The 53789-nt window shown below is 63.6% G+C and carries 59 protein-coding genes (2 of these 59 running past the window's edge); 24 read left to right on the top strand and 35 right to left on the bottom strand.

Annotation, left to right across the window (positions count from 1 at the left end):
* On the top strand, positions 1 to 286 hold the end of the coding sequence (locus tag ACOWVD_RS18380) for a helix-turn-helix transcriptional regulator (RefSeq protein ID WP_004939285.1). The gene continues 554 nt to the left of window position 1, outside the view; only the last 286 of its 840 coding nucleotides appear in the window; the start codon falls outside the window, past its left edge; the stop codon is at positions 284 to 286.
* Here ACOWVD_RS18380 and ACOWVD_RS18375 read toward each other — a convergent pair.
* From ACOWVD_RS18375 to prpB, 4 genes are all read right to left on the bottom strand, one after another.
* A complete protein-coding gene (locus ACOWVD_RS18375) occupies positions 283 to 912 on the bottom strand; it encodes a LysE family translocator (protein ID WP_025302070.1) in 630 nt (209 codons plus the stop codon). The genes ACOWVD_RS18380 and ACOWVD_RS18375 overlap by 4 nt on opposite strands.
* 79 nt (positions 913 to 991) lie before the next feature.
* Positions 992 to 2443 carry a bifunctional 2-methylcitrate dehydratase/aconitate hydratase gene (locus ACOWVD_RS18370; RefSeq protein ID WP_004939290.1) on the bottom strand — a complete coding sequence of 484 codons (1452 nt, stop codon included), beginning with the start codon at positions 2441 to 2443 and terminating at the stop codon, positions 992 to 994.
* Positions 2444 to 2493: 50 nt separating this feature from the next.
* Complete coding sequence (prpC, locus tag ACOWVD_RS18365) at positions 2494 to 3657, bottom strand: bifunctional 2-methylcitrate synthase/citrate synthase (RefSeq protein ID WP_004939298.1); 1164 nt, start codon at positions 3655 to 3657, stop codon at positions 2494 to 2496.
* A 33-nt stretch (positions 3658 to 3690) separates the two neighbouring features.
* Positions 3691 to 4581 (bottom strand): methylisocitrate lyase, encoded by an 891-nt coding sequence (gene prpB / locus ACOWVD_RS18360; protein ID WP_164095305.1) that lies wholly within the window; start codon positions 4579 to 4581, stop codon positions 3691 to 3693.
* Between the two features lie 244 nt (positions 4582 to 4825).
* Between prpB and prpR the strand changes: the two genes are divergently transcribed.
* Positions 4826 to 6412 carry a propionate catabolism operon regulatory protein PrpR gene (prpR, locus tag ACOWVD_RS18355; protein ID WP_164095304.1) on the top strand — a complete coding sequence of 529 codons (1587 nt, stop codon included), beginning with the start codon at positions 4826 to 4828 and terminating at the stop codon, positions 6410 to 6412.
* Positions 6413 to 6415: 3 nt separating this feature from the next.
* Here prpR and ACOWVD_RS18350 read toward each other — a convergent pair whose 3' ends face one another.
* Positions 6416 to 7324 carry a DMT family transporter gene (locus ACOWVD_RS18350; protein ID WP_172574579.1) on the bottom strand — a complete coding sequence of 303 codons (909 nt, stop codon included), beginning with the start codon at positions 7322 to 7324 and terminating at the stop codon, positions 6416 to 6418.
* A gap of 136 nt (positions 7325 to 7460) precedes the next feature.
* Between ACOWVD_RS18350 and ACOWVD_RS18345 the strand changes: the two genes are divergently transcribed.
* On the top strand, positions 7461 to 7895 hold the full coding sequence (locus tag ACOWVD_RS18345; RefSeq protein ID WP_033633772.1) for an Lrp/AsnC family transcriptional regulator: 435 nt from the start codon (positions 7461 to 7463) through the stop codon (positions 7893 to 7895).
* Here the strand turns inward: ACOWVD_RS18345 and dinG are convergent, their stop codons facing one another.
* From dinG to ACOWVD_RS18325, 4 genes are all read right to left on the bottom strand, one after another.
* Positions 7896 to 10094, bottom strand: a complete 2199-nt coding sequence (gene dinG / locus ACOWVD_RS18340) for an ATP-dependent DNA helicase DinG (RefSeq protein WP_015377137.1) — start codon at positions 10092 to 10094, stop codon at positions 7896 to 7898.
* 66 nt (positions 10095 to 10160) lie between these two features.
* A complete protein-coding gene (locus ACOWVD_RS18335) occupies positions 10161 to 10553 on the bottom strand; it encodes a tautomerase family protein (RefSeq protein ID WP_164095303.1) in 393 nt (130 codons plus the stop codon).
* Positions 10543 to 10875 carry a carboxymuconolactone decarboxylase family protein gene (locus tag ACOWVD_RS18330; RefSeq protein WP_118892300.1) on the bottom strand — a complete coding sequence of 111 codons (333 nt, stop codon included), beginning with the start codon at positions 10873 to 10875 and terminating at the stop codon, positions 10543 to 10545. The genes ACOWVD_RS18335 and ACOWVD_RS18330 overlap by 11 nt, the downstream gene beginning before the upstream one ends.
* A 124-nt stretch (positions 10876 to 10999) precedes the next feature.
* A complete protein-coding gene (locus ACOWVD_RS18325) occupies positions 11000 to 11656 on the bottom strand; it encodes a glutathione S-transferase family protein (protein WP_015377134.1) in 657 nt (218 codons plus the stop codon).
* Positions 11657 to 11897: 241 nt separating this feature from the next.
* On the opposite strand from ACOWVD_RS18325, the gene ompC reads away from it, so the two are divergent.
* From ompC to ACOWVD_RS18310, 3 genes are all read left to right on the top strand, one after another.
* Complete coding sequence (gene ompC, locus ACOWVD_RS18320; RefSeq protein ID WP_004939326.1) at positions 11898 to 12995, top strand: porin OmpC; 1098 nt, start codon at positions 11898 to 11900, stop codon at positions 12993 to 12995.
* A 179-nt stretch (positions 12996 to 13174) separates the two neighbouring features.
* Entirely contained in the window at positions 13175 to 14026 is an 852-nt protein-coding gene (locus ACOWVD_RS18315) for a GNAT family N-acetyltransferase (RefSeq protein ID WP_021503925.1), read from the top strand.
* A gap of 17 nt (positions 14027 to 14043) precedes the next feature.
* Positions 14044 to 14874, top strand: coding sequence for a 5'-nucleotidase, lipoprotein e(P4) family (locus tag ACOWVD_RS18310; protein WP_421105720.1), 831 nt, complete (start codon positions 14044 to 14046; stop codon positions 14872 to 14874).
* A 3-nt stretch (positions 14875 to 14877) separates the two neighbouring features.
* Here ACOWVD_RS18310 and ACOWVD_RS18305 read toward each other — a convergent pair whose 3' ends face one another.
* From ACOWVD_RS18305 to ACOWVD_RS18295, 3 genes are all read right to left on the bottom strand, one after another.
* The gene (locus ACOWVD_RS18305) at positions 14878 to 15396 is read right to left on the bottom strand and encodes a GNAT family N-acetyltransferase (RefSeq protein WP_164095300.1); all 519 of its coding nucleotides are present in this window, start codon (positions 15394 to 15396) and stop codon (positions 14878 to 14880) included.
* Positions 15397 to 15398: 2 nt separating this feature from the next.
* Entirely contained in the window at positions 15399 to 15968 is a 570-nt protein-coding gene (locus ACOWVD_RS18300) for a helix-turn-helix domain-containing protein (protein ID WP_015377131.1), read from the bottom strand.
* Positions 15969 to 16103: 135 nt separating this feature from the next.
* Positions 16104 to 17558, bottom strand: a complete 1455-nt coding sequence (locus ACOWVD_RS18295) for an MFS transporter (protein WP_421105719.1) — start codon at positions 17556 to 17558, stop codon at positions 16104 to 16106.
* Between the two features lie 103 nt (positions 17559 to 17661).
* Between ACOWVD_RS18295 and ACOWVD_RS18290 the strand changes: the two genes are divergently transcribed.
* From ACOWVD_RS18290 to ACOWVD_RS18275, 4 genes are all read left to right on the top strand, one after another.
* Positions 17662 to 18315: a helix-turn-helix transcriptional regulator gene (locus ACOWVD_RS18290; RefSeq protein WP_160125247.1), complete on the top strand. Its 654-nt coding sequence runs from the start codon at positions 17662 to 17664 to the stop codon at positions 18313 to 18315.
* A 175-nt stretch (positions 18316 to 18490) separates the two neighbouring features.
* Complete coding sequence (locus ACOWVD_RS18285) at positions 18491 to 18985, top strand: DUF2878 domain-containing protein (RefSeq protein WP_015377128.1); 495 nt, start codon at positions 18491 to 18493, stop codon at positions 18983 to 18985.
* Between the two features lie 108 nt (positions 18986 to 19093).
* The gene (gene yedA / locus ACOWVD_RS18280) at positions 19094 to 20017 is read left to right on the top strand and encodes a drug/metabolite exporter YedA (protein ID WP_015377127.1); all 924 of its coding nucleotides are present in this window, start codon (positions 19094 to 19096) and stop codon (positions 20015 to 20017) included.
* A 103-nt stretch (positions 20018 to 20120) separates the two neighbouring features.
* Positions 20121 to 20297, top strand: coding sequence for a hypothetical protein (locus ACOWVD_RS18275; protein WP_004939348.1), 177 nt, complete (start codon positions 20121 to 20123; stop codon positions 20295 to 20297).
* Here ACOWVD_RS18275 and ACOWVD_RS18270 read toward each other — a convergent pair.
* The gene (locus ACOWVD_RS18270) at positions 20285 to 21196 is read right to left on the bottom strand and encodes a LysR family transcriptional regulator (protein ID WP_015377126.1); all 912 of its coding nucleotides are present in this window, start codon (positions 21194 to 21196) and stop codon (positions 20285 to 20287) included. The two genes, ACOWVD_RS18275 and ACOWVD_RS18270, sit on opposite strands and share 13 nt — an antisense overlap.
* A 98-nt stretch (positions 21197 to 21294) precedes the next feature.
* Between ACOWVD_RS18270 and ACOWVD_RS18265 the strand changes: the two genes are divergently transcribed.
* From ACOWVD_RS18265 to ACOWVD_RS18255, 3 genes are all read left to right on the top strand, one after another.
* Complete coding sequence (locus tag ACOWVD_RS18265; protein WP_004939355.1) at positions 21295 to 21660, top strand: DUF6516 family protein; 366 nt, start codon at positions 21295 to 21297, stop codon at positions 21658 to 21660.
* 2 nt (positions 21661 to 21662) lie between these two features.
* Positions 21663 to 22040, top strand: a complete 378-nt coding sequence (locus tag ACOWVD_RS18260) for a MarR family transcriptional regulator (protein ID WP_033638702.1) — start codon at positions 21663 to 21665, stop codon at positions 22038 to 22040.
* A gap of 106 nt (positions 22041 to 22146) precedes the next feature.
* The gene (locus tag ACOWVD_RS18255; protein WP_197763647.1) at positions 22147 to 22866 is read left to right on the top strand and encodes an SDR family oxidoreductase; all 720 of its coding nucleotides are present in this window, start codon (positions 22147 to 22149) and stop codon (positions 22864 to 22866) included.
* Positions 22867 to 22872: 6 nt separating this feature from the next.
* Here the strand turns inward: ACOWVD_RS18255 and ACOWVD_RS18250 are convergent, their stop codons facing one another.
* The 9 genes from ACOWVD_RS18250 to ACOWVD_RS18210 form a co-directional block, all read right to left on the bottom strand.
* Positions 22873 to 23634: a phosphate/phosphite/phosphonate ABC transporter substrate-binding protein gene (locus ACOWVD_RS18250; protein ID WP_021503932.1), complete on the bottom strand. Its 762-nt coding sequence runs from the start codon at positions 23632 to 23634 to the stop codon at positions 22873 to 22875.
* 28 nt (positions 23635 to 23662) lie between these two features.
* Entirely contained in the window at positions 23663 to 24436 is a 774-nt protein-coding gene (locus tag ACOWVD_RS18245) for an ABC transporter permease (protein ID WP_049239857.1), read from the bottom strand.
* The gene (locus tag ACOWVD_RS18240; protein ID WP_016928556.1) at positions 24433 to 25368 is read right to left on the bottom strand and encodes an ABC transporter ATP-binding protein; all 936 of its coding nucleotides are present in this window, start codon (positions 25366 to 25368) and stop codon (positions 24433 to 24435) included. Before ACOWVD_RS18240 ends, ACOWVD_RS18245 begins: the two co-directional genes overlap by 4 nt.
* Complete coding sequence (locus ACOWVD_RS18235; RefSeq protein WP_421105718.1) at positions 25365 to 26525, bottom strand: ABC transporter permease; 1161 nt, start codon at positions 26523 to 26525, stop codon at positions 25365 to 25367. The genes ACOWVD_RS18240 and ACOWVD_RS18235 overlap by 4 nt, the downstream gene beginning before the upstream one ends.
* Before the next feature lie 61 nt (positions 26526 to 26586).
* Complete coding sequence (gene osmF / locus ACOWVD_RS18230) at positions 26587 to 27516, bottom strand: glycine betaine ABC transporter substrate-binding protein OsmF (protein WP_004939374.1); 930 nt, start codon at positions 27514 to 27516, stop codon at positions 26587 to 26589.
* A 13-nt stretch (positions 27517 to 27529) separates the two neighbouring features.
* Complete coding sequence (locus tag ACOWVD_RS18225; RefSeq protein WP_164095297.1) at positions 27530 to 28588, bottom strand: fatty acid desaturase; 1059 nt, start codon at positions 28586 to 28588, stop codon at positions 27530 to 27532.
* Positions 28589 to 28677: 89 nt separating this feature from the next.
* Positions 28678 to 29154, bottom strand: coding sequence for an OsmC family protein (locus tag ACOWVD_RS18220; protein ID WP_004939379.1), 477 nt, complete (start codon positions 29152 to 29154; stop codon positions 28678 to 28680).
* 140 nt (positions 29155 to 29294) lie between these two features.
* A complete protein-coding gene (locus tag ACOWVD_RS18215) occupies positions 29295 to 29657 on the bottom strand; it encodes a cell envelope integrity TolA C-terminal domain-containing protein (RefSeq protein WP_021503935.1) in 363 nt (120 codons plus the stop codon).
* Between the two features lie 43 nt (positions 29658 to 29700).
* Positions 29701 to 30612, bottom strand: a complete 912-nt coding sequence (locus ACOWVD_RS18210; protein WP_004939387.1) for a LysR substrate-binding domain-containing protein — start codon at positions 30610 to 30612, stop codon at positions 29701 to 29703.
* A gap of 140 nt (positions 30613 to 30752) precedes the next feature.
* Here ACOWVD_RS18210 and ACOWVD_RS18205 point away from each other — a divergent pair, with 140 nt between their 5' ends.
* Genes ACOWVD_RS18205 through ACOWVD_RS18195 form a run of 3 tightly spaced genes read left to right on the top strand, consistent with a single transcriptional unit; the run spans position 30753 to position 33883 of the window.
* Positions 30753 to 31397: a hydrolase gene (locus ACOWVD_RS18205; protein WP_004939390.1), complete on the top strand. Its 645-nt coding sequence runs from the start codon at positions 30753 to 30755 to the stop codon at positions 31395 to 31397.
* 47 nt (positions 31398 to 31444) lie between these two features.
* Positions 31445 to 31990: an antibiotic biosynthesis monooxygenase gene (locus ACOWVD_RS18200; RefSeq protein ID WP_004939393.1), complete on the top strand. Its 546-nt coding sequence runs from the start codon at positions 31445 to 31447 to the stop codon at positions 31988 to 31990.
* 21 nt (positions 31991 to 32011) lie between these two features.
* Complete coding sequence (locus ACOWVD_RS18195) at positions 32012 to 33883, top strand: amidohydrolase (RefSeq protein WP_164095295.1); 1872 nt, start codon at positions 32012 to 32014, stop codon at positions 33881 to 33883.
* Positions 33884 to 33985: 102 nt separating this feature from the next.
* Here ACOWVD_RS18195 and ACOWVD_RS18190 read toward each other — a convergent pair whose 3' ends face one another.
* The 3 genes from ACOWVD_RS18190 to ACOWVD_RS18180 form a co-directional block, all read right to left on the bottom strand.
* A complete protein-coding gene (locus ACOWVD_RS18190) occupies positions 33986 to 35116 on the bottom strand; it encodes a Gfo/Idh/MocA family protein (RefSeq protein ID WP_033640958.1) in 1131 nt (376 codons plus the stop codon).
* Between the two features lie 228 nt (positions 35117 to 35344).
* On the bottom strand, positions 35345 to 35968 hold the full coding sequence (locus tag ACOWVD_RS18185) for a glutathione S-transferase family protein (protein ID WP_049239852.1): 624 nt from the start codon (positions 35966 to 35968) through the stop codon (positions 35345 to 35347).
* Positions 35969 to 35977: 9 nt separating this feature from the next.
* A complete protein-coding gene (locus ACOWVD_RS18180; protein ID WP_004939404.1) occupies positions 35978 to 36160 on the bottom strand; it encodes a DUF1127 domain-containing protein in 183 nt (60 codons plus the stop codon).
* A gap of 180 nt (positions 36161 to 36340) precedes the next feature.
* On the opposite strand from ACOWVD_RS18180, the gene ACOWVD_RS18175 reads away from it, so the two are divergent.
* The 4 genes from ACOWVD_RS18175 (at position 36341) to ACOWVD_RS18160 (ending at position 40441) form a co-directional block, all read left to right on the top strand.
* Positions 36341 to 37777 carry a PLP-dependent aminotransferase family protein gene (locus ACOWVD_RS18175; protein ID WP_049239851.1) on the top strand — a complete coding sequence of 479 codons (1437 nt, stop codon included), beginning with the start codon at positions 36341 to 36343 and terminating at the stop codon, positions 37775 to 37777.
* A gap of 78 nt (positions 37778 to 37855) precedes the next feature.
* Positions 37856 to 38743: an oxidoreductase gene (locus tag ACOWVD_RS18170; RefSeq protein WP_230857977.1), complete on the top strand. Its 888-nt coding sequence runs from the start codon at positions 37856 to 37858 to the stop codon at positions 38741 to 38743.
* 10 nt (positions 38744 to 38753) lie between these two features.
* Positions 38754 to 39779 (top strand): AraC family transcriptional regulator, encoded by a 1026-nt coding sequence (locus ACOWVD_RS18165; protein ID WP_406888012.1) that lies wholly within the window; start codon positions 38754 to 38756, stop codon positions 39777 to 39779.
* Positions 39776 to 40441, top strand: a complete 666-nt coding sequence (locus ACOWVD_RS18160; protein ID WP_049239848.1) for an epimerase — start codon at positions 39776 to 39778, stop codon at positions 40439 to 40441. The genes ACOWVD_RS18165 and ACOWVD_RS18160 overlap by 4 nt, the downstream gene beginning before the upstream one ends.
* Positions 40442 to 40450: 9 nt before the next feature.
* Here ACOWVD_RS18160 and ACOWVD_RS18155 read toward each other — a convergent pair whose 3' ends face one another.
* Entirely contained in the window at positions 40451 to 40873 is a 423-nt protein-coding gene (locus tag ACOWVD_RS18155) for an NUDIX hydrolase (protein ID WP_164095293.1), read from the bottom strand.
* Between the two features lie 106 nt (positions 40874 to 40979).
* Between ACOWVD_RS18155 and sseA the strand changes: the two genes are divergently transcribed.
* A complete protein-coding gene (sseA, locus tag ACOWVD_RS18150; RefSeq protein ID WP_015377110.1) occupies positions 40980 to 41825 on the top strand; it encodes a 3-mercaptopyruvate sulfurtransferase in 846 nt (281 codons plus the stop codon).
* On the opposite strand, the gene ACOWVD_RS18145 is transcribed toward sseA, so the two are convergent.
* The gene (locus tag ACOWVD_RS18145) at positions 41822 to 42691 is read right to left on the bottom strand and encodes a LysR substrate-binding domain-containing protein (protein ID WP_049239846.1); all 870 of its coding nucleotides are present in this window, start codon (positions 42689 to 42691) and stop codon (positions 41822 to 41824) included. The two genes, sseA and ACOWVD_RS18145, sit on opposite strands and share 4 nt — an antisense overlap.
* Positions 42692 to 42796: 105 nt before the next feature.
* On the opposite strand from ACOWVD_RS18145, the gene ACOWVD_RS18140 reads away from it, so the two are divergent.
* The 3 genes from ACOWVD_RS18140 (at position 42797) to ACOWVD_RS18130 (ending at position 45214) form a co-directional block, all read left to right on the top strand.
* A complete protein-coding gene (locus tag ACOWVD_RS18140) occupies positions 42797 to 43366 on the top strand; it encodes a DUF4865 family protein (RefSeq protein WP_160125234.1) in 570 nt (189 codons plus the stop codon).
* Positions 43367 to 43442: 76 nt separating this feature from the next.
* On the top strand, positions 43443 to 44660 hold the full coding sequence (locus ACOWVD_RS18135; RefSeq protein ID WP_421105717.1) for an FAD-dependent oxidoreductase: 1218 nt from the start codon (positions 43443 to 43445) through the stop codon (positions 44658 to 44660).
* A 41-nt stretch (positions 44661 to 44701) separates the two neighbouring features.
* On the top strand, positions 44702 to 45214 hold the full coding sequence (locus tag ACOWVD_RS18130; protein WP_021503945.1) for a GNAT family N-acetyltransferase: 513 nt from the start codon (positions 44702 to 44704) through the stop codon (positions 45212 to 45214).
* A gap of 22 nt (positions 45215 to 45236) precedes the next feature.
* On the opposite strand, the gene ACOWVD_RS18125 is transcribed toward ACOWVD_RS18130, so the two are convergent.
* The 8 genes from ACOWVD_RS18125 to uca form a co-directional block, all read right to left on the bottom strand.
* A complete protein-coding gene (locus ACOWVD_RS18125; protein WP_049239843.1) occupies positions 45237 to 45749 on the bottom strand; it encodes a DUF2165 family protein in 513 nt (170 codons plus the stop codon).
* A 118-nt stretch (positions 45750 to 45867) separates the two neighbouring features.
* Positions 45868 to 46566, bottom strand: coding sequence for an urea ABC transporter ATP-binding subunit UrtE (gene urtE, locus ACOWVD_RS18120; RefSeq protein WP_049239842.1), 699 nt, complete (start codon positions 46564 to 46566; stop codon positions 45868 to 45870).
* 12 nt (positions 46567 to 46578) lie between these two features.
* Complete coding sequence (urtD, locus tag ACOWVD_RS18115; protein ID WP_421105716.1) at positions 46579 to 47385, bottom strand: urea ABC transporter ATP-binding protein UrtD; 807 nt, start codon at positions 47383 to 47385, stop codon at positions 46579 to 46581.
* Positions 47382 to 48458: an urea ABC transporter permease subunit UrtC gene (urtC, locus tag ACOWVD_RS18110; RefSeq protein ID WP_049239840.1), complete on the bottom strand. Its 1077-nt coding sequence runs from the start codon at positions 48456 to 48458 to the stop codon at positions 47382 to 47384. The genes urtD and urtC overlap by 4 nt, the downstream gene beginning before the upstream one ends.
* A complete protein-coding gene (urtB, locus tag ACOWVD_RS18105) occupies positions 48458 to 50038 on the bottom strand; it encodes an urea ABC transporter permease subunit UrtB (RefSeq protein WP_164095291.1) in 1581 nt (526 codons plus the stop codon). The genes urtC and urtB overlap by 1 nt, the downstream gene beginning before the upstream one ends.
* Positions 50039 to 50094: 56 nt before the next feature.
* A complete protein-coding gene (urtA, locus tag ACOWVD_RS18100; RefSeq protein ID WP_033640971.1) occupies positions 50095 to 51363 on the bottom strand; it encodes an urea ABC transporter substrate-binding protein in 1269 nt (422 codons plus the stop codon).
* A gap of 35 nt (positions 51364 to 51398) precedes the next feature.
* Positions 51399 to 52109, bottom strand: a complete 711-nt coding sequence (locus ACOWVD_RS18095) for a GntR family transcriptional regulator (RefSeq protein WP_033634128.1) — start codon at positions 52107 to 52109, stop codon at positions 51399 to 51401.
* 14 nt (positions 52110 to 52123) lie between these two features.
* Positions 52124 to 53789, bottom strand: partial view of an urea carboxylase gene (uca, locus tag ACOWVD_RS18090; protein WP_421105715.1) — the final stretch only. Its footprint extends 1955 nt past the window's final position; 1666 of the gene's 3621 nt are visible here — the last part of the coding sequence; its start codon lies beyond the right edge, outside the window; its stop codon occupies positions 52124 to 52126.

The raw sequence follows: 53789 nt of genomic DNA, 5'->3' as shown, positions 1-53789 counted from the left end.
CTTCCGCCGCGACTACGCCCGTGCGCCGGAGGATGAGGTGATGCGCCAACGGGTACAGGCGCTGGAGCAGGTATCGCCGCAGTTCCGCCAGCTCTGGCGGCAGCATGATATTCACGGACGTTGCCAGGGGCGGCGCAGCTTCACCCTCCCGGAGATCGGCCCGGTCACCTTTGACCACGCCTCTTTCATCGTCGACGAAGAGAACCACCTGCGGCTGGTGATGTACAGCGCGCTGCCGGACGAACCGGCCAGCGCGGCGTTTGAAGCGCTGCTGCGCGAAGATTAACGACGGCTGTCGAAAATGAGTTTGCAGGCCAGCCCGGCGAACACGCCGCTCAGCAGATAGTTCGGCCAACGGGCGCTGAAGCGGCGGCCGGCGAAACGGCTTTTCATGCCGCTGACCGCCAGGATCACCCCGCCGTTAATCAGCAAGCCGACCAGATTCAGCACCGTCGCCAGCGCCAGCATCTGCACCACCACCGAGCCGGCGCGCGGATCGATAAACTGCGGGAACAGCGCCAACACGAACAGCGCCATCTTCGGGTTGAGGATGTTGGTGAACAATCCCTGACGGAAAATGCGCGCGGTCGGCACCGCCTGCAACCCGGCGGAAGCCTGCAGACTGCTGCCGGATCGCAGCGTTTTCCACGCCAGATAGAGCAGATAGGCCGCGCCCAACATTCTCACCGCGTCGTAAGCCAGCGGCACCGCCACGAACAGTTGCGACAACCCCAGCGCCGCCGCCAGCGCGTGGCAGTAAGTGCCGAGCTGAATGCCCGCCAGCGAAGCGAAACCGGCGCGCCGCCCCTGGCTGACGCTGCGCGAAGCGATCAGCAGCATATCCGGGCCGGGGGTCAGCGCCAGCGCCACGCAGGCGCCGGAAAACAACAACAGCGTTGCGGCATCAATCATGAATCACCTGATAAGAAGACGGACGGGGATGGAGCCTCCATCATAGCGACGCCGACGTGGCTTGTCAGCGCCGCTCGCGTCAGATCACCCACAAATCGAGGTACTCGTTGACCGGCATCTGCGCCAGCCGCTGCCGATCCAGCGACACCTCGAGAATGCGCTGCTGCTGCAGGGCCGGGAACTGGCGCGCCAGGTTGGTTTTGAACTTCTCGATCAGCAGCGGGATGCCCGCTTCGCGCCGCCGCGCATGGCCGATAGGGTACTCCACCGCCACCTCATCCAGACGGCTGCCGTCAGTGAACTCCACCGTCAGCGCATTGGCGATCGAGCGTTTTTCCGGATCGTGATAATCGCGCGTGAAGGCGGGATCTTCATGGCAGTGGATCTTGCCGCGCAATGCGTCGATACGCGGATCCTCGGCCACCCGATCCTCGTAATCGGCCGCCGTCAGCCGGCCGAACAGCAGCGGGATCGCCACCATATACTGAATGCAGTGATCGCGATCCGCCGGGTTATCCAGCGGCCCTTGCTTGTCGATAATGCGCAGGCAGGCCTCGTGGGTGCGGATGCTCACCCTGGCGATATCGGCGGCGGTTTTGCCGGCGGCCTGCATCTGGCGGTGCAGCGTCATGGCCGCCTCCACGGCGGTCTGGGCATGGAACTCCGCCGGGAACGAAATTTTAAACAGCACGTTCTCCATCACATACGCGCCGTACGGCCGCTGGAAGCGGAAAGGTTCGCCGTTGAACGAGACGTCGTAGAACCCCCAGGTCGGCGCCGTGAGCGCCGAGGGATAGCCCATCTCGCCGGTGGCGGCCATCAGCGCCAGCCGCACCGCGCGCGCGGTCGCATCCCCCGCCGCCCAGGATTTGCGGGTGCCGGCGTTCGGCGCGTGGCGGTAGGTGCGCAGCGACTGCCCGTCCACCCACGCCAGCGACACCGCGTTCAGGATCGCCTCGCGGCTCAGGCCGAGCAGCTGCGCCACCACCGCGGTGGACGCCACCTTCACCAGCAGCACGTGATCCAACCCCACTCGGTTGAAGGCGTTTTCCAGCGCCAGGCAGCCCTGGATCTCGTGCGCCTTGATCATGGCGATCAGCACCTGCCGCATGGTCAGCGGCGCTTTGCCCGCCGCCACCGCCTGACGCGAGAGCCAGTCGGCCACCGCCAGGATCCCGCCCAGGTTGTCCGACGGGTGGCCCCACTCCGCCGCCAGCCAGGTGTCGTTGAAATCGAGCCAGCGGATCATGGCGCCGATATTGAACGCCGCCTGCACCGGATCCAGCTGGAAGCGGGTGCCCGGCACCCGGCTGCCGTTCAGCACCTCGGCGCCCGGCACCACCGGCCCCATCAGTTTCTTGCAGGCCGGGTAGCTCAGCGCCTCCAGCCCGCAGCCGAGGGTATCGAGCAGGCAATAGTGGGCGGTGCGGTACGCCGCCGGGGTATCGACGGCCTCTTTCATCACATAATCGACGATATCGACCATCTCGCGATCGAACGGCGGACGGCCGGTGTTGGCAGACTCAAGCATCATGATCCCCAAAGGCTCCATAGTGAAAACGACACGATAACGATCGGCGCTCAGCGCTGATCCAGCGGTACGAACGCCCGCGCTTCCGGCCCGGTATAGTTGGCGGACGGGCGAATGATTTTGTTGTCCTGCCGTTGCTCGATGATGTGCGCCGACCAGCCGCTCACCCGCGCCATGACAAACAGCGGCGTGAACATTTCGGTAGGCACCCCCAGCTGGTGGTAAGACACCGCCGAGAACCAGTCGAGGTTGGGGAACATGTTTTTGGTGTCGCGCATCACGCTTTCCAGCCGGTCGGCGATGTCATACAGCTTCATCGCGCCCGCTTCCTGCGACAGGCGCAGCGCGATCTCTTTGATCACCTGATGGCGCGGATCGGAGACGGTGTACACCGGGTGCCCGAAGCCGATCACCACCTCTTTGTTGTCGATGCGGCGGCGAATGTCGGCTTCCGCTTCGTCCGGCGTTTCATAGCGCTGTTGGATCTCCAGCGATACCTCGTTGGCGCCGCCGTGCTTCGGCCCGCGCAGCGCGCCAATGGCGCCGACGATCGCCGAATAGACGTCGGATCCGGTGCCGGCGATCACCCGGCCGGCGAAGGTCGAGGCGTTGAACTCATGCTCGGCGTACAGGATCAGTGACGCATGCATTGCCTGTTCCCAGCTGGCGGAAGGCGCTGCGCCGTGCAGCAGGTGCAGGAAGTGGCCGCCGATGGAATCGTCGTCGGTCTCCGGCTGAATGCGCTCGCCGTTGTGACTGTAGTGATACCAATAGAGCAGCATCGATCCCAACGACGCCAGCAGCCGATCGGCGATGTCGCGTGCGCCGGCCGCGCCGTGCTGTTCTTTTTCCGGCAGGGTGCAGCCGAGGGCCGAAACGCCGGTGCGCATCACGTCCATCGGGTGAGACGCCGCCGGCAGCGCCTCCAGCACCGTGCGCACGCTGGCGGGCAGGCCGCGCAGCGCTTTGAGACGGTGTTTATAGGCCTGCAGCTCGTCGCGGTTGGGCAACTTGCCGTGGATCAGCAGATGGGCGACCTCTTCAAACTCGCAGTGGCGCGCGAGATCGAGAATGTCGTAACCGCGATAGTGCAGATCGTTGCCGCTGCGTCCTACGGAACACAGCGCGGTATTCCCGGCGGGCACGCCGGATAACGCCACGGATTTTTTCGGCTTAACGCCAGTCGGGCTTTGCGGGGGGATCGCTTGGCTCATACTGTCCTCATTTGACTTCTGCGTGAATGGCGCTTATTCGTCGCGTTTGCGAGCGAACAAAGCGTCGAGTTTCTCTTCGAACAAATAGTAGTTGATGCTTTCGTACAGCTCGTTGCGGGTCTGCATGGTGTCGATGACGCTTTTCTGCGTGCCCTCCTCGCGCAGGGCGCGGTACACCCGCTCCGCCGCCCGGTTCATCGCCCGGAAGGCCGACAGCGGATACAGCGCCATATCCACCCGGGCGCTGCGCAGCTCGTCGGTGGTGAACAGCGGCGTCGCGCCGAATTCGGTGATGTTGGCGAGGATCGGCACCTGCGTCGCTTCGGCGAAGCGGCGGTACATGCCCAGCTCGGTGATCGCCTCCGGGAACAGCATGTCGGCCCCGGCCGCCACGTAAGCCTGAGCACGCTCGATGGCCGCCTCCAGCCCCTCCACCGCCAGCGCGTCGGTGCGCGCCATGATCACGAAGTCCGGATCGCTGCGCGCATCCACCGCCGCCTTGATGCGATCCACCATCTCTTCGGTGGAAACGATGGCCTTATTGGGCCGATGGCCGCAGCGCTTGGCGCCGACCTGATCTTCGATATGCAGCGCCGCCGCCCCGGCCTTGCTCACCGCGCGCACCGTGCGGGCGACGTTGAACGCCGATGCGCCGAAACCGCTGTCGACATCCACCAGCAGCGGCAGCGGGCAGACGTCGGTGATGCGGCGAATATCGGTCAACACATCGTCCAGCGTCGAAATGCCCAGGTCCGGCAGCCCCAGCGAACCGGCCGCCACGCCGCCGCCGGAAAGATAGATGGCCTGGAACCCCGCCCGCTGGGCCAGCAGGGCATGGTTGGCGTTGATCGCGCCGGCGATTTGCAGGGGTTTCTCTTTACTCAGGGCCTGACGAAAGGCGAGCCCGGGTGAGCGCAGCGTCATGACGTTCTCTCCGATTAGCTAGATGGAACAGACAGAGCAAGGGGCGGGCCAGGTTGCACTTTGGCGGGGAAAAAATTAAAAGCGATAAAAATAAGTGAGTTATAAAATTCGCGTCGCCATTGGGCAGACCAAGCGATAAAAAACGTTTCAGTTAACGTTTCAATCGCGGTTTCACTCGGCATATTTGAAACATGAATGAAACAAGGCTACACCTAATGCAGCCACTTTCATTCGGTAACCCACCATGAGCGATCACATCACGCCGTCCCGCACGCCGGACAAACCGGTGATCTGGACCGTCTCCATCACTCGCCTGTTCGACCTGTTCAGGGATATCAGCCTCGAGTTCGACCATCTGGCGGTCATCACCCCGATCCGCCTCGGCTTTGAGGAGGCGGTGCAGCATATCCGCGCTCGCCTGGCGACCGAGCCTTGCGACGCCATTATCGCCGCCGGCTCCAACGGCGCCTACCTGAAAAGCCGCCTGTCGGTGCCGGTCATTTTGGTCAAACCCGGCGGCTTCGACCTGCTGCAGGCGCTGAGCAAGGCGCGCAGAACCGCCGATCGAATCGGCGTCATCACCTACAAAACGCCGCTGCCCGCGCTGCTGGAGTTCCAGCAAACCTTCGATCTGCCGCTGGAGCAACGCAGCTACGTCACCGAAGAGGACGCGCGCGGCCAGATCGCCGAGCTGAAAGCCGCCGGCATTCAGGCCGTGGTCGGCGCCGGCCTCATCAGCGATCTGGCGGAAGAGGCCGGGCTCACCGCCATTTTTCTCTATTCCGCCGCCACCCTGCGCGCCGCCTTCAGCGACGCGCTGGACGTGACGCGCCTGATGCTGGGCGGCGCCAAACGCGGCGGCGACTACGCCGCGCGCAATACCCTGCAGCCGCGCTATGGGCTGAGCGATTTACAGGGCGATTCCCCGCAGATGGAGCAGACGCGGCGCACCATCATGCTGTACGCCCGATCGCCGGCGGCGGTGTTGATCGAAGGCGAAACCGGCACCGGCAAAGAGCTGGCGGCGCAGGCGATCCACCGCGAATACTTTTCCCGGCGCGGCGCGACGCCGCCGTTCGTCGCCATCAACTGCGGCGCCATCGCCGAATCGCTGCTGGAGGCGGAACTGTTCGGCTATGAGGAAGGCGCCTTCACCGGCTCACGGCGCGGCGGCCGACGCGGGCTGCTGGAAACCGCCAACGGCGGCACCCTGTTTCTGGATGAGATCGGCGAAATGCCGCTGCACCTGCAAACCCGGCTGCTGCGGGCGCTGGAAGAGAAAACCATCACCCGAGTCGGCGGGCAACAGCCGGTGGCGGTCGATTTTCGCGTTATCAGCGCCACCCACAATCGCCTGGAGCAGGCGATTCAACAGGGCGATTTTCGCGCCGATCTGTTTTACCGTCTGAGCGCCCTGCGGCTGCAGCTGCCGCCGTTGCGGGCGCGTGGCGACGATATTGCGATGCTGGCGGAACACTTTCTGAAACAGTCGCTGGCGGCGCTCGACGTGCCGCTGACGGAGCCGCTGCGCACCGCCCTGGCCGGCTGTTACGCCGCGCTCAGTCATTACGCCTGGCCCGGCAACCTGCGCGAGCTGCGCAACATGATGGAGCGGGTGGCGCTGATGCTGAGCACCGGCGTCGCGCCGAGCGGCGAGACCCTGCAGTGGCTGCTGCCGGAGCTGGCGGTGGCGCCGCCGCCCGAGACGCCGGCGGCGCCCGTCTCCGCCCACGAAGCCCTGGCGCAGTGCGGAGGCGACCACGCCGCTGCCGCCCGGTTGCTCGGGATCAGCCGCACCACTTTATGGCGCCGGCTGAAAAAACCGCGCTGAGCATCAGCCGGCGCGCCGGCCGTCCGAGGCCGGCAGCAGCCGCACTCGCCGCTCGCCCAGCAGGTTCATGCCCGCCGCCGCCAGCAGGATGATCGCCGCGCCCAGCAGCTGCCACACAGACAGCCGGTGGCCAAACGCCAGGCGATCCACCAGCATAGCGGCGATCGGGTAGATGAACGACAGCGAGCCGATCAGATTGGTGGGCAGCTTCTGCAGGGCGCCGTACATCAACACGTACATCAGGCCGGTGTGCAGCACGCCGAGCGTCGCCAGCATCCCCCACTGCCCCACGCTGGCCGAAACGTGGAAATCCACCAGCGGCAACAGCATCACCGCCCCCACCGTCACCTGGATCAGCGCAATAAGATGCGGCGGCGTGCCCTTCAGCCGCTTGGCCGCCAGCGCCATCAGGGCGTAGAAAAACGCCGCGCCGAGTGCCAGCGCGATGCCCGCCAGATAATGACTCTGCTCCCCCGCCTGCCGCGGCTGCGCCAGCACCACCAGCATCATGCCGCCGAACGCCAGCCCCAGCCACAGCAGCTTGCGAGCGGTCAGCCGTTCCCCCAGAAACAGCGCCCCCAGCCCCACCAACATAAACGGCTGGGTGTTGTACACCGCGGTGGCGATGGAGATAGACGCGTAGGAATAGGCGGCGAACAGCAGCAGCCAGTTGATCACCAGCGCGACGCCGCCGGCGATCGCCAGCAGCAGCGTGGCGCGCGTCAGCGCATCGCGCCGCAGCTGCCCCAATACGCCGCACACCGCCAGCAGCACCAGCGCGCCTACCGCGCAGCGCCAAAACACCACGTTGATAACCGGCTGGCCGGACATCAACACAAACCAGCCGATGGAGCCGGAAATCAACATCGCCGCCGCCATCTCCAGCGATCCGCGTTTTATCTCTGCATTCATTCTGCGTTCCTCGAAGCTTGCCCAGAGATATAGCTTGCGGCTTCGCCGGGCGGCTTTCCATAGCATAAAAAAGGCAGATATGCTTAACTGCCTTTTTCTCGCAGCTATAATAATGAAAACACCTAACGGAGGCGTTATGGATGATATCGATCGCCAAATCCTGACCATTCTGGCGGACGATGCGCGCGCATCGTTGAAGACGCTGAGCGCGCAGGTGGGCCTGTCGTCGCCAAGCACGTCGGAAAGACTGCGGCGGCTGGAGGAAAACGGCGTGATCCAGGGCTATACCCTGAACGTCAATCTGCAGGCGGTGGGCTACGCCTTCGAGTCGCTGGTGCGCATCAAGCCGCTGCCGGGCATGCTGAAGAAGGTCGAGCAGCTGATTCAGGCGATCCCGGAAGTGGTCGAATGCGATAAGGTGACCGGCGAAGACTGCTTTATCGTGCGGCTGGTGGCGCACTCGATGGAACAGCTCGACCACACCCTCGATCGGCTGGCCGAGCATGCGCAGAGCAACACCTCGATCGTGAAAACCACGCCGGTCAAGCGCCGCCTGCCGCCGCTGCTCTGATTAACGCCGCCGCTTGCGGGCGAACGGGTTGCCGCGCTTCTTCTCTTTTTTGGCCGCGTCGGCGGCGGATTTCAGCGCCGCCAGATGCGCCTTGTCGGCCTCCGGCACCGCGCGCTGCTCGATCGGGAACACCGGCAGCGACGCCAACAGCCGCGAACCGTAATTTTTGGTCAGCAACCGGCGATCGTAGATCACGATCTCGCCGTAGCATTGGTTGCTGCGGATCAGACGGCCGACCTGCTGGATCAGGTTGAACGAGGCGCTCGGCAGGCTCTGCACTTCGAACGGATAGCGCTTCAGCGATTTCAGCCACTCGCCTTCGGTGATGATCACCGGGCTGTCGATCGGCGGGAACGCGATTTTGTGAATGTGCACCTGGGTCAGCAGTTCGCCTTTCAAATCCAGCCCTTCGGCGAACGATTGCAGCCCCACCAGCACGCTGGCGACGCCCTTCTCCACCCGCTTGCGGTGCTCTTCCACCAGCCGGTAGCGCGGCTGGTCACCCTGCACCAGCAGCATCAGCCGCAGATCGGTCACGTAGCTGAGGAAAGTCTGCATCGCCCGATGGCTGCTGAACAGGATCAGCATGCCTTTGTGCTTGCCGCTCGCCTGCTCGGCGCGGAAAAACCGCGCCATCTCCTCGAGGTGCTCCGCCTCATTGGCGAGCGCCGGTTCATAGCGCATCTGCGGAATAACAATCTTGCCCTGTTCGACGTGATTGAACGGCGAAGAGAGCGTTTCGAAGCGATCGCCGGCCTTCTCGCTCAGCCCGCTCATCTCCTGCAAACGCGCGAAGCTGTTCAGTGAACGCAGCGTGGCCGAGGTGACCACCACGTGCGGCACCTTGCGCCACAGCAGCTTCTCCAGCTGATCGCTGACGCGGATGCCGACGCAGTGCAAATACAGATGGGTGACGTTATCGCGCAGTTCGCGCGTGACCCATTTGGAGATCGGCGCATTGGACGACTTGTCGAGCGCCGCCAGCCGCCACAGCTTGCTCATCGCTTCCAGATAGCCCAGCGTGCGGCTCATCTGCAGGATGGCGCGGTGCAGGCGCATGATGTCGTGCTTGCCGGTCTGCTCAGTAAGATCGTTAAGCACGAACTCCGCCAGCCCGCGCAATGCATCGGTCAGTTTAAACAGCCGCGCGCAGCTCTCCACCATCTCCGCCGGCAGCTCGCCCATTTCAAAACGGTGCTCGGCGGCCACGCTGTCGCCGGGCAGGTAGGCGCTGACCTGATGCTCGAAGATCTGCACCAGTTCGCGCAGCTCCTCGCAATGGTTTTTCAGCCGTTCGCTGTTGGCCAGCCCCGGCGGATTCTTCGGCCGGTACTGCGTCATGCACTGTTCGACCTGGCGCACGATCATGTCCAGCTGCAGGTTGGTCGACAGCGCAGTGATTTCGCCGTCGATCTCCAGCGCGTCGCGCGCCACCTCCGGCAAATGGTGGCCTTCGTCCAGCACCAGCAGCAACTCTTTCGGGTTCGGCAGCACCGATTCCGTCTCCAGCGCCGCCATCACCAGCGCGTGGTTGGCCACCACCACGTCGGCGCTCTCGATCTCTTTGCGGGCGATATAGAACGGGCATTCGCGAATGTAGTGACAGTTGCGCCCCAGGCAGTTGGCCTTGTCGGTGCTCAGCTTGGCCCACAGCGGATCGTCGATGCTCTGCTGATAGTGATCGCGCAGCCCATCCCACTCAAAGCGGGCCAGCGCCTTGGTCAGTTTCTGGCACAGCGCCTGCTCTTCGCCGCTGGACGGCGCCAGCTCGTCGTCGAGGAACAGCGTCAGATCGCCCTGTTGACTGACGTCGGTGCTCATCGCCGCCAGGTTGCGCGGGCAGACGTAACGCCCGCGGCCAAAGGCGCCGGTAAATTTCAGATCGGGGATAATCTTCTTCAGCAGCGGCAAATCCTTGCTGTAAATCTGATCCTGCAGCGCCACGTTGGCGGTGCTCACCACCAGCGGCTTGCTCTCCGCCCGCCCGACGGCGATGCCCGGGATCAGGTAAGACAGCGTTTTGCCGACGCCGGTCGGCGCCTCGATCGCCAGATGGCGCGGGTAGTCGCCGGCCAGCGTCTTGGCCACCTCGGCGATCATCTGGCGCTGGGGCGCGCGGGAAATAAAATCCGGTATTTGCTGCTGCAGGGCTTTGTACCACTGGCCAATCTGATCTTTAACTGCGGAGGAGAGCGCCATTCAACTCTTATCTAAACGAAATGATGGCGCTATTGTCCCACAGACCGCCGACGACGTCAGCCCGAGTTACGTCTGCGGATCGATCATTGAGGCGCGCCCGCCGCCGAATGACCACTCGTTCAACTGGGTGGTGGCGATCACCACCATCACATCCTCGGGGTTCAGCCGCAGGTTTTCCGCCAGCAGCGCCGCCAGCCGCCCGTAGAAGCGCCGCTTGGTGTCGCTGTCGCGCGGCCGCCCGGCGGTGATGTAAAACAGCACGAAATCCGCGCTGCGCGGCCCGCCGAGATAGTCGCGATCGTAGATAAGCTCACCGGGGCGGTATTGATCGATCGCCTGAAACCTGTCCGCCGGCGGCACCTCGAAGGCCTCCACCAGCGCCTGATGCAGGCTGTCGGACAAGGTTTGCAGATAGTCGGCGGACTTGCCCTGATGCAGGGCGATGCGGCTAAACGGCATGGGGCGCCTCCGGTTCCAGCTCGCGCAGGCGCGCCACGGCCGACGCCGCCGCGGGCCAGCCGGCGTAAAACGCCAGGTGGGTGATGAGCTCCGCCAATTGCGGGCGATCGACGCCGTTGCGCTGCGCCAGCTGCAGGTGAAACGGCAGCTGTTCCACGCGGTTGAGCGCCACCAGCGCGGCGACGGTGATCAGGCTGCGCTCGCGCGGGCTCAGCTCTGGCCGCTGCCAGACATCGTCAAACAAGACGCTGTCGCTGAGCTGCGCCAGCTTGGGGGCGATATCGCCGAACGCCTGTTGCCCGGCCTGGGATTTTGATGGCATCACACTCTCCTGTCAGTTGCGGATAGCCTTACGCTACCCGCCGCCGAGACGAGTGAAAATCGGGATTTTCGGCACTCTCAGTTCAGAAAAACGGGATGGTTCCCCGCCGGGCGGCGGGGCGATTTCACGGTTCCAGCGAGGCAACGCCGTCGAAATGGGCGCTCAGCAGCGCATTCAGCTCCGGCCGCCGCTCCACCCGTTCGGCAATGGCGTAAAGCCGCGGGCAGTGTTGCCGGAACCACGCGCGGCCCGGCCGCCAGTTGCACATTACCGCCACGTACAGATCCAACGCGCTGAAGCTCTTGCCGAGAAACCACGGGCCAGACGCCCCTGCGGCGGCGTTCAACTGCCGCAATAAACGCTCACGATAATCCATTACCGCGTTTTTCAGCTGTTCCGCCCCTGCCGCCTGCGGCTGCCAGCGCTGCGGATGGTCGGCATAGGTGAAGGTGGGGTAAATCTCCGCGTTGATGAACAGCAGCCAGCGCAGAAAACGCGGCAACAGCGGCGAACCGCCGGGCGGCGCCAGCTCGGCATGCGGCGCGCGATCGTGCAGCAGCAGGATAATCGCCGCACTCTCCGTCATCACTTCGTCATTGGGCAGCACTAAGGTGGGCACCTGACCCAGCGGGTTCAGCGCCAACAGGCGATCGCGTTCCGGGCCGTCCTGCGTGTAATCCACCTCCTCATAGCCCCAGGGGAAAGCGGTCAACGCCAACGCGGCGGCCACGATGGTCGAACCGCAGCCCTGCGTACCGAACAAAGTATAAGTATCGTGCATGATTCCTCCCGCAGCGGAACAAGGTATCGGTAACTGTAGACCAGCCGCAGACCATCGGCTGAAGAAAAAATTCACCCTTTGCGCGACTTTTTTAATCGTTCGACATGAAAATGAATTTTTTGTCATAAATAGATCACATTACTACGGTAAAAATTCTCCGCCGCCAACAATCAGGCGGCACAGTAAAACAGCAATGCAACTGATGATAAGCGTCTTTCAATCGAATAAAGCAGGGTAACCCATGAAACGTAATCTTCTGGCCGTAATTATTCCGGCACTTTTACTTGCGCAAGCGGCACAGGCAGCAGAAATCTACAATAAAGACGGCAACAAACTCGATTTTTACGGCCGTGTGAAAGCCCTGCATTATTTCTCTGATGATGCCGGCAATGATGGTGATAAAACTTACGTCCGTATCGGCTTTAAAGGCGCGACTCAGATTAACGATATGCTGACCGGCTATGGCCAGTGGGAATATCAGATCGCCGCCAACCATTCTGAATCCGACGGCACCAAAGACACCAAAACGCGTCTGGGCTTCGCCGGTCTGAAATATAAGGACCTCGGCTCCTTCGACTACGGTCGCAACTACGGTATCATTTACGACGTAGGCGCCTGGACGGATATGATCCCTGAATTCGGCGACGATGCTTATATCAAGACCGACAACTTTATGAACGGCCGTACCAATGGCGTCGCCACCTACCGTAATAACAACTTCTTCGGTCTGGTTGACGGCCTGAAATTTGCCGTGCAGTACCAGGGCAAGAACGAAAACGACGGCCGCTCCGCCAGCAAGGCAAACGGCGACGGCTGGGGTCTCTCCTCCAGCTATGAAATCATCGACGGCCTGAGCGTGGGCGCCGCCTATGCTTCTTCCAACCGCACCGCCACGCAAAAGGCGGGCACCTTCGGTAAAGGCGACAAGGCCGATATCTGGGCTGGCGGTCTGAAATACGACAACAACAATGTCTACCTGGCCGCGACTTATTCGCAGAGCCGCAATATCGCGCCTATTTCCGGCACCGCTACCATCAATAATAACTCGACCTCCGTTAGCGGCTTCGCCAATAAAGCGGAAGGGATTGAATTGGTCGCGCAATATCAATTCGACTTCGGCCTGCGCCCATCGCTGGGTTACGTTCAGCAGAAAGGCAAAGATATTGAAGGCATCGGCGATGTCGATCTGGTGAAATATTTCGACGTGGCGGCGACCTATTATTTCAACAAAAACATGTCCACTTATGTCGAATATAAAATCAACCAACTTGATGACGACAACAAGCTGGGTCTGAAAAACGACGACGTCGTTGTTGTCGCCCTGACCTACCAGTTCTGATGTGATGAATGAATAACCACCACTGCAAACTTTAGCGTCACTTGATACCCAGAGTTTTATTTCGCCGGGCGGCTGCGTCCGGCTTTTTTGTTTTTATTTTCCCCGCCGGCGAATCCCTCCGCTTGCCTTGCAAAACAAACGGGTCTACATGTATAGCTTTCCCCCGAGCGGAATCAGCCATGCATAACGACGGACGCTTCGACTACCACAACGCCTTGCGCTACAGCAGCGACGAACTGGCCAACATCCTCAACCACTGTTTTGAAAACTACATCGTGCGTTTCGTGCTCGACGGGCCGACCTTCGCCGCCCGCTTCAGCGCCGAAGACCTCAGCCTGAACGACAGCCTGATCGTCACCCACCGCCATGAACCGGTGGCGGTGGCGCTGATCGCCCGCCGCGGCCGGCACAGCCGGGTGGCGGCCTTTTCCGTGCGCCCGGAGATGCGCGGCCAGGGGCTGGGCAAGGCGCTGATGCAGCGGCTGGTGGCGGATGCTCGCCAGCGCGGCGATCGGCGGCTGTCGTTGGAGGTGATCGAAGGCAACGACGCCGCGTTGGCGCTGTACCACCGCGCCGGGCTGCGCATCGTGCGCACCCTGACCGGCCATCAGGCGCCGGCGGAAGTGCCGCCAGGCACGGCAGCGCTGCAGGCGGTCGATCCGCTGACCGTCAGCCATCGCCTGACGGCGGAAGGCGCCACCGATCTGCCCTGGTTGATCGCTCCCGAATCGCTGTTCAAGCTGCCAGGCACACCGCAAGCCTATACGCTCAATCGTCAGGCCTACGCCGTGGTGATGCCCGGCGCCGAGCACTGCTGGCTGCGCCTGATCTACGTGCCGCCGCAGCACCGCGGCCAGGGGCATGCCCGCGCCTTGCTGGCCGCCCTGCAAGCGCAGTTCGCCCCTTTGCCGCTGACCGCCAACGTTTTTGTGCCCGAGGTGGCCGCCCCCTTCTTTACGCATCTTGGCTGGCGGCAGGATCCCCTGCGCCAGTTCGAGATGGATATGCTGCTGGACAGCCCACAAAAATAAAACCGAGAGAGATAACGATGGCAGGAAAACAGGCAAGGAAACTCACCCTCGGCGCGGCGGTTGGCGTCGCGCTGCTGACGTTGGCCAGTTGCGCGCAGCCGCCGCACACCGACGCCCAGGCCCAGCAGCGGCTGGCGGATCAGTCGGTGCTGGCGGTGAACTGGTTCCAACAGTCCGGCGAATACCAGGCGCTGGCCCACCAAGCGTTCAACAGCGCGCAACGCGCCTTCGATCGGGCCAAGGCCGCGCCGGGCCGCAAAAAGGCGGTGGTGGTCGATCTGGATGAAACCATGCTGGACAACAGCGCCTACTCCGCCTGGCAGGCGCAGCAGGGCCAGCCGTATGACGGCGCCACCTGGGCCCAATGGACGCAGGCCGAACAGGCCGGCGCGGTGCCGGGGGCAGTGTCGTTCGCCCGTTACGTTAACGCCCACCAGGGGACGATGTTCTACGTCTCGAACCGCAAACAGAGCGAATATGCCGCCACGGTGGCCAACATGCAGAAGCTCGGTTTCACCGGCATGTCGGAAAAAACCGTCTTGCTCAGTACCGACACGTCCAATAAGCAGGCGCGCTTCGACGCCATCAAACAAGCCGGCTATGACATCGTGGTGTACGCGGGCGACAACCTGAACGACTTCGGCGCCGCGACCTACCACCAGGATAATGCGCAGCGCCGGGCGTTTGTCAGCGAGAACCAGAACAAATTCGGCACCGAATTCATCGTGCTGCCCAACCCGCTGTACGGCGATTGGGAGAGCGGCCTGGCTCGCGACTACAACAAGCTGACGCCGCAACAGAAGCTGCAGGTGCGCCAGCAGGCGATCAAAGCCTGGCGCGGGCGCTAACCCTCACAGCAGTTTGTACATATAGCAGGTGGATTCCAACGCCCCGCCGTCGCTGGCGCGGGCGTATTGCGGGATGTCGCCCGCCGCCTCGAACCCCAATTGGCGGTACAGCCCCTGCGCCGCACTGCCGCTCAGGGTGTCCAGCACCAACAGGCTGCGGCGATGACGCGCCGCCAGCGCCTGCACTTCCTGCATCAACAGCCGGGCGACGCCCTGCCGCCGCGCCTGCGGGTGCACCATCAGCTTGACCACTTCCGCGCGGTGGCGGCCGTTGTCCGGCATCGCCAGCAGCAGTTGCACGGTGCCGACCGGTCGGCCGTTCGCGAGCGCCACCAGCATCGCACGCTCTCCCCGCGCCAGAGCCGGCAGCACCCCCTGCCAAAATGCCTGCGCCTGTTCCTGCGTAAAGGGCATGACAAAACCGATGCTGGCGCCGTGCGCCACGCTGGCGTGCAGCATCTCGGCCAAGTCGGCAATGGCGCTTTGCGCCGCAGCGGCATCCCACTGTTGCAATTCAATCATGGCTATGGCCTGCAAATAACGAGCGTGTAATGAGCCGGCTCATCGCCGGGGACATGGAAACGGGAGGCGCCGAACAGGCGGTAGCGCAGGCAGTCGCCGGCCGACAGCCGGAAAACGCGCCCTTCCAGGGTCAATTCCAACTGCCCGGACAGCAACCAGAGGTGATGTTCCAGCGCCGGAATCGACGGCAGGTCGTAATCGATCTGCGCGCCGGCATCAAGCCGGGCTTCGATAAACTCGGCCTTATACAGCGCGGCGGGCGGGGAAACGGAGCGACGGTGAAAACCGCTGGCGCGATCGACCCACACCGGTTGCTGCTGCGGCCGCAGCAGCTCCGGCGGCTCGTCTTCGATTTCGCTCAACAGGCGCGACATGGTCAACCCGTAAGCGGCGCACAGCCGGTTCAGCAACGACGCCGTCGGGCTGGTCTCGGCGCGCTCCACCCGCGAGAGCGTCGCCCGGCTAAGACCGGTGCGCTGCGCCAATTCCTCCAGCGACCACGCCCGCTGCTGGCGCAAATCCGCCAGCCGCTGCGCCAACCTCAGGTCGGCAGTCTCCAAACCGTTATCCACCGCTCACACTCCGCTTGAAAATCCCATATAAGAGAAATAATCTCAAATTAGAGATATAGCAAGCGGATTTTAAAAAATATCGCGCAGGAAGAACGCCAGGATCACCGCAAACATCGCCGAATGAGGAGAAGCGTTCTAGCACTCGCGCGAGGGCGGAGTTTGTACAAAATTGCCCGTCTCTGCGCCCGGCGGCGCGATCGCGGCGCAGCGCCAGGCGCTGAATACCGCCAACAGCGGCGCCAGCGCGAACGCCAGGAACAGCCAACGCGCCGCCGATGCCGCGCCCGCCGCGCCGCCCGGATCGTTCAGCCCCGCCAGATTGGCGATCATCCCGGCCAGCGCCGCACCGAATGCGGTGGCGAACAGCTGCACCGTGGTAATTGAAGCGCCGGCGATATCTTTGTCCGCTTCAGGCGCCACCTGCAAAATGCGCGTCAGCAGATGCGGCCAACCGAAGCCGATGCCGAACCCTACCAGCGACAATGCGATAACGATCGGCGTCAGCGCCTGCCAGTCACCGCCGGAGGGCGTCGTCATCAGGATCGCCAGCGCCAGCAGGCCCACCAGCACGAACAGCGGCCCGCTGACGATCGCCCGGCGAATGCCCGCCCCGCGCCAGCCGGAGCTGAGGATTTCGGACAACGTCCAACCGGCGGCCATGGTGGCGGCGATATAGCCGGAGATCAGTGGCGACTGGCCGTGCAACAGCTGCAGGAAATAGGGCACGAAGATTTCGCTGGTCATGCCGATCACCAGCAACGAGACCGTAATATAGAGCGCCGCCAGCGATGAGCCGCGCCGCAGCGAGCCATGCGGCAACAGGCGCGCGCGTGCGTGCGCCTCGCGCTTCATCAGCCAGGCCATCAGCACCAGCGAAAGCGCGATGCCCGCCAGATTGATCCAGACGCTGTGCGCCAGGCTGCCGGCGGACACCACCAGCACCGCCACGGTCAGCAACAGCAGTTGCGCAGTCGGCAACGGCGCGGCCGCCTGCTGCGCCTTGCCCTTGGGCAGGATCAGGAAGGTAAACGCAGCGTACAGCGCCATGATCGGCAGCAGAATGCCGAAGGCCCAACGCCAGGCGTGCAGCTCGGCAAAAATGCCGCCCACTGCCGGCCCCACCAGGGTGGCGATGCCCCACATCGCCGAGATAAGCGCCATGGCGCGCGGCCACAATCGCTGCTCGAACACCAGGTTGATCATCGCGTAGGAGAGCGCAAAGATCAGCCCGCCGCCGAAGCCCTGCACCGTGCGGCCGATCAGCATCACCGGCATGCTCGGCGCCAGCGCGCACAGCGCCGCCCCGACGATAAAGAACAGCGAAGCCACCAGATAGGCGCTACGCGCGCCGTAACCGCTGAGCAAGCGAGCAGACAGCGCGGAGCCGAGGATCGACGCCACCACGAACAGCGTAGTGTTCCAGGCATAGAGATCCAGCCCGCCGATATCCTGCACCACCGAGGGCAGAATGGTGGTGGCGACCAGAATATTGATGGCATGCAGCGCCACGCCGAGCGAAAGCGCGATCGCACTGGCCGCATTTTTGCCGGAGAAAAGGTCGCTCCAGCGGCTGTCGTCATGGGTTATCACGGTTGTCGTCCTGTTTTCAGAGGAATGGCATTGAGTTGGTCATAAGATTGCGTTAAATTTAACAAGAGTTATCTTGGAATAAGTTAGGGCGAGGCGGAGAAATATGTCAAGAATAAACTTGGAAAATAGCGGCGGCACCGCACAATCGGTCAGTGACCGCTTGCTGACGTTATTGAAAACCCGCGGCCCGCAGCTAGCTTCTGACGCAGGAAAAGTGCTCGGCACCACCGGTGAGGCGGCCCGCCAGCAGTTCGTCAAGCTGGCGAAAGAGGGGTTGGTCGAAGCGGTGGCGGAAACGCGCGGCGTGGGCCGCCCGGTGCAGCTGTGGCATTTGACCTCTGCCGGGAACGCGCGCTTTCCCGATACCCATGCGGATCTGACGGTGCAGCTGCTGCGCACCGTGCGCGACAAGTTGGGCGAACAAGCGATCGACGTGCTGATCGAGACCCGCGAGCAGGAAAACCGCATCAACTACAAGCAGGCGATGATCGGCGCCACCGAGCTGCGCGAACGCGTGGCGCGCCTGACCGAGATCCGCTGCCGCGAAGGGTATATGGCCGAATGGCGCCAAGAGGAGGACGGTTCCTATCTGCTGGTGGAAAACCACTGCCCGATCTGCGCCGCCGCCACCGTCTGCCAGGGCTTCTGCCGGGCGGAATTAAGCATCTTCACCGAAGTGCTGCAGGCGCAGGTGGAGCGCGCCGAACACATTCTGGCCGGCTCGCGCCGCTGCGCCTACCGGATTTCCCGCCTGTAACACCGGTTTTTGCCCACGTTTTCAACCGGTACAGATTATTCTGCTTGTGCACCCCGCACCTTCCCTTCTAAGGTTGAACTAACGAACATTCAGGCAAACAGCGGGCCTCGCGCCCGCTCTGGCAAATCCGTCGGCGCTTGGCGCAGCGGCAGAGTAACCCCACGGGAGTTGAACGATGAAGAAGCCGCATGCCGGATTCTGGCTGGCGACGCTGGGACTGGGCGTTTGCTGGCTGCTGGCGCTGCTGACTCGCGATCGGCTCAACGGCATACTGCTGGCCGGCGCGGCGCTGGCGCTGATCTTTACCCCTGCAGCCCGCCGCAAAGGCGCGGCCCTGGCCGCCCTGGGCGGTATCGGCATGGATGGGCTGTGGAGCTACAGCGGCGTGCTGCACTACAGCGGGCAACACGGCCTGCCGCTCTGGACCATCGCGCTGTGGATCGGCTTCGGCTGCTGGTGGTATTGGTTGCTGGACGTGGTCAGAGCGGCCCCCTGGCCGCTGGCGGTGTTGGGCGCCGCCGTCGGCCCCTTCGCCTACGCCGTGTCCTGGAAGCTGGACGCCTTGTTGCCCGGCGTGCCGCCCGAGTTCATGCTGCTGCTGCTGGCCGTCGGCTGGTCGATTTACCTGCCGGCCGTCAGCTGGCTGCAGTGGAAACAGCAAGGCCATTGAACGGCTTTCAGCAGCCGGAAAAATAATGCCGAAGGCCATTGCTTATCGGTTGCCCGATCGGGTTTACTGAGCGTTCTAATAATAATCATTCCCGCAAAATACAATCCTATGCTTAGCCAACAAAGCCGTAGCGTCCTGCCGTTGATCGGGGCGTTGTTCACGTTATATATCGTTTGGGGTTCCACCTATTTCGTCATTCGCCTCGGCGTCGCGCAGTGGCCGCCGCTGATGATGGCCGGCATTCGCTTTCTGACAGCCGGCATCGTGCTGTTCAGTTTCCTGGCCTGGCGCGGCCACGCCCTGCCGACGCTGAAGCAGTGGCTGGCCGCCGGCGCCATCGGCATTCTGCTGCTGGCGGTGGGCAACGGCCTGGTGACGGTGGCGGAACACCAACATGTGCCCTCCGGCATCGCCGCGGTGATGGTGGCGACGGTGCCGCTGTTCACCCTCTGCTTCAGCCTGCTGTGGGGCATGCGCAACACCAAACTGGAATGGGCCGGCATCGCGCTCGGGTTGGTGGGCATCGTGCTGCTCAACACCGGCAACAACCTGGTGGGCAACCCGACCGGCGCGCTGCTGATTTTGCTGGCTTCGGCCAGCTGGGCCTTTGGGTCGGTGTTGGGATCGCGCATCTCGCTGCCGGCCGGGCCGATGGCCGGCGCGGCGGAGATGCTGGTCGCCGGCGTGGTGTTATTGGCAGCCAGCCAGCTGAGCGGCGAGCGCCTCACTCAGATGCCGAGCACCGGCGGCTTTCTGGCGCTGGGCTATCTGATCGTCTTCGGTTCGATGCTGGCGATCAGCGCCTATATGTTCTTGTTGAAGAACGTGCGCCCGGCGGTCGCCACCAGTTACGCCTACGTCAATCCGGTGGTGGCGGTGCTGCTCGGCATCGGTTTTGCCGGCGAATCGCTGGCGCCGCGCGAGTGGCTGGCGCTGGTGATCATCGTGGCGGCGGTGGTGCTGGTGACGCTGGGAAAATACCTGTTCGCCCGCCCGGCCAACGTGCAGGCCATCGACTGCGAACGGCGATGATCACAAAGGGCGGTCTGCGGGCCGCCGTTAAAAACGATTCTTGTTTCACCCGGCGAAGGGGCTATAATTCCCGCTGTTCCAAGCAACCTGCGAAATTATTCCTATGCTGAAAAAAGCGTTCGTCATCGTCATCGCCCTGTGCGCCTTCGGTTCTCTGGGCGGCGTATTCCTCGCCGGGCTGAACATCTACACCCGTTCCACCACCCCGCACGAAGAAAGCGCGCCTGCCGGGGATACCGCCGCTACGCCGGCGCAAACCGAAACTCTTCAGGCCAAGTGATCGTCCATCCAGCGCTGGCAGCGCTGCTGTAAAAAGCGCTGCAGTTGCCTGACGCGCTCCGACACCTGCGAACGATGCGGGCAGACCAGATTGATCGGCACCGCGTCGCTGCGCCATTCCGGCAACAGCTGCACCAACCGCCCGGCGCGAATATCCGCCGCCACGTCGATCGCCGACTTGCGCACCACGCCGTGCCCGGCCAGCGCCCAGCGCCGCGCCACCTCACCGTCATCGGTAAAATAGCTGCCGTTCAGCGGCAGCTCGACCAGCTCCTCACCGCGCCACAGCCGCCATTCCACCTGCCGTTTGCCGCTGGGCTGATACACCAGAATGCTGTGCCGAACCAGATCGGCCGGCGTTTGTGGCGCGCCATGCCGCCGCAGATAATCCGGGCTGGCGCAGATCAGCCGCCGATGCTGCGGCAGGATCGGCAGCGCCACCAGCGAAGAGTCGGCCAGCGGCCCGAAGCGCAACGCCACATCCACCGGTTCGCGGAACAGATCCGCCTGCCGATCGTTGATCAGAAGCTGCAGCTGAATGTGGGGATGCTGTTGCCGAAACTCGTCCAGCCAGCCGAGCAGCAGATTGCGGCCAAAATCCGACGGCGCGGAAATCTGCAGCACTCCGGACAGCCCCTGATGCTTCTCGCGGATCGCCTGCTCTCCTTCGGCCAACGCCCCCAGCGCCAGGCGCGCGCTGTCGAGATAGCGCGCCCCCTCCTCCGTTAACCTCAGGCTGCGGGTGGAGCGCACCAGCAGCCGCGCGCCCAACTGCTGCTCCAGCCTTTTCACCGCAATGCTGGCCGCCGCCGGAGTGATATCCAGCGCGCGCGCCGCGGCGGAAAAACTGCCGCCGTCCACCGTGCGGACAAACACCTCGAGATCGACAAATGAGGTCATGTATTTCCCTTCTTAGAGAGCCGGATTCATGGCGTATCGGATTGACGATAAAACGCCCAATAGTTATGATTAGATCATAATAAATGAAGCTTTGATCAATGGATGAACACAACGGACTGGACTACATCCTTAGCCTGCATGGCACGCGGGTCAATCGTGAGGATGGCTATTGGTGGAAAATCGAGGCCTGGACGGTGACCCAAACGGCCTTTATCCCTCACGGCATCCGTTACAATTTGACCTTGCATGATAACCACAATACCCGGGTTTTTGGCATAGATAACGCGCATGCCATTAAAACACCCCGCAAAGGTAAATTTTCAGGCCGCGTCGTTTATGATCACCAACATGACTCCCCGACGGACAAAGGCTCACCCTACGAGTTTCATTCCGCCTATCAGTTGGTGGAAGATTTTTTTACCCGGATAGACGAAGTCATACGCAAGAGAGAAAACCGAGGTTGATGATGAAAGCACTGATTGGCGTGATGCCTGAAGAACTGATTCGCAAGCGCACACTGGCGATCGCAAAAGGGGAATACCAGCCACAGGAACGTGAGCCCAAAGTGTGGTTTACGTCGATGATTGCGCTGGCCCAGGTGCTCAGCAACGAGAATATTGCCCTGCTGCGTCTGATCGACACTGCCCGCCCCGAGACCATCAGCCAGTTGGCCGAACTGTCGGGGCGCCAGGTCAGCAATCTGTCCACCACGCTGAAAACGCTGAGCGGGCACGGCCTGGTGGCACTGGAAAAACAGGGGCGTTCAGTGAAACCCCGGGCGCTGTTTACCGATTTCGAAATCATCGTGGACCAGAAGCTAAACGCCCGCTTTAGCGCGGCATGATCTTTAATATTTATTAATAAGTGTTTATCAATAAGGCCGATTGTTAGGTCATTTTCAATCAGGAAAGATAGATCCCGTTGAAACTTACCTAAAAAGAGGCCTTAACATGACGATTCCCGACTCCCCCCTGAAACGACAAAAGCTGGTGATCCTGGGCGGCACCAGCGGCATTGGCGCCGCGGTGGCCTACGCGGCGGCGGCGCGCGGCGCTGAAGTGGTGCTGGCTTCGCGTCGTCTCCCTCACGCCGGGGAGAAGAACGACGCGCTGCGCCTGATGCAGGCCGATCTGACCGATGAGGCGTCGCTGCGCGCGCTGTTCGCCGCCGTCGGCGCTTTCGACCATTTGGTGATCACCGCCGGGCCATTGGTGGACGCGAAGCCGCTGGCGGAGACCGCCCTTGAACAGGCGCAGGCCGACTTCAACGTCAAATTCTGGGGAAGTTTGCGCGCGGTGCAGGCGGCGCTGCCGACGCTGGCGCCGCAGGGCTCGATCACCCTGACCTCCGGCCAGCTGTCGCGCAAATACCTCGGCGGTCAGTTGATCAAAACCGCCATCAACGCCGCGCTGGAATCGGTCGGCAAACAGCTGGCGAAGGAACTGGCGCCGCGGCGGGTGAACGTGGTCAGCCCCGGCATCACCGCCACCGAAGCCTACGACGGCATGAGCGCCGCACAGCGTCAGGCGCTGTTCGAACGGGTTGGCGTCAGCCTGCCGGTCGGCAGGGTCGGGCAGGCGGCCGACGTCGCGGCGGGGTATCTGCTGGCGATGAAGAATGGCTTCGTCACCGGCAGCGTGATCGACATCGACGGCGGAGGCCTGCTGTAACGGCGGCTAGAGCGCCGTCACGCCCTGCGCGGCGGCCTGCTGTTCCAGCACGGTGATAATCTGGTAGGCCGAACGCGGCACCAGGCTGAAATCGCCGATCAGCAGGCGGTCGCTGACCGCCTCATCCAGCATCGCTCGGGCGCCGGCGCGCAGGATTTCCACCTGTTCCGGCGGCGTGCCGGCTGCGGTGATCAACGGCAGGCCCGGCACCGCCGCCGTGCGGCCGATGATTTTTAGCCCCTCCAGCGCCTGCGGTTGCGCGCGGCGCAGCAGTTCCATGCTGATCGAATCGATGGCGGCGATATCCGCCTGCCCGCTGCGGATCAGCTGCAGCGACTGATAATGCGCGCCGGAGGCGATAGCCGCACCGAAGAATTTCCCGTCCTGCGCCAGCGGCGCGATCAGCGCGCGCAGGCCGTTGTAGCCGGACTGGGAATCGGTGCTGTTATACGCCGCCGTTCGGCCGCGAAAATCCGCCAGCCGCTCGCCGGGGTCGTCCGCGCGCACCACCAGCCAGCTGCGGTAATTCGGCCCGTCGCACCCTTCCACCCGATAATGATAGGTTCCGATCAGCTGCACCTGCGGCAGGCTGCTGACCAACGGATAACCGCAGGTTTGGCTGAGCAAGAGATCCTCGCGTCGCCAGTGCTGCGCCAAATCGTCCGGCCAGCTGAGCCGTTCCGGCGCCGCCGGCAGCCCCAGCCGCAGCAGCTTGTCGCGCAACACCTGCCAGAAGGATTCGGCCTGCTCCCGGCCAACGCCGTACATCGGTAGAGACACCTGCATCATTTCCCCCTTACCCCGCCGGAGTGGCCGCCAGCGTCTGCTGACGCCAGGCGGTGAGATAACGCACCCAACGTTCGAACAGCATATCGGTGATAATAGCCAACAACGCCACAACCGCCGCGCCCTGGATCACATAGGCGGTGTTAAACCCGGTCAGGCCGATAATGATCGGCGAGCCGAGCGTCTTGGTGCCGACGGTAGAAGCGATGGCCGCCGTGCCGATGTTGATGATTACCGACGTGCGGATCCCGGCGACGATCACCGGCGCCGCCAGCGGCAGTTCAACCCGCCACAGAATTTGCCAGGCGCTCATCCCCACGCCGCGAGCGATCTCGCGCGTGGCGGGCGGCACCGATTCGATGCCCGCCAGCGTGCCCTGCAGGATCGGCAGCAGGCCGTACAATACCAGCGCAATGATCGCCGGCTGTTCGCTGAAGCCCATCACCGGCACCGCTACCGCCAGCACCGCCACCGGTGGGAAGGTCTGCCCCACCGCCACCACCGTTTCCACCAGCGAACGAAACTCCCGGCCGCCGCGTCGGGTCACGGCGACGCCTGCCGCCACGCCGAGAGCCACCGCGATCAGGCTGGAGATCGCCACCAGCGACAGGTGCGCCCCCACCAGCGCGATAAAGCTGTCCTGCTGATAAATGGGCCGCTCCAGATCGGGGAACCAGGCGGCGAACAGGCCGCGCAGATGATCCATGCCGAACACCAGCGCCAACAGCAGCGCCAGCGTCCAGGGCAAAGGATCGCGCAGCAGGCGCCCGATGCGCCCGCTCATGACAGCGCCTGCCCGGCGATCAGATCGTTGAAGTGCAACACCCCCAACGCTTCGCCCCGTTCATCCACCACCGGCAGACAGTCGCTGCCGCGCGCCACGAACACCGACAGCGCCTCGCGCAGGCTCATGGCGGCGGCGATCGGCTCGCCCCCGGCGACACCGGGCCGCACCCGCTCCGCCACCGTCCCCAGCGACAGCAGCTTGATGCCGCGATCGCTGCGCCCGAAGAAGTCACGCACGAAGTCGTTGGCCGGGGCGGTCAACAGCGTCAGCGGCGTGCCCTGCTGCACCACCCGCCCCTGATCGAGCAGCACCAGACGATCCGCCAGGCCCAGCGCTTCGTCGATGTCGTGCGTCACCAGCACGATAGTGCGGCCGGAGAGCTGATGGATGCGCGCGATCTCCGCCTGCAGCGCCGCGCGGGTGACCGGATCCAGCGCGCCGAACGGTTCGTCCATCAGCAACACCTCGGGATCGGCAGCCAGTGCGCGCGCCACCCCCACCCGCTGCTGCTGCCCGCCGGACAGCTGGTGCGGATAGCGGCGGCGAAACAGATCCGGCTCCAGATGCAGCAGCTCCAACAGTTCGGTCACCCGATCGCGAATGCGCGCGCGCGGCCATTTCAGCAGCTGCGGCACGGTGGCGATGTTCTCCTCCACCGTCCAGTGCGGAAACAGGCCGATCGATTGGATCGCATAGCCCATGCGCCGCCGCAGATCCTGCGGTTTGAACGACTGGATCTCTTCGCCGGCAAAGAGAATCTTGCCCCGATCGTGTTCGATCAGGCGATTGATCATTTTTAACGTCGTGGACTTACCGGAACCCGAGGTGCCGATCAACACGGTGAATTCGCCCTCGGCGATGTGCAGCGTGAGATCATCGACCGCCGGCTTGCCCTGAAAAATTTTGCTGACTTGCTCAAAGTGAATCATCGGCGCGATACGTCCAGGATTGAAACCCAAAATTTAAACAGCGAATCGACGATGACCGCCATCATGACCACCGGGATCACCCCCAGCAGAACCAGATCCAGCGCGCTGCTGAGCAGCCCCTGAAATACGATGGCGCCAAAACCGCCGGCGCCGATCAGCGCCGCCACCACCGCCATGCCGACGGTCTGCACCGCCAGAATGCGCACGCCGGTCAGGAACAGCGGCAGCGCCAACGGCAGCTGCACGCGCAGGAAGATCTGCCCGCGCGTCAACCCCATGCCGGTGGCGGACTCAATCACGCCGGCCGGCACGCTTTGCAGCCCCGCCACCACGCTGCGCACCAGCGGCAACAGCGCGTACAGCACCAGCGCCACGATCGCCGGCGCCATGCCGATACCGCTGACGCCGTGTTCCGCCAGCCAGGGCACCGCCACCGCCAACCCCGCCAGCGGCGCGATCAGCAGGCCGAACAGCGCGATCGACGGCACGGTCTGGATAATGTTCAACACGGAGAAGATCGGCCGCTGCCAGCGCTCGGAACGAAAGCACAGCACCCCGAGCGGCACACCGATCGCCAGCGCCGGCGCCATCGTCGCCAGCAGAATGGTCAGGTGCTGCAGCAGCGCGGCGTCAAACACCTCCTGCCGATTATGGTACTCCTTCAGCAGCGACAGCTGATCGAGCTGATGGCCGAACAGCAGCAGCGCCGGCGGCACCAGCACCAGCGCGTTGCCGAGCATCCGCCGCAGGTGCGACGCGGTGAGACGCGCCATGGCGTCGGCGGCGATCAGCAGGCTCAGCGCCATGGTCAACCAGCAGCCGCTGCCCCAGGAGGTGCGTGCCAGGCGCGATCCCTCCTGCGCCAGACGCCCGGCGGCCTGCCCGCTGATCCAGAACGCCAGCGTCAGCACCCCGCAGACGGCCAGCGCCGCCAGCAGCGCCCGCCCCCGCGTCGGCGGCAGCAGGCTGAGGATCGCCAATGCCGCCAGCGGCAACAGCAGCCACAGCGCCGGGCCGTGCAGCAGGGAGAACAAGGAGAGGCTTTTGCCCGACAACAGGCGATTGGGGGCATAACTGAGGAACGGCAGGCCGAACGCGGCCAGCAGCAACAGCATGAACAGCGTCAACAAGACGCGATGTTTTACGGCGATAGTCAAAGAAACGCTCCGGCTCCCTCGGTTTACCCCCTCTCCCGACGGCAAAGGGGGCACCTCGGCATTATCCCTTAACAAACCCTTTCTCTTTCAGGTAAGCGGCCGCCACCTGTTTGGCGTCCTGGCCTTCCACAGCGATCTGCGCGTTGAGTTTTTGCAGCGTCGGCCCGTCCAGCGAGGCGAACACCGGCTTCAGCAGCTCAGGCAGATTAGCGTGCGCCTTCAGCGCTGCTTCGCGCACGATCGGCGCCGGCGCGTAGATCGGCTGTACGCCTTTCGGATCCGCCAGCGTCTGCAGCCCCAGTGCCGCCACCGGGCCATCGGTGCCGTAGGCCATCGCCGCGTTGACGCCGGAGGTCTGCTCCGCCGCCGCCTTGATGGTCACCGCCGTATCGCCGCCAGCCAGGGACAGCAGCTGATCCTGATTCAGCTTGAAGCCGTAGGCATTCTGGAACGCCGGCAGCGCATCCGGCCGCTCGATAAATTCCGCCGAGGCCGCCAGCTTGAACTTGCCGCCGCCGTTGATCCACTTGCCGAGATCCGCCAGCGTTTTGAGATGGTTGGCGTCCGCCACGTCCTGACGAATGGCGATGGTCCAGGTGTTGTTGGCCGGCGCCGCATCGAGCCAGACGATTTTGTTTTTGTCGTAGTCGAGCTGCTTCACCTTCTCGAAGCCGGCCTGGGCGTTCTTCCACGCCGGGTCTTTCTCATCGGAGAAGAAAAATGCGCCGTTGCCGGTGTATTCCGGGTAGATGTCGATCTCGCCGGAAGTGATGGCGCCACGCAGCACCTTGGTGGTGCCGAGCTGCAGCTTGTTGGTGGTTTTGATGCCGTTGGCTTCCAGCACCTGCACGATGATGTTGCCGAGCAGCGAACCTTCGGTATCGATCTTGGAGCCGACGCGCACCGAGTCGGCCGCCTGCGCCAGACCGCCGACGGCCAGCAGAGCCAGTGCGACGGCAAAGGAACGTCCGCGTGATAAGGTGATTGCCATACTTTTCCTCTGGTTATATGTTTTCCGGCTCATGGGCCAGTTCGGTTGGAAAATCCTGAGAAACGCGCTTCCAGCGCGCAATAAGTTTTTTCTTCGGCCGGGCGCCGCGTTCCTCCCGCCGCTCGCCGGCGCTCAGCGGATGCACGCCGACGTCGATCGGCGTCAGCGCGTAATCGCGCAGCCACTCGCCATAACCCTGCGCGACGAATCCCTGGCTGCGGCGCTGATACGCCTCGCGTTCCGCCAGATAGACTTCGCGCAGGCCATACCAGGGCAGGCCGGGCAAATCGTGATGCACTAAATGGTAGTTCAGATTGAGAAACAGCAGCCGCCACGGCCAGCCCGCCTCATTAATAATAGAACGTGCCTGCGGTGCGTCCACGGCGCGATGCTCAAAAAACGATCTTACCTTGGTCAGCGCCAGCGCCGGGTAGCTGATGGTCAACAGGTAAAACGCCGCGCCGATGCCCTGCATCTGCAGCCAGTGCAGCAGCGCCGCCAGCAGCGACAGATGCGCCAGCCACATCGCCCAGGCGCGCAGATCGCCCGCTGCAAGCGTCTTCACTGCGCCGAACAGCGTGGTGACGATATCCAGCGCCGGGCCGAGGAGCACCCGGCCGATCAGCGTATTGCGCACCGCGGCCAGCCGCGGCAGCAGGCGGGGATAACGCCGCCACTGCGCGGCGCTGAAGTAGTAACTTTCGGGATCTTCATGCGGATCGGTCAGGTGGTCGTTGCGGTGGTGGCGCAGATGCGAATCCCGATACAGCCCGTAGGGATACCACACCGCCAGCGGCAACAGGCCGAATAGCTGATTGACGCGCGGCCAGCGCGTCGGATGGCCGTGGATCAGCTCGTGTTGCAGCGACATATACCCGGTGGTCAGCAGGATCAGCAGCGGCGCGCCAAGCCACGGACCCAGCGCCTGCCAATAATGCGCCACGCCGAACCAGCCGCCGTACACTGCCGCCATGATCCCCCAGGTGGGCAACTCCAGCCGCCAGTACCAGCGCCGATGAAGCCGCCGGATGCGGTCGCGTTGTTCAGGGTGCAAATAGTGGGCGTGGGACATGCTGCGGCTCGCGGTTGGGGATTTTCCCCCAGTATCCGTGAGCCGTACCGGCGTTCAAAATAACGAAAATGGCAAAGCTAAGTGAAAATTCAGCGGGTTGCGTACTCGGCCTGCGGTTCGCACGCCACCGGGAAATTCACCGAGTTGGCGATAAAGCACAGGTGATGCGCCTGCTCGTGCAGCTGTTGCGCCAGCTGCAGATCGTCGCCGTCGCGCACCGTGACCTGCGGCCGCAGCGTCACCGAGGTGAAAAAGCCACCGCGCGCCGCATCTTCGCGCATCACCCCGACGGCGTTGTCCTGATAGGCCAGTACGGAAATGCCCGAGGTAGCGCATAAATGCAGATACCATAATTTGTGACAGGCGCTGAGCGAAGCCACCAGCAAATCCTCCGGGTTCCAACGCGTCGCATCACCGCGAAAGGCCGGATCGGCTGAACCGGCGATGTCTGCCTTGCCCACCGCGCCGATCAGGTGATCGCGCCCATAGGCGCGGTAATCCTCGGTGCCTGCCCCCAAATTCCCCTGCCAGGTGACCGCCACCTGATAATGATGCTCACCTTTCATGCCTTTTTCTCCCGTTGGCCGGCCAATGAAAAATCGCCTTGCTGCATGCCCGGAGAACACTATTGGCGGAAAAGCGCGAAGATGCAAACGGCGAAACGAGAAAAAACGGGCCGCGCAAGCGGCCCGTCGATCACATGCTTTCAGGGAACGAAATCGAGCACCACGGCGTTGAACAGCGCGTATTCGGTAGCGCTGGCCATCGGCGGAAACTGCGCGCGCTGCACCGCAGCGCTCGCCGCTGCGCACAGGGGCGCATCGCCTCTTACGATCTTGCTGCTCGCCAGCTTGCCGTCCGGCTGCAAACGGATAGCAAGGGTGCAACGCTGACCGTGCGCATGTTCCGGCAAGCGCAGCTCACGGCTCACCGCGTTATGCACCCGCTCCGGGTAACTGAGCTGCGTTGCGGCCAGTGCCGGGGCCTGCGGCAACGGTATGCCGGCCTCACGCCCGGCGCCGCAGCCGCTCAGCAGCAACAACGCCAACAGGCTTAGTGTCTTTTTCATTCCCGATGTCCTTATTGGGGGATTTATCCTTATCGAGCGGCCCTCACTGCGCCGCCGGGTAGGCCTCGCCGTCGTCCGCGTAGCGCTGCAGCCGTTCGCGCCACCATTTGGCCGCCAGGCCGCTGGCGCTTTCCCGCCAACCGAAATAGGCGATGTCGCTGCAGCGTTCCGATTCAACGCGTTTCGCCACCAGTTCGCCGCTGTTCAGGTAAGGTTCCGCCAAAGAACGCGGCAGATAGCCGCAGCCCAGCCCGGCCAGCTGCGCCTGCAGCTTGGCGTCGAAACCGAAGACCGTCAGCGTATCCTGCTCTTCCAGCAGATTCAGGCTCTGCGGCGCGTTGACGCGCGAAGTGTCGCGCACCACCACCGCCCGGTGCTGACGGATTTCGTCCTTCGGCAAGGGTTCCGGCAATGCCGCCAGCGGATGCTGCGGCGCGACGGCGAACACGTAATCCAGCTGCCCCAGCCTGCTGAACGCATAGCCCACCCGTGACGGCGGCTCGCAGATGGCGCCGATGATAATGTCGGCGCAACCGTAGACCAGCGACTCCCAGGAGCCGGCCAGCACTTCGTGGCTGAAACGCAGCCGGGTATGGTGATGCTGCCGATAGAACTCGTCGATCAGCGGCAACAGGCGGGCAAACGGGAAAGAGGCGTCAATCCCGAGCGTGATTTCGCTTTCCCAGCCGTTTTCGACATAGCGCGCCTGCTGCTCCAGATCCTGCGCCGCCCGCAGCAGCACCCGCCCCTTTTCCAGCATCAGCTTGCCGGTATCGGTGAACTTCGCCCGATGCCCGGAGCGATCGAGCAGGGTGATGTCGAGATCGTTCTCCAGCTTTTGCACCATATAGCTCAGTGCCGAAGGGGTTTTAAACAGTGCGGCGGCCGCGGCGGCGAAAGATCCGTGCCGGTCCAGCGCGTCCAAAATCAGCAGCGCTTCCAGGTTTAATCTCATGCTTTCTCCCGTGTATAAAAAAACTCAACAAGTCGGCAAAAATTCTGCGGTATCTTTGAAATCGCCCTCTGCCTACCATGGGTTTTATCGGCGTTACACTCATCAGATGTTCAACCGAAATATCACTGGGAAGGTAAATTATGTCCAAGTTTCAACTGCTTGATAAAGACAATTCCGCACTGATTTTTATCGATCATCAACCACAAATGGCCTTCGGCGTGGCTAATATTGATCGTCAGCAACTGAAAAACAACGTTGTTGGTTTGGCGAAGGCAGGCAAGATTTTCAACGTTCCCACCCTTTTCACCTCGGTCGAAACCGAAAGCTTCAGCGGCTATATCTGGCCGGAACTGCTGGCGGTACACCCTGAAATCACCCCGATTGAACGCACCTCGATGAACTCCTGGGAAGACGCGGCCTTCGTTAAAGCCGTGGAAGCCACCGGCCGTAAAAAGCTGGTGATCTCCGCGCTGTGGACCGAGGTGTGCCTGACCTTCCCGGCGCTGATGGCGCTGGAAGCCGGCTATGAAGTGTATGTGGTGACCGACACCTCCGGCGGCACCTCCGTCGATGCGCACGAACGTTCGATCGACCGCATGGTGCAGGCCGGCGCCGTACCGGTGACCTGGCAGCAGGTGCTGCTGGAGTACCAACGCGACTGGGCGCGCAAAGATACCTACGACGCGGTGATGGCGCTGGTGCGCGAACACAGCGGCGCGTACGGCATGGGCGTCGACTACGCTTACACCATGGTGCACCACGCACCGGCCCGCACGGTGAAATAATTCCCCTTGCCCCGGCCTCGCCCGGGGTATTTTCAGGAGTCGGTTTTATGGCCCATCCGCAGCATGTCACGCTGGTGATCACCCACCGTTTGGCGCCGGGGAACGAACAGGCCTATGAGGCCTGGCTGAACCGCATCATGCCCGACGCCGCGGGCTTCACCGGCCATTTAGGCGTCAACGTGATTCGCCCTTCCGGCGACGAACAGGCCTATACGGTGCTGGTCCGCTTCGACAATCTCGACAATCTCTACCGCTGGCTCAACTCGCCGCAGCGCAAGCAATACATCGAAGAAGTCACTCCGCTGTTGCTGGAGAACGACCATATCGAGATCCGCCCCGGCGCAGAGTTCTGGTTTACCCCGCCCAACCCCAGCGTGCGCCAGCCGCCCCAGTGGAAACAATTCATCATTACCCTGCTGGTGATCTTTCCATCCACCAATCTGGTGCCCTGGTTTTGGGGACGGGTGCTGCCGCAGCTGGACGGCTCGCTGCTCGGCCATTTTCTCAATGACGCCACCGTGGTCGCCCTGGTGGTGTACCTGTGGATGCCTATCGTGACTCGCGTTTTTCATCAATGGCTGACCCGCCGCTAGGCGGTTCGCCGGGAGAATGTTATGAACCACCACGCTTCATTGATCATCACCAACGGCAAGTTTCACACCGTCGATCGCCAACACCCCACCGCGCAAGCGGTCGCCATCCGCGACGGCAAGTTTCTGGCGGTCGGCAGCGAAAGCGAAGTCATGCAGCACGCCGGGCCGGAAACCCAGGTGATCGATCTGCACGGCCACACCGCCATTCCGGGCCTGAACGACTCGCACCTGCACCTGATCCGCGGCGGCCTGAACTATAACCTGGAGCTGCGCTGGGAAGGCGTGCCCTCGCTGGCCGACGCGCTGCGCATGTTGAAAGAACAGGCGCTGCGCACCCCGAGCCCGCAATGGGTGCGGGTGGTCGGCGGCTGGACCGAATTCCAGTTCGCCGAGCGCCGCATGCCGACGCTGGACGAAATCAACCAGGCCGCGCCGGACACGCCGGTATTTATTCTGCATCTCTACGATCGCGCGCTGCTCAACCGCGCGGCGTTGAAGGTGGTCGGCTACACCAAAGACACGCCGAACCCGCCGGGCGGCGAGATCCAGCGCGACGCCAACGGCAACCCGACCGGCATGCTGATCGCCAAACCCAACGCCATGATCCTGTACGCCACGCTGGCGAAAGGGCCGAAGCTGCCGCTGGAGCAGCAGGTCAACTCCACCCGCCAGTTCATGCGTGAGCTGAACCGCCTCGGTCTCACCAGCGCCATCGACGCCGGCGGCGGCTTCCAGAACTACCCGGAAGATTATCAGGTGATCGCCGAGCTGCACGAGAAAAAGCAGCTGACCATCCGCATCGCCTATAACCTGTTCACCCAGCGGCCTAAACAGGAGCTGGAAGACTTCGAGCTGTGGACCGATATGCTCAAACCGGGCCAGGGCACCGACTTCTATCGCCACAACGGCGCCGGCGAGATGCTGGTGTTTTCCGCCGCCGACTTCGAAGACTTCCTGCAGCCGCGCCCGGATCTGCCGCCGGGCACCGAAGACGAACTGGAGCGGGTGGTGCGCCATCTGGTCGAGCACCGCTGGCCGTTCCGCCTGCACGCCACCTATGACGAATCCATCAGCCGCATGCTGGACGTGTTCGAGAAGGTGAACCGCGACATTCCGTTCAACGGCCTGCACTGGCTGTTCGACCACGCCGAAACCATTACCGAGCGCAATATCGAGCGCGTCAAGGCGCTGGGCGGCGGCATTGCGGTGCAGCACCGCATGGCGTTCCAGGGGGAGTATTTCGCCGACCGTTACGGCATCGAAGCCACCAAACATACGCCGCCGGTGGCGAAAATGCTGGCGGCCGAGCTGCCGGTCGGGCTGGGCACCGACGCCACCCGCGTCGCCAGCTACAACCCGTGGACGGCGCTGTACTGGCTGGTCTCCGGCCGCACCGTCGGCGGCATGGCGATGTACGACGACAGCGCGCGGCTGGATCGAGAAACGGCGCTGATGCTGTGGACGCAAGGCAGCGCCTGGTTCTCCACCGAGCAGGGCAAGAAAGGCCAGATCAAGGTCGGCCAACTGGCGGATTTGGCGGTGCTGTCGCAGGACTATTTCAGCGTGCCGGAAGAGCAGATCAAAGGCATCGAGTCGGTGATGACGGTGGTGGACGGCAAAGTGGTCTACGCCGCCGGCAGCTTCTCGCCGCTGGCGCCGCCGCCGCTGCCGGTGCTGCCGGAGTGGTCGCCGGTCACCCAGGTGCCGGGCCATTACCGCTCAGCACCGCCGTCGGCGGCGGCCCGCGTCGGGGTAGTGAGCCAGGCGCATCAATGCTGCGGCCCGTGCGGCGTGCACGTACACCAGCATGACATCGCGCGCCGCTCCAGCATCCCGGTGTCGGACGAGAATGCCTTCTGGGGCGCGTTCGGCTGTTCGTGTTTCTCGTTCTAAGTTATCAAGCCAATAACTTATTATAAAGTTAACTCAATAAGCTATTAAGCTGGCAACATAATAAATTAATGGCGCTGTCCACGGGAGAGCGCCATTTCATTTTCAATCGCGGTTGATCTCCAGCCAGCGCCGCTGTTCGGCGGAGGCGGCTATCGCGTCCAGCACGCACGACACCTTCCAGCCCTCTTCAAAGTCCGGCCACATGCGATCGCCCGCGGCGATGCCGTTGACCAGATCGCGGATCTCCACCGTCTTCTGATCGTTAAAACCAATGCCGTGCCCGGCGCTGATGCAAAACGCCGCATAGTCCGGGTGCTTCGGCCCCACCAGCAACGTCTTGAACCCCTGCCGCTCCGCCGGTTCATCGTGCCGATACAGCTTCAGCTCCGCCATCCGTTCCTGGGTATAACTCAGCGTGCCTTTGGTGCCGGTAACCACATAGGTCAACCCCATCTTGCGCCCGCAGGCAATGCGCGACGTTTCGATAGTGCCCATCGCGCCGCCGGCGAAACGCAGCAACGCACTGGCCTGATCTTCGTTTTCCACCGGGTGCAGGCGCGTCGGGTCTTGCGGATCCGGGCGCTGTTTGATCACGGTCTGCATATCGCCGGAAACCGCCACGATATCGCCCACCAGGTAGTGCGCCATATTGACGATGTGCGCCGCCAGATCCCCGAGCGCGCCCAGCCCGGCGCTGGCGCGGCGACAGTGCCAGTCGATCGGCGTGCGCGGATCGGCCAGATAATCCTCATTGTGGGTACCGTAAAAATGCACCACCTCGCCGATTTCGCCGTTGGCGATAATTTCGCGCGCCAGTTGGCTGGTGGGGTTTTTCATGTAGTTAAAACCGACCAGCGTTTTCACCCCCTTAGCGCGCGCGGCCTGCACCATCTCCGCCGCGTCGGCGGCGTCCAGCGCCAGCGGCTTTTCCGAATACACGTGCTTGCCGTGGCGGATCGCCGCCAGCGCCATCTCTTTGTGCAAAAAGTTGGGGGCGCAGATGTCCACCACATCGATCGCCGGATCGGCCACCAGCTGCCGCCAGTCGCCGGTCGAGCGCGCAAAGCCGAATTCGGCGGCGCGCTGCGCCGCCAGCTCGGGCGTCACTTCCGCCAGCATCTCCAGCACCAGCTCCCCTTTCAGAGGAAAGACCGTGGCGGCCTGCGCATAGGCGATAGCGTGACAACGCCCGATATAACCGGTGCCGATTAACCCAACGCGTACCTGTTTCATCATTTTCTCCCGTGACCAAAACTCTGCGTAGAACCAGGCGTCGCTCAATGAAACGCGCCGGTTGATAACGGGTTTATATGGAATATAAATTTCAATAACAAGCACACAGGAAAATAAAGTTCATATTCGTGATGCCGTTCATGAAACGTTGACGGGATGATGTAATGAGGAAAGTCCGGACACGGCGGGGCGTATCCGGACAAGATGAAATGAACCGTTTATTTCATATCACGGTAAACCGTTAGCACCGTGCTGCACGTAGCCAGGGCGTTGCAGCAGGCGCTGCTGATAGGCCGCCAGCGCCGCATAATGCGGCCGCTCGAACGGCGTCATCAGCCAACGGTTCAGCGACAGCCCCAGCACCACGTCCGCCAGCGTGAAGGCGGCGCCGGCGGCATAAGGGCCGTGCTGCGCCAGATGTGCGTCCAACAAGCCCATCAGCCGGTTCCATTCGCGCTCGGCGGCTGCCAGGCTGGCGGCATCCTGATAATCCGCATGCCCACGCACCCGCGACATAAACACGTAGCGCCAGGCTCCGTTCAGATCGGTGGCCTGCCAGTCCATCCACATCTCCACCGCCGCGCGCGCGCCGGGTGCCTGCGGCAGCAGATCTTGCCGCCCTTCCCGCCCCGCCAGATAGCGGCAAATGGTATTCGACTCCCACAGCACCCGTGCGCCGTCGATCAGCACCGGCACCAGGCCGTTGGGATTCAGCGCCAAAAACGCCGGCTCCTGCGTGGAGCGATAACCGCTGCCCCAGTCCTCCCGTTCCAGCGTCAGCCCCAACTCCTGACAGGTCCATAACACCTTGCGCACGTTGATCGATGAGGCTTTACCCAATAATTTCAGCATTGACTTTCCTTATTCTCTCCAGAACGGTTTATACCCTTCCCTCCAGGCCTCCGCCCGCGTCAGGCCGATATCCGCCAGCTGCCTGTCGTTCAGCAGCAGTAACTCTCTGCGCGTTCTGCGACGCAACAAATACCAACGCCAGCGTGACCAGCCTACCCGTCGCCACATCGTCATGCCATCAAACAGAGCCATCTTATTATCCCCCCTGATGTTTTCGCCTGGTAGTGATGATGCGCGCCAGGCAAAAAACAATACAGATTCACGCTGGCGCTATTTTTTTCATACAGCTGCGCCAAAAAACCCGCTGAATGGTTTATTTTGAACGTATCTGTACCGGTTTTTTAATCCTTACCCCCGATGAGAGGCCTCTGTATGACACGCTACGCCACGCTGGCCGCCATTCTCAGCCAACGCATTCAGCAAGGGTTGTATCCGGCCGGCCATCGCCTGCCTTCGGTGCGCGCGTTGAGCCAGGAGCACGGCGTCAGCATCAGCACGGTGCAGCAAGCCTACCGGTTGCTCGAGGAACAGCGCCTGGTGGAAGCGCGGCCGAAGTCGGGCTACTTCGTGCATACGCGGCGCGCGCAGGCCGAGCTGCCCGCCATGACGGCGCCGGTGCAGCGGCCGGTGGACATTTCGCAATGGGAGCAGGTGCTGGAACTGGTGCGCAGCCGGCCGCGCGAAGGCCTGATCCAGCTGGGGCGCGGCATGCCGGATATCGCCGAACCGACGATGAAACCGCTGATCGTCGCCCTGCGCAACGCCGCCCGCCACGGCGACCTGCGCAGCCTGTATTACGACAGCATTCAGGGCGTGGCCGCGCTGCGCGAACAGGTCGCCCGTCTGCTGCTGGACTCCGGCTGCCAAATCGGCCCCGATCAGCTGCTGATCACCACCGGTTGTCAGGAAGCAATCTCCGCCGGGCTGCGCGCCGTTTGCCAACCCGGCGACATCGTGGCGGTCGATTCGCCCTGCTTCCACGGCACCATGCAGACGCTGAAGGGTCTGGGCATCAAGGCGCTGGAAATCCCCACCGATCCGCTCACCGGCGTCAGCCTGGCCGCGCTGGAGATGGCGCTGGAACAGTGGCCGGTCAAGGCCATCCTGCTGACGCCCAACTGCAATAATCCGCTGGGCTACATCATGCCCGACGCCCACAAACAGCGGCTGCTGACGCTGGCGCAGCGTCACGACGCGGCGATCATCGAAGACGATGTCTACGGCGACATCGCCTATCACTACCCGCGGCCGCGCACCATCAAGTCATTCGACGACGACGGCCGCGTGCTGCTGTGCAGCTCGTTTTCCAAAACGCTGGCGCCGGGGCTGCGCGTGGGCTGGATCGCGCCCGGCCGCTACCTGGAACGGGTGCTGCACATGAAGTTCATCGGCTCCGGCGCCACCGCCACCCAGCCGCAGCTGGCGATCGCCGAATTTATCCGCGGCGGGCATTACCTGCAGCACCTGCGGCGCATGCGCGCACGCTACCAGCAGAACCGCGATCGCATGACCGATCTTATCCTGAAACACTTTCCGGACGGCACCCGCGTCAGCCGGCCACGCGGCGGTTTTATGCTGTGGATCGAACTGGACGAAGCGTTCGACACCCTGCGGCTGAACCGCCATCTTGAACAGCAAGGCATACAAATCGCCGTCGGCAGCATCTTTTCCGCCGCCGGCAAGTACCGCAACTGCCTGCGCATCAACTATGCGCCGACGCTGACGACAGAGATCGAGCTGGCAGTACAGAAGGTCGGCGCCACCATCCAGCGGCTGATGCCGGCCGACAGTTTGGCGCAATCGGATTAAATCTTGACGCGATCGGATTATCGCTGCGCTGCCCGGCGCTCTAAAGTGGCATCACACCCACTCGCAATCAGGAAGGTCATGATGTCTCAGTCACAGGTATGGTTAATCACCGGCAGTTCCCGCGGCCTGGGCCAACAGCTGGCGCAGGCGGTGTTGGCCGCCGGGCACCGTCTGGTCGCCACCGCCCGTCAGCCGCAACAGCTGCAGCCGCTGGTGGAACGCTACGGCGATCGGGTCGCCACGATCGCGCTCGACGTCACCGACGCCGCTGCCGCCGAACGCGCGGTGCGCACGGCGATTGAACGCTTCGGTCGGCTGGACGTGCTGGTCAACAACGCCGGCTACGGCAATATCGCACCGGTGGAGGAAGCCGATGAAGCCGATTTTCGCGCGCAGCTCGAAACCAACTTCTTCGGCGTGTTCAACGTCACCCGCGCGGCGCTGCCGATATTACGCCTGCAGGGCAGCGGCCATATCATCCAGATCGCCACCATCGGCGCTCGCCTCGGCATTGCCGGCCTCAGCGCCTACCATACCGCCAAGTGGGCGGTCGAAGGGTTCTCCGAATCATTGGCCAAAGAGATGGCCCCCTTCGGCGTCAAGGTGACGATGGTCGAACCCGGCGGCTTCCGCACCGACTGGGCCGGTTCTTCAATGACCATTGCGCCGATCGGCGAAGCCTATCAGCCGACGCTGGGGCCAATGCTGGCCTTCCTGCAGCAGCATAACGGCAGCCAAACCGGCGATCCGGCCAAGGCGGCGCAGGCGATCCTGCAGCTGGCGGCGCTGGAAGCCCCTCCGCTACGCCTGCTGCTCGGCAGCGACGCAGTGCATATGGCGGCGCAGGTGTTGGCAGAACGCCAGGCGGAGGACGCCGCGTTTCGCACTCTCAGCCTGAGCACCGACCACGACGACAGCTCGCCGGATCACGCCGCGATGGCGGCGGTGGTGACGGGAAAACCCTAAGGAGCCCGCATTGAGCAGCGATCAAATCCCGGTTTCCGGCGCACTGGCGGTACACCTGGCGGCGCAGGGCGTCGATATCGAGCAGCTCGGCCGATTGGCCGGGTTGCCCGCCGGGCTGTTCGGCGAACGGCGCGACAAGATTAAACTCACTACGCAACAGTTCTTCTCTCTTTGGCGCAGTCTGCCGCAGTTGAACGACGATCCCGCCTTCGGTCTGCGCCTGGGCGGCGAGGCGGCGCCGGAACACTATGACATTGCCTTGATCGCCGCGCTGCATTCCGCCACGCTGGGCGAAGCATTGCAAAAGGTGGCGCGCTATAAACGGCTGGTTTGCCCGGAAGAGCTGATGCTGGTGGAAGACGGCGACAGCATGCGCTTGCACACCCGCTGGATCATGAGCGAGGGCCACGCGCCGGCGCTGCTGATCGACGCCATGTTCGCCGCCATCACGGCCCTGTGTCGGCGCGGCACCGGCTTGCCCCTGCAGCCGCAGGCGATCGAATTGACCCGGCGGCCGGACGCCGCCTCGCCGCTGGCGCACTATTTCGGCTGCCCGGTGACATTCCACGCGCCGCAGGACGTGCTGGTGTTTGACCGCGCGCTGATAGACCAACCGTTCATCACTTACAATCAGGACATGCTGGCCATGTTGCTGCCGGGGCTGGAGGCGGAGCTGGCCAAATCGCAGTCGGCGCACGATCTGCCCACGCAGGTGATGGCGATCCTCAGCCGCAGCATGCGCGGCCAGCGCCCCAGCGTCAACAGCGTGGCCGCTGAACTCTATCTCAGCCCGCGCACGCTGCAGCGCCGCTTGCAACAGCACGGCTACAGCTACCAGCAATTGTTGGACAAAACCCGCCACCGCACCGCCTGCCGGCTGTTGGCGGAAACCGACCTTGAACCGGGCGAAATCGCCTTTGTGCTGGGATTCGAAGAGCTGAATTCGTTCAGCCGCGCCTTTATTCAGTGGGAAACGCTGACGCCCAGCCGCTGGCGCACGCAGCGCGCCGCCGGCCAGTGGGAGAACAGAGCATGAAAGTGATTATTTTCGGCGCCAGCGGCATGGTGGGCCAGGGCGCGCTGCGAGAATGCCTGCGCGATCCGCGCGTCAGCGCAGTGCTCAGCATCGGCCGAAGCCCGTTGGCCCAGAGCCACGCCAAACTGCGCCAGCTTTCTGTGCCCGATCTGCGTGATCTGTCGGCGCTGGAGCCGCAGCTCGCCGGCTACGACGCCTGCTTCTTCTGCCTGGGGATTTCGTCCTCCGGCCTGAGTGAAGCTGAATATCGCGCGGTGACTTACGATCTGACGCTGGCCGCCGCCCGCCCGTTGGCGACGCTGAATCCGTCGATGGTCTTCGTCTACGTCTCCGGCCTCGGCACCGACAGCAGCGAACGCGGCCGCAGCATGTGGGCCAGGGTCAAGGGCGCCACCGAAAACGCGCTGCTGGCGCTGCCGTTCCACGCGGTGATGTTCCGTCCCGGCGCCATTGTGCCGCTGCACGGCATTCGCTCCAAAACCCGCCTCTACGATCTGGCCTATCGGCTGTTCAAGCCGCTGTGGCTCGGCGCATTGCGGCTGTTTCCCGCCCGGGTAAGCAGCACCGAACGAATCGGGCGGGCGATGCTGGCGGTGGCGCGACGGGAAAGCGCGCTGCGCATCATCGAACCGGCGCAGATCAACCGGCTGGCGGCATCCTGAACAACGGGGTTAACCGCCCTGCCGCCAATACTCCGCCACCCGGCGGCGCAGGTGTTCGATACCCTGCGGATGGTGAATAAACTGCTCCACCGGCATCATCCGCCAACGCTGCCCCTCGTCGCCGAAACGTATGGCGGCGATCTGCGCCGGAGTGATCATCCCGGCCATGAACCAGGTCGGCGGATAGCCGGGCAAAATGCCGTCGTAGCGCCGCCGCCAGACAACCTGACGTTCGGCGATCGCCACGCCGAACTCTTCCTGCGTCTCCCGCCGCACGCACTGCAGCGGCGTTTCGCCGTTCTCCCGCCCGCCGCCGGGCAGATCCCACAGGCCGGGCCACGGAATGCCCGGTTTATCGTCCCGTTGGTAAACCAGCAGGAAACCATCGCACAGCAGCGCGATCTTGGCCCCGCCAAACGCCTCGTCCGTCATGATTTTTCCGCTCCCTGCCCATTGCCTTTGACTGAACATCATACTTCATCCCCGCGCGGCCTGGTGTATAGTGAAAATCCGTTTTCACAACAGGCGAACAATAACGATGAACTCTCCGTTTCTGGTGACCCCTCAATGGCTTGCGCAACATATCAACGATGAAAATCTGGTGGTGATCGACGTCCGGATGTCGCCGGTGGGGCTAACGCCGAAAAAGGACATGCTTGCCGAGTTCGAACGCGGCCATATCCCCGGCGCGGTCTATTTCGACATCGACGAAGTGGCGGACAAAAACACCGCGCTGCCGCACATGCTGCCGACGGCGGCGGAGTTTGGCGCGGCGGTGGGCAAACTGGGCATCAGCGAGCGCGATACCCTGGTAATTTACGATGAGGGTAACCAGTTCTCCGCGCCGCGCGGCTGGTGGACCTTCCGCAATTTCGGCGCCCAGCATGTTTACGTACTGGACGAAGGGCTGAACGGCTGGACAGCGCAGGGCCAGGCGCTGGCCACCGGCCCGGCGCAGCCTGAACCGCAGGCGTTCAACGCCCGGTTCAACGCCGACGCGGTGGTGGATATGCGGCAAGTGGAACAGGCGTTAGGCACACCGGTGCAAATTCTCGACGCGCGCGCCGCGCCGCGCTTTTATGCCGAAGCGCCGGAGCCGCGCCCCGGCCTGCACCGCGGCCACATTCCCGGCAGCATCAACATTCCGTACGGCGAGCTGCTGGAAAACGGCCGCTTCAAATCGCTGGAGGCGCTGCGCCAAACCTTCAGCGACAAGGGCGTGGATATCAACGGCCCGATCATCACCAGCTGCGGCTCCGGCGTGACGGCGGCGGTGCTGGCGTTCGGCCTGCTGTCGCTCGGCGCCCCGCAGGTCAAGCTGTATGACGGCGCCTGGAGCGAATGGGGCCAGCTGAGCGGCAAACAGCCCATCGCCAAAGATTAGGTTTCGATCCGCTCGACCACGATCTGCGCCAGCCGCTGCACGGCCGCCGAGGGCTGATCCTCGGCGCGGTGCAGCACCACGCCGAGCTGGCCGAGAACGGGCAGCAGTTCGGGCGCCAACGGTGACAGGCCGGGCGGCAAACCCGCCGCCGTGCGCACCGTGACGCCCAACCCGGCGCTCACCGCCGCCCAAACGCCGTTCAGGCTGCGGCTGCTAAAGGCGATGCGCCAGGGAATGCCGGCGCGATCCAGCGCCTGCGTCGCCGCGCTGCGCATCAGGCAGGGCGCGTCGAACATCACCAACGGCAAGGGTTCGTCCCCTTCTCGCCACGGCGCCAGCGCGAAGCCGGGCGACGCGATCCAGTGCAACTGCCGCTGCCCCAGCGCCTGATGAAACGGCGTGCTCAAACCGCCGTCCCACGCCAGCGACAGATCCAGCTGGCCTTTCAGCACCCAGTCGATCAGCTCGGCATTGCGGGCGATGCGCGCCTCGATGCGCACCTTCGGATTGGCGCGCGCGAAGCTGCCCAACACCTGCGGCAGAAACGTCTCGCCGAAATCTTCCTGCAGCCCCAGCCGCACCGTGCCCTGCAGATCCAACCCGCGCACCGCGGCGGCGGCTTCGTCATTGAGCTCCAGCAGGCGGCGCGCGTAACCGAGCAGGGTTTCCCCCGCCTCGGTCATCACCATGCCGCGTCCGGCCTTGCGCAGGATCGGCGCGCCGACCTGCTGCTCCAGCTTTTTCAGGTGAGCGCTGACCGCCGACGTCGAACGCCCCAGCCGTTCCGCCGCCTTGGCGAAGCTGCCCAGCTCGACGCCGGTGACGAAGCTGCGCAAATCCTCGAGATCGAACGTGATTCGCCCCATGCTGACCATCCTGATTTTCTGAACCATCAATCAAAATAATACCGATTTTACTGATAAAGATGGCGTGTCACGCTCTCCCGGTCAATGTCTTTGCGGAGAATCCTTATGCTCGCGATGCAATACCGTTTCACCCTGCCCGCCGATTACGACATGGCGATCGTCCGCCGCCGCATCGCCGATTTCGGCCATCGGCTCGACGCCTGCCCGCAGCTGATCGTCAAAGCCTATCTGTACGCGCAGCGCAGCGAAGGCAGCGCCGAAAATCTCTACGCTCCCTTCTACCTGTGGAACAGCAGCGCCGGCATGAACGATTTCCTGGCCGGCGAAGGTTTCAGAGGCCTCAGCCAGGCGTTCGGCTGGCCGCGCGTCAATCATTGGCTGCCGTGGCTGACGCATTTCGATCGCCCTCATCTGGCCGAGGCCGCCTGGGCAACCTGTCAGGAACAGGCCATCATCCCCTACAGCGATCTCCCTGCGCTGCGTCGGCAACAGCAGGCGGCGCCCGGCGCGCTGGCCTCCATCGTGGCGTTCGACCCCGCCGAGTGGCGGTTAGTGCGGCTGGATTTATGGCGTGAACCGCCGCAGGCACGGCCGCAAAACGGCCAGCTGTTCCGCGTCGGCCATCTGTCCATCCCCTTTGACCACACTGCGCCGCGGGTTGACAGTCAAACTTGATATTGATAATCATTATCAACATCAAACATTCACTTGCGGCTCGCGGGATGCGTGCCGCTCTCCGGGGTCAACCGTCATGCCGTCATCACCGATCACACCTTACGCCACCACCTGCTGCATCGTGGGGGGCGGCCCCGCCGGGCTGATGCTCGGCTATCTGCTGGCGCGGGCGGGGATCGACGTGACGGTGCTGGAGAAGCACGCCGACTTTCTGCGTGATTTTCGCGGTGACACCATTCACCCGTCGACGCTGGAAGTCATGCATCAGCTGGGTCTGCTCGACGAACTGCTGACGTTGCCGCACCAACGCGCGGAATCCCTGCATGCCGAAGTCGCCGGCCGCGACATCAAGCTGGCGGATTTCAGCCGCCTGCCGACGCGCTGCAAATTTATCGCCTTTATGCCGCAGTGGGAGTTCCTCAACTTTTTGGCGCAGCAGGCCGCCGCCTTCCCCCATTTCAGGCTGCTCACCTCGACGCAGGTTCATGAGCTGCTGTATGACCGCGGCCAGGTGTGCGGCGTGCTGGCCGACGCGCCGGAGGGTCCGATCCGCGTGCGCAGCCGGCTGGTGATCGGCACCGACGGCCGCAACTCGGTGGTGCGCGAGCAGGCGGCGCTCAGCAGCCGCTCCTTCGGCGCCCCGCGCGACGTCTTGTGGATGAAGCTCAGCAAGCAGCCGGGCGATCCGGCCTGGTCGATGGGCCACACCGGGCCGAAGCAAAACTTCATCATGATCGATCGCGGCGACTACTGGCAGTGCGGCTATTCGATCGACAAAGGTAGCTTCGACGCGATCCGCCGCAGCGGGCTGGAGAAATTTTTGCTGCACCTCGCCGAGGTGGCGCCATTCCAGGACGATCGCCTGCAGGAGATCGTCGAGTGGGATCAGGTAAAACTGCTGAGCATTCGCATCGATCGTCTGGATCGCTGGGCCAAACCGGGCGTGCTGTGCATCGGCGACGCCGCGCACGCCATGTCGCCGATCGGCGGCGTGGGCGTCAACCTGGCGATTCAGGACGCGGTGGCCGCCGCCAACGCCCTGATCCCGCCGCTGCGCCAGCATCGTCTGCAGCTGAAGCATCTGCTGAGCGTGCAGCGCCGGCGCGAATTTCCCACCCGGGCCATCCAGTTTTTGCAGATCAAAATGAGTCAGCGTAAGCCGGGTCAGCGCCGCGCCGCCGCCGGCTCGCGCCTGATCGCCCGCATCGGCAACAGCCGCTGGCTGCCGCGCCTGTTCGGCCGCATCATCGGCCTGGGCTTTCGCCGCGAAACGCCGCGGCATCTTGAAAATTAACCCGCTATACTCATCGGTTCTTGCTTCGATGAGGTTCACTCATGTTCACCGTCCGTCAGGCATTGCTGGAAGATTTAACCCTGGTGCGCGATATCGGCATCCGCACCTATCGCGCCCACTTCGGTGAGCTGTGGCGCTACCCGCACGAGCTGGAGGCCTTTCTGGCGGAGGATTTTTCCGTCTCCGCGCTGGAACAGACGCTGCGCCAGCCAGACGTGTGCTGGCTGTTGGCCTATGAGGATGACGCCCTGGTCGGCTATGCGCGGGTGAACTTCGACAGCCTGCTGGCACCAACCGAACAAATCGGCGCAGAGCTGCAGAAAATCTATTTCCTGCCGGGCCATGCCGGCAACGGCTATGGCCAGCGCCTGTTCGAACAGGTGCAGCAGCGGGCCATCGAGCGCCAGCAGAAGACGCTGTGGCTGGAGGTGCTGCAACGCAACACCGGCGCCCAACGTTTTTATCAGCGCCAGGGATTGAGCATGTGTGGCGAGACCTGCTACACCAGCGCCCAGGGCTCGATAGGCATCTGGTATATGAGCAAGGCGCTGTAACCGCGCCCCGCTCCGCCGCCGTTTAGCGCGGCTCCCGCTGCAGCATCAGGAACAGCAAGGCAAACGCATTGGGCGCCAGGTAGATCAGCGCCCCCAGCTGCACCGCCAGCGGGTTCTCTTTGGCCTGCCAGGCCATAAACCAGTCGCCGGCGACCACCATAAAGCCGACGCCCCACACCGTTATCGCGCAAAGCGCCCCCAGCATCGCCCAGGCTTTGCCCTTGGCGAAAGCGGCGTAAGGGCCTTTCAATCGCCCGATCATCAGCACCACGCCCGCGGCCGCGAATAGGCCGGCCAGCGTTTCCAGCGCGGTGATGACCGCCAACCCCAACATGCAGGCCCAGTCGGCGCGGATCGCGCGCCACATCAGCCCCGGCGTTTGATAGGTATCCTGCATGGCAAGCAGCGGCCCGACCGCATTGCGCGCGGTGCCGGCGAAATCCGCCGTATTGTTCAACAGGCTGAACAGCCCCCACAGGGCCGGAAACAGAGACAGGACGATGCAACCGAGGCGTGACACAGTGATTTCGTTCATGATGATGTTAGCTATCCATGGCAAGGGATTAATAAAGAACGTCTTTTAGATTAATCCATAACATCAGCAAGGAAAAACAACGGCACGACTTTCAGACATGCGGCTCCCATTTTTTCGTTCAAATCGCCACCAGCCCGCGTACGCCGTCCTGTTCCATATTGCTGCCGGCGCCGCGCTGCACGATGCTGCCGCGCGACATCACCAGATAGCTGTCCGCCAGATCGGCGGCGAAGTCATAGAACTGCTCCACCAGCAGGATCGCCATATCGCCGCGCGCCGCCAGCTGTTTGACCACTGCGCCAATCTCCTTGATCACCGAAGGTTGGATCCCTTCCGTCGGTTCGTCGAGGATCAACAGCTGCGGCCGGCAGGCCAGTGCCCGACCGATCGCCAGCTGCTGTTGCTGCCCGCCGGAAAGATCGCCGCCGCGCCGATCCTTCATTTGCCGCAGCACCGGAAACAGGTCATAGATCGGATCCGGCACCGCGCGCGCGTCGGCGCCGGAAAAACGCGCCAGCCCCATCAGCAGATTTTCCTCCACCGTCAGGCGCGGAAAAATCTCCCGCCCCTGCGGCACATAGGCGATGCCCGCCTGCACCCGCTGATGCGGCTTTTTACCGGTGATGGTTTCGCCCTGCCAACGGACGCTGCCGCTGCGCGCCGGGATCAGCCCCATCAGGCATTTCAGCAGCGTGGTCTTGCCCACGCCGTTGCGCCCCAGCAGGCAGGTCACCTCGCCGATGCGCGCCTCGAACGACAGGCCGCGCAGAATGTGGCTGCCGCCGTAATACTGATTCAATTCTTCTACCTGCAGCATGATTACGCCTCCTCAGCGCCCCAGATATACCTCAATCACCCGTTCATCGGCCTGCACCTGCGCCAGCGATCCTTCCGCCAGCACCTGTCCCTGATGCAGCACCGTCACGCGATCGGCGATGGTCTCCACAAACCCCATGTCGTGCTCCACCACCATCAGCGAATGCTTGCCCGCCAGCTCGCGGAACAGTTCGGCGGTATAGTCGGTTTCGGCGTCGGTCATGCCGGCCGCCGGTTCGTCCAGCAGCAGCAGGTGCGGCTCCTGCACCAGCAGCATGCCGATCTCGAGAAACTGTTTCTGCCCGTGGGACAGCAACCCGGCGGGCCGGTGGCGCTCATGCCCCAGCCGCAGGGTCTTCAGCATCTCGTCGATGCGGTCGCGCTGCTCGCTGCTCAGGCGAGCGCGCAGGCAGGCCCACACCGACTTGCGGGTTTTCTGCGCGATTTCCAGGTTTTCAAATACCGTCAGCGCCTCGAACACCGTCGGTTTTTGAAACTTGCGGCCAATGCCGGCGTGGACGATCTGCATCGGCGCCAGCCGGGTCAGATCGACGGTCTGATCGTAAAACACCCTGCCGCTGTCCGGCCGGGTTTTGCCGGTGATCACATCCATCAGCGTGGTCTTGCCGGCGCCGTTGGGGCCGATCACGCAGCGCAGTTCGCCGACGCCAATGCGCAGCGACAGATCGGTCAGCGCGCGAAAACCGTCGAAGCTGACGTTGACGTTGTCGAGCTGCAGCACCGGATCGGTTTGCTGCCGGTATTTGTCCGCCGGCAGCGGATGGGTAAACAGTTCGTCGGTCACTTGCATCGCCTTCATAAGCTTTTCCTCCGCCGCAGCAGGCCGATCACCCCTTTCGGGAGAAACAGCGTGACGACGATAAACATCAGGCCGAGGAAGAACTGCCAGTATTCGGGAATGGCCATGGTGAACCAGCTCTTGGCGCCGTTGACGATGCCGGCGCCGAGCAGCGGCCCCACCAGCGTGCCGCGCCCGCCGAGGGCTACCCAAATGGCGGCCTCGATCGAGTTGGTCGGCGACATTTCGCCGGGGTTGATGATGCCGACCTGCGGCACATAGAGCGCGCCGGCCAGCCCGCACAGCACCGCCGACAGCGTCCAGACGAACAGCTTGAAGCCCTTCGGGTCGTAGCCGCAGAAGGTCAGGCGGTTTTCCGCATCGCGCACCGCGGTCAGCACCCGGCCGAACTTGCTGCGCGCCAGGGCAAAGCCGATGGCCAGGCTGGCGGCCAGCAGCAGCACCGTCGCCAGGAACAGCGCCACCCGCGTGCCGGCGGCGGTGATGGGAAAGCCGAGCAGCGTGGTGAAACCGGTAAAGCCGTTATTGCCGCCGAAGCCGGTTTCGTTGCGAAAGAACAGCAGCATGCCGGCATAGGTCAGCGCCTGGGTCATGATCGAGAAATACACCCCTTTGATTTTCGAGCGAAAGGCGAAGTAGCCGAACAGAAAGGCCAGCAGGCCCGGCACCAGCACGATCAGACACAGCGCCCAGGCGAAATGCTGGGTGCCGCTCCAGAACCACGGCAGCTCAGTCCAGGAAAGGAACGCCATAAACGCCGGCAGCCCGTCGCCCGCCGCCTGCCGCATCAGGTACATGCCCATGGCGTAGCCGCCGAGCGCGAAGAACAGCCCGTGGCCGAGCGACAGCAGCCCGGCATAGCCCCACACCAGATCGAGCGCCACCGCCACCACCGCGTAGCACAGGATCTTGCCCGCCAGCGTCAGGGTATAGGTGGACACCGCCAGCGGATGATCCGCCGGCAACAGCGTCATGAACGGCATCACCAGCAGCGCCAGCAACGCCAACCCGCCGATGCTCAACGCCAGCCGGGGCGCTTTCTGCACGCCGGTTACGGTCAATGGTTGGCTCATCAGTCAATCACCCTGCCCTTAAGGGCGAACAGCCCCTGCGGACGCTTTTGAATAAACAGAACGATCAGCACCAGGATCAGGATCTTGCCCAGCACGGCGCCGATCTGCGGTTCGAGGATCTTATTGACGATGCCGAGGCCAAAGGCCGCCGCCACCGTCCCCGCCAGCTGGCCGACGCCGCCGAGCACCACCACCAGGAACGAGTCGATGATGTAACCTTGCCCCAGCTCCGGCCCGACGTTGCCCAACTGCGACAGCGCCACCCCGCCGAGCCCGGCGATGCCGGATCCCAGCCCGAAGGCCAGCATGTCCACCCGGCCGGTGGGCACGCCGCAGCAGGCGGCCATCGCGCGGTTTTGCGTCACCGCGCGCACGTTCATGCCGAGCCGGGTCTTGTTCAGCAACAGCCAGGTCAACGCCAGCACCAGCAGCACGAACGCGATCACCGCGATGCGGTTCCACGGCAACACCAGATTCGGCAACAGCTGCACGCCACCCGACAGCCACGCCGGGTTGGCGACCTCGACGTTCTGCGCGCCGAACAACACTCGCACCAGCTGGATCAGCACCAGGCTGATGCCCCAGGTGGCCAGCAGGGTTTCCAGCGGCCGGCCGTACAGGTGGCGGATCACCGTGCGCTCCAGCGCCATGCCGATCCCGGCGGTGATGGCGAACGCCACCGGCAGCGCCGCCAGCGGATAGAGCGCCAGCCACTGCGGCGCAAACTGTTGAAACAGCCCCTGCACCAGATAGGCCGAATAGGCGCCGAGCATCAGCATTTCGCCGTGCGCCATATTGATGACGCCGAGCAAGCCGTAGGTGATCGCCAGACCGAGCGCCGCCAGCAGCAGGATCGAACCGAGCGACAGGCCGCTGAACGCCTGGCCGAGCAGATCGCCGATCATCAGGCGGTGCTGCACGCGCTGCAGGCTGCGTTGCGCCTCGGCGCGCACCGCGGCGTCCGGCTCATTGGCCGCGTCGGTCAACGCTTGCAGGCGCGCGCGGGTTTCCGGCTCGCCCGATCCCCCCAGCAGCCGCACCGCATTGAAGCGCACCTGCGGGCTGGCGTCGGCCAATTGCAGGTTCGCCAGCGCAATGCTCAGCGCGTCACGTACCTGCGGGTCTTTCTCCTGCGCCAGCCGCCGGGTCAACAGCGGCAACTGCTCGGCCTGCGCCTCGCGCTGCAGTGAGGTCGCCGCCTGCAGCCGCACCGCCGCGTCCGCGCTGACCAACCGCTGCGCCGACAATGCGTTGGCGATCAGAATGCGCAGCCGGTTGTTCAGCCATACCCTCTTCGGTTCGCCAACCGGGGCCGCCTCACCTTCAAGCGGCAGATAGCGATCGCCCTGGCGGATAAAGGCGCGCTTCGCCCCGTCGATCGCCACGGTTTCCTGCTGCAGCCCCTGCAGCAACGGCAGACGCGCAGGATCCGGCTCGGCCGCCCACGCCTGCAGCAGTTTGGCCTGCTGCGCGCGAGTGGCCGCCGCGAACTCATCGGCCGGCCCGGCCTGCGCCAGCAGGGGCCAGGCGCACAGCAACCACAGCCCGGCGCGCAGAGAGGATAAAAACGGAGATTGCATCAGCTGCCTCTTCTGTTGGGCCGGCGGGCGTTGGGCCGCGCCGGCGCTGAGTGACGTTACTTGCCGCCTTTCACCGGGTAATCCGGTTTTTTGTCGTTACCGGCGATATAGGGACTCCACGGCTGCGCGCGCACCGGCGCTTCGGTCTGCCACACCACGTTGAACTGGCCGTTGCCCTCGATTTCACCAATCATCACCGGTTTGTGCAGGTGGTGATTGGTCTTGTCCATGGTCAGCGTGAAGCCCGACGGCGCGGCGAAGGTTTGCCCGGCCATCGCGGCGCGCACCTTATCGACGTCGGTGGTGCCGGCTTTTTCCACCGCCTGCGCCCACATGTGGAGGCCGACGTAAGTGGCTTCCATCGGATCGTTGGTCACCGCGGTGGCGTAATTCGGCAGATTGTGCGCCTTGGCGTAGGCTTTCCACTGGCTGACAAACTGTTTATTGGTCGGGTTATCCAGCGATTCGAAGTAGTTCCAGGCCGCCAGGTTGCCCACCAGCGGTTTGGTGTCGATGCCGCGCAGCTCTTCCTCGCCGACCGAGAAGGCGATCACCGGCACGTCGGTGGCCTTGACGCCCTGGTTGGCCAGCTCTTTGTAGAACGGCACGTTGGAATCGCCGTTGATGGTGGAGATCACCGCGGTGTTGCCGCCGGCGGCGAACTTCTTGATGTTGGCGACGATGGTCTGGTAATCGCTGTAGCCGAACGGCGTATAGACCTCTTCGATATCCTTGTCCTGCACGCCTTTGCTGTGCAGGAAGGCGCGCAGGATCTTGTTGGTGGTGCGCGGATAGACGTAATCGGTGCCCAACAGGAAGAAGCGCTTGGCGCCGCCGCCGTCCTCGCTCAGCAGGTATTCCACCGCCGGGATCGCCTGCTGGTTCGGCGCCGCGCCGGTGTAGAACACGTTCGGCGACATCTCTTCGCCTTCGTATTGCACCGGGTAGAACAGCAGCCCGTTCAGCTCCTCAAACACCGGCAGCACCGACTTGCGCGACACCGACGTCCAGCAGCCGAACACCGCCGCCACCTTGTCCTGGCTCAGCAGCTGGCGCGCCTTTTCGGCGAACAGCGGCCAGTTGGAGGCCGGATCCACCACCACCGGCTCCAGCTTTTTGCCGAGCACCCCGCCTTTGGCGTTGATCTCGTCGATGGTCATCAGCGCCACATCCTTCAGCGGCGTCTCGGAAATCGCCATGGTGCCGGAGAGCGAACTCAGAATGCCGACCTTGATGGTGTCGGCGGCCTGCGCGCTCCAGGCCAGGCCCATGCCGATCGCGGCGGCGGACAGCGCAAAAGCTTTGATAAAACGACGACGTTGCATAGTTCAAACTCCTGATGTGTGTGAAATCAAAATCGTTACGCCGAGCGCGCAGGCTGCTGAGCCCGCGCCTGGTGCAACATGTGCAGCGTTATTTTTCGTACCTCTGCCTTGCTGACGGCGATGTGCTCGCCGAGCAGCGTTTGCGCCGCCCCGCTTTGCCGCTGCAGGATCGCCTGCAAAATGGCGGCGTGTTCGCGGTAGGTGGCGTCCACCCGCGCCTGCTGGGTGAAATCCAGCCGGCGAATGATGCGGATTTTTTCGGTCAGTTCGCGGTGAATGCGCGCCATTTCGCCGTTGCCCGCCGCGGCCACCAACGCCTGATGAAACTGCTCATCGTGCTGCGACACCGCCTTGCCGTCCGCCAGGCGCGGCGCTTCGGCCCAAAAACGGCTCAGCGCCGCCAGCGCGCCTGGCGTTTCCCCGGCCGGGCGTTCGCACAGCCGTTTCACCGCCTCTTGTTCCAGCACGATGCGCAGGTCGTACAGCTCTTCGAAGTAGGCGAAATCGAACGGCCGCACCTGCCAGCCGCTGCGAAACAACACCTCGACATAGCCTTCGCGCTCCAGCCGAAACAGCGCCTGGCGCACCGGCGTGCGGCTGGCCGCCATGCGCTGCGCCACCTCGCTTTCGCTGAAGCGATCGCCCGGCAGCAGGCGAAACTCGAAGATGTCGGCCTTGAGCTGCAGATAAATGCGCTCCGCCAGCCCCTCCGGGCGCGCCTTGTGCTCTCCGTTGGTGATTTGCATCATCGCTTCTCCGTTCAGACCGCCTTTTCCAGCCACAGCAGGGCGTCGCCCGGCCCGACCGGCCGCCCCTGCCGGCAGCTGATGCGCTTAACGATCCCGGCGCGCGGCGCGGTGACCGCCAGTTCCATCTTCATCGCCTCGACCACGATCAGCGGCTGCCCGGCCGCCACCGCCTGCCCCGGTTCCACCAGGATCTTCCACACGCTGCCGTTCAGATCGGCGCTGACCAGATCGCCGTCGATGGCGTCTTCTTCCTCCGGCGGCAACAGCTGCGCCTCGGCCTCGTCGTCATCGCTGCGCCAGCGCGCCACTTCGGCGCTGAACGCCTGCTGCTGGCGATGCTGGAAGTCGGCGATCGTCCCGGCGTTGTCGGCCAGGAAACGGGTGTAGGCGGCGAAGTCGAACTCGCTCTCTTCGATGCGCACCTGCATGCGCCCTTCGCGGAACGCTTCGCGCTGCTCGTCCAACTCTTGCTCGCTGACCGGGTAGAAGCGCACCTGATCGAAAAAGCGCAGCAGCCAGGGTTCACCGGCGGTGAACTGCGGGTTTTTGAGAAATTTGTTCCAGATCGGCAGCGTGCGCCCCACCAGCTGGTAACCGCCCGGCGAATCCATGCCGTAGATGCACATGTACATGCCGCCGATGCCGACCGTCCCTTCGGCGGTGTGGGTGCGCGCCGGGTTGTATTTGGAGCTCAGCAGGCGATGGCGCGGATCGAGCGGCACCGCGCAGGGCGCGCCGAGGTAGACGTCGCCCAGCCCGAGGATCAGATAGCTGGCGTCGAACAGAATGTCGCGCACCTGCTCGCGTCGGCTCAGGCCGTTGATGCGCTGAATGAAATCGACGTTGTTCGGCAGCCAGGGCGCCGAGGCGCGCACCGTCTGCTGATAGCGATCCACCGCCCCCAGCGTGGCCGAATCCTCGAACGCCATCGGCAGCCACACGATGCGCGTCGGCACCTTCAGGCGGCTGACGTCCCCCAGCGCCCGTTCGCGCGCCAGCAGGCGCTGCAGCAGGTCGGCCTGGCTAATCTGCCGGCTGTCGTAGCGGATCTGCAGCGAACGCACGCCCGGAGCCAGCTCCGCCACGCCCGGTATCGCCTCCTCACGCAGCGACTGCATCAGCAGATGAATGCGCAGGCGCAGCGCCAGATCGAGCACGTTGTCGCCGTACTCCATCAGGATGTAGCCGTCCCCCGCCTGGCGATACGCCACCGCCGGGCGCCCCTCCGCCGCCGGCAGCGCCGCCAGCACCGCGGCGGAAACGGTCTCCGCCGGGGCCAGCTCCGGCGGCGGCAGGGTGATGGCCTTCACCGCCGCCAGCGCTTCGATGCTGCCGAGCTGCGCCTGCTCCAGCGACTGCGCCTGCCGGAAGCCGATCGGATGGAAACGGATGCGGTCGCCCGGCTTCACCTGCCCCACTTTCCACAGTTCGGCCTTGGCGATGGTCACCGGGCAGACGAAGCCGCCGAGGCTCGGCCCGTCGCGGGTCAGGATCACCGGGAAGTCGCCGGTGAAGTTGATCGCGCCGATGGCGTACTCGCAGTCGTGCACGTTGGAAGGGTGCAAACCGGCTTCGCCGCCGTCCTCCCGCGCCCACTCGGGCTTCGGCCCCGCCAGGCGCACGCCGAGGCGGTTGGAGTTGTAATGCACCTGCCAGTCGGTGGCGAAGAAGGCCTCT

Source organism: Serratia sp. SA088 (assembly GCF_049065515.1).
Taxonomy (GTDB): Bacteria; Pseudomonadota; Gammaproteobacteria; order Enterobacterales; family Enterobacteriaceae; genus Serratia; species Serratia nematodiphila.
Note: the sequence above shows the minus strand (reverse complement) of the source record. Positions and strands in the feature narration are given on the sequence as shown.

What these genes read in the sequence shown, in the direction of transcription:
- ACOWVD_RS18240 (WP_016928556.1), bottom strand. Translation starts at nt 25,368, where the DNA reads ATGATTCACTTTGAGCAAGTCAGCAAAATTTTTCAGGGCAAGCCGGCG.
- ACOWVD_RS18200 (WP_004939393.1), top strand. Translation starts at nt 31,445, where the DNA reads ATGGCCCATCCGCAGCATGTCACGCTGGTGATCACCCACCGTTTGGCG.
- ACOWVD_RS18285 (WP_015377128.1), top strand. Translation starts at nt 18,491, where the DNA reads ATGAAGAAGCCGCATGCCGGATTCTGGCTGGCGACGCTGGGACTGGGC.
- urtE (WP_049239842.1), bottom strand. Translation starts at nt 46,566, where the DNA reads ATGCTGCAGGTAGAAGAATTGAATCAGTATTACGGCGGCAGCCACATT.
- urtC (WP_049239840.1), bottom strand. Translation starts at nt 48,458, where the DNA reads ATGAGCCAACCATTGACCGTAACCGGCGTGCAGAAAGCGCCCCGGCTG.
- ACOWVD_RS18305 (WP_164095300.1), bottom strand. Translation starts at nt 15,396, where the DNA reads ATGATTGAATTGCAACAGTGGGATGCCGCTGCGGCGCAAAGCGCCATT.
- ACOWVD_RS18265 (WP_004939355.1), top strand. Translation starts at nt 21,295, where the DNA reads ATGGATGAACACAACGGACTGGACTACATCCTTAGCCTGCATGGCACG.
- ACOWVD_RS18275 (WP_004939348.1), top strand. Translation starts at nt 20,121, where the DNA reads ATGCTGAAAAAAGCGTTCGTCATCGTCATCGCCCTGTGCGCCTTCGGT.
- ACOWVD_RS18260 (WP_033638702.1), top strand. Translation starts at nt 21,663, where the DNA reads ATGAAAGCACTGATTGGCGTGATGCCTGAAGAACTGATTCGCAAGCGC.
- ACOWVD_RS18205 (WP_004939390.1), top strand. Translation starts at nt 30,753, where the DNA reads ATGTCCAAGTTTCAACTGCTTGATAAAGACAATTCCGCACTGATTTTT.
- ACOWVD_RS18225 (WP_164095297.1), bottom strand. Translation starts at nt 28,588, where the DNA reads ATGTCCCACGCCCACTATTTGCACCCTGAACAACGCGACCGCATCCGG.
- ACOWVD_RS18245 (WP_049239857.1), bottom strand. Translation starts at nt 24,436, where the DNA reads ATGAGCGGGCGCATCGGGCGCCTGCTGCGCGATCCTTTGCCCTGGACG.
- ACOWVD_RS18270 (WP_015377126.1), bottom strand. Translation starts at nt 21,196, where the DNA reads ATGACCTCATTTGTCGATCTCGAGGTGTTTGTCCGCACGGTGGACGGC.
- ACOWVD_RS18125 (WP_049239843.1), bottom strand. Translation starts at nt 45,749, where the DNA reads ATGAACGAAATCACTGTGTCACGCCTCGGTTGCATCGTCCTGTCTCTG.
- ACOWVD_RS18135 (WP_421105717.1), top strand. Translation starts at nt 43,443, where the DNA reads ATGCCGTCATCACCGATCACACCTTACGCCACCACCTGCTGCATCGTG.
- ACOWVD_RS18130 (WP_021503945.1), top strand. Translation starts at nt 44,702, where the DNA reads ATGTTCACCGTCCGTCAGGCATTGCTGGAAGATTTAACCCTGGTGCGC.
- ACOWVD_RS18325 (WP_015377134.1), bottom strand. Translation starts at nt 11,656, where the DNA reads ATGCACGATACTTATACTTTGTTCGGTACGCAGGGCTGCGGTTCGACC.
- ACOWVD_RS18290 (WP_160125247.1), top strand. Translation starts at nt 17,662, where the DNA reads ATGTCAAGAATAAACTTGGAAAATAGCGGCGGCACCGCACAATCGGTC.
- ACOWVD_RS18140 (WP_160125234.1), top strand. Translation starts at nt 42,797, where the DNA reads ATGCTCGCGATGCAATACCGTTTCACCCTGCCCGCCGATTACGACATG.
- ACOWVD_RS18145 (WP_049239846.1), bottom strand. Translation starts at nt 42,691, where the DNA reads ATGGGGCGAATCACGTTCGATCTCGAGGATTTGCGCAGCTTCGTCACC.
- yedA (WP_015377127.1), top strand. Translation starts at nt 19,094, where the DNA reads ATGCTTAGCCAACAAAGCCGTAGCGTCCTGCCGTTGATCGGGGCGTTG.
- ompC (WP_004939326.1), top strand. Translation starts at nt 11,898, where the DNA reads ATGAAACGTAATCTTCTGGCCGTAATTATTCCGGCACTTTTACTTGCG.
- ACOWVD_RS18310 (WP_421105720.1), top strand. Translation starts at nt 14,044, where the DNA reads ATGGCAGGAAAACAGGCAAGGAAACTCACCCTCGGCGCGGCGGTTGGC.
- ACOWVD_RS18350 (WP_172574579.1), bottom strand. Translation starts at nt 7,324, where the DNA reads ATGAATGCAGAGATAAAACGCGGATCGCTGGAGATGGCGGCGGCGATG.
- ACOWVD_RS18330 (WP_118892300.1), bottom strand. Translation starts at nt 10,875, where the DNA reads ATGCCATCAAAATCCCAGGCCGGGCAACAGGCGTTCGGCGATATCGCC.
- ACOWVD_RS18195 (WP_164095295.1), top strand. Translation starts at nt 32,012, where the DNA reads ATGAACCACCACGCTTCATTGATCATCACCAACGGCAAGTTTCACACC.
- ACOWVD_RS18190 (WP_033640958.1), bottom strand. Translation starts at nt 35,116, where the DNA reads ATGAAACAGGTACGCGTTGGGTTAATCGGCACCGGTTATATCGGGCGT.
- prpC (WP_004939298.1), bottom strand. Translation starts at nt 3,657, where the DNA reads ATGAGCCAAGCGATCCCCCCGCAAAGCCCGACTGGCGTTAAGCCGAAA.
- urtD (WP_421105716.1), bottom strand. Translation starts at nt 47,385, where the DNA reads ATGAAGGCGATGCAAGTGACCGACGAACTGTTTACCCATCCGCTGCCG.
- ACOWVD_RS18370 (WP_004939290.1), bottom strand. Translation starts at nt 2,443, where the DNA reads ATGCTTGAGTCTGCCAACACCGGCCGTCCGCCGTTCGATCGCGAGATG.
- sseA (WP_015377110.1), top strand. Translation starts at nt 40,980, where the DNA reads ATGAACTCTCCGTTTCTGGTGACCCCTCAATGGCTTGCGCAACATATC.
- ACOWVD_RS18345 (WP_033633772.1), top strand. Translation starts at nt 7,461, where the DNA reads ATGGATGATATCGATCGCCAAATCCTGACCATTCTGGCGGACGATGCG.
- prpR (WP_164095304.1), top strand. Translation starts at nt 4,826, where the DNA reads ATGAGCGATCACATCACGCCGTCCCGCACGCCGGACAAACCGGTGATC.
- ACOWVD_RS18215 (WP_021503935.1), bottom strand. Translation starts at nt 29,657, where the DNA reads ATGAAAAAGACACTAAGCCTGTTGGCGTTGTTGCTGCTGAGCGGCTGC.
- dinG (WP_015377137.1), bottom strand. Translation starts at nt 10,094, where the DNA reads ATGGCGCTCTCCTCCGCAGTTAAAGATCAGATTGGCCAGTGGTACAAA.
- ACOWVD_RS18185 (WP_049239852.1), bottom strand. Translation starts at nt 35,968, where the DNA reads ATGCTGAAATTATTGGGTAAAGCCTCATCGATCAACGTGCGCAAGGTG.
- ACOWVD_RS18315 (WP_021503925.1), top strand. Translation starts at nt 13,175, where the DNA reads ATGCATAACGACGGACGCTTCGACTACCACAACGCCTTGCGCTACAGC.
- ACOWVD_RS18255 (WP_197763647.1), top strand. Translation starts at nt 22,147, where the DNA reads ATGACGATTCCCGACTCCCCCCTGAAACGACAAAAGCTGGTGATCCTG.
- ACOWVD_RS18250 (WP_021503932.1), bottom strand. Translation starts at nt 23,634, where the DNA reads ATGTACGGCGTTGGCCGGGAGCAGGCCGAATCCTTCTGGCAGGTGTTG.
- prpB (WP_164095305.1), bottom strand. Translation starts at nt 4,581, where the DNA reads ATGACGCTGCGCTCACCCGGGCTCGCCTTTCGTCAGGCCCTGAGTAAA.
- ACOWVD_RS18375 (WP_025302070.1), bottom strand. Translation starts at nt 912, where the DNA reads ATGATTGATGCCGCAACGCTGTTGTTGTTTTCCGGCGCCTGCGTGGCG.
- osmF (WP_004939374.1), bottom strand. Translation starts at nt 27,516, where the DNA reads ATGGCAATCACCTTATCACGCGGACGTTCCTTTGCCGTCGCACTGGCT.
- ACOWVD_RS18170 (WP_230857977.1), top strand. Translation starts at nt 37,856, where the DNA reads ATGATGTCTCAGTCACAGGTATGGTTAATCACCGGCAGTTCCCGCGGC.
- ACOWVD_RS18155 (WP_164095293.1), bottom strand. Translation starts at nt 40,873, where the DNA reads ATGACGGACGAGGCGTTTGGCGGGGCCAAGATCGCGCTGCTGTGCGAT.
- ACOWVD_RS18095 (WP_033634128.1), bottom strand. Translation starts at nt 52,109, where the DNA reads ATGCAAATCACCAACGGAGAGCACAAGGCGCGCCCGGAGGGGCTGGCG.
- urtB (WP_164095291.1), bottom strand. Translation starts at nt 50,038, where the DNA reads ATGCAATCTCCGTTTTTATCCTCTCTGCGCGCCGGGCTGTGGTTGCTG.
- ACOWVD_RS18160 (WP_049239848.1), top strand. Translation starts at nt 39,776, where the DNA reads ATGAAAGTGATTATTTTCGGCGCCAGCGGCATGGTGGGCCAGGGCGCG.
- ACOWVD_RS18210 (WP_004939387.1), bottom strand. Translation starts at nt 30,612, where the DNA reads ATGAGATTAAACCTGGAAGCGCTGCTGATTTTGGACGCGCTGGACCGG.
- ACOWVD_RS18335 (WP_164095303.1), bottom strand. Translation starts at nt 10,553, where the DNA reads ATGCCGTTTAGCCGCATCGCCCTGCATCAGGGCAAGTCCGCCGACTAT.
- ACOWVD_RS18220 (WP_004939379.1), bottom strand. Translation starts at nt 29,154, where the DNA reads ATGAAAGGTGAGCATCATTATCAGGTGGCGGTCACCTGGCAGGGGAAT.
- ACOWVD_RS18175 (WP_049239851.1), top strand. Translation starts at nt 36,341, where the DNA reads ATGACACGCTACGCCACGCTGGCCGCCATTCTCAGCCAACGCATTCAG.
- urtA (WP_033640971.1), bottom strand. Translation starts at nt 51,363, where the DNA reads ATGCAACGTCGTCGTTTTATCAAAGCTTTTGCGCTGTCCGCCGCCGCG.
- ACOWVD_RS18180 (WP_004939404.1), bottom strand. Translation starts at nt 36,160, where the DNA reads ATGGCTCTGTTTGATGGCATGACGATGTGGCGACGGGTAGGCTGGTCA.